This window comes from Microbacterium sp. TS-1 (assembly GCF_000509385.1).
GTDB lineage: Bacteria > Actinomycetota > Actinomycetes > Actinomycetales > Microbacteriaceae > Microbacterium > Microbacterium arborescens.
Map to the genome: position 1 here is coordinate 794,423 of NZ_BASQ01000001.1, position 57,671 is coordinate 852,093.

Here is a 57,671-nt window from a genome sequence, read left to right on the forward strand (position 1 = left end):
TAGGCGTCTTCGTTGCCGGCGGCGTAGGCGTTCCAGGCGTCGGCATCCCAGATCTCGGCGTGCGCGCCGACACCGGTCATCACCAGTTCGCGCCCCAGCCCGGCGTAGGTGCGCAGGTGCGGTGGGACGGTGATGCGGTTCTGGCTGTCGGGCTTCTCCGCGCTCGCGCCGGACAGGAACATGCGCTGGAAGTCACGGGCCTGCTTGTTCGTCAGGGGCGCTTCGCGGATGCGCTCGTACACGCGCTCGAACTCCACGGTGCTGAACACGTAGAGGCACCGCTCCTGGCCGCGCGTCACGACGACACCGGGGCCGAGGTCGTCGCGGAATTTGGCGGGGAGGATGACGCGGCCCTTCTCGTCGAGCTTGGGGGTGTGCGTGCCGAGAAGCATGGTGCTCCACCACCCCCTCCCGGCCCGTCGGTGCGCACCACTTTACTCCACTTTCCTCCACTTCACTATGGCAATGACGTCTGTTCCTCCCCCCGGAGCACAAAAAAGAGCACCGACCCGAAGGTCGGTGCTCTAAAGGTGAAGCGGGATACGTCAGCGTTCGCCGTTGCGACGATCCCATCGGTCGTTCATGCGATCCATGAAACTCGACGACCGGGCAGCAGGCTTTCGCGTGCCGGTCGTGGCAGTGGGACGGCTTGCGGTCCCGTTGCGAGAGGGCGTCAGCGCCAGGACGACGCCGCCGACCATCACGAGGAAGGCGACGACGCCGATTGCGATGATGCTGCTCGAGACACCGGCGATCAGCCCGCCGAGGCCGAGGAGGACGAGGACCGCTCCGTAGACGATGTTGCGGTAGCTGAGGGACTGACCTTCGCGCGGAGCACTGACGACGTCTGCTTCATTGCGCATGAGATGGCGTTCCATCTCGTCGAGCAGCCGCTGCTCCTGTTCTGACAGTGGCATGCATCCCCCTCTGTTCGGGTACCGGTGCGCCCGATTCTACGCGCGCTGATGAGAACTAGGCTAGGCCTGTGACGAGCTCCACCGACCCGATCTCGACCGTTTCCCAGCGACTGGAAAGCTTCGCATCGGATCGGCGGGCCGAGGTCGCCGATCTCGGGGCCGAAGCGGCCGATTTCGTCGACCGCGCCCTTGCCACCGTCGCCGGCGGCAAGCGATTGCGCGCCCGGTTCCTGACGGCGGGTCACGCGGCAGCCGGCGCCTCCGCCGTACGCACCGACATCGCGGGTGTCGCCGCTTCGCTCGAGATCTTCCACGCGGCAGCCCTGGTGCACGACGATCTCGTCGACAACTCCGACACGCGGCGCGGCCGCCCCGCCGCTCACCGGGCTCTCGAGGAGGGACACCGAGGTTCCGAATGGCAGGGCGACGCCGACGCCTTCGGGCGCGCCGCGGCGATCCTGCTCGGCGATCTGCTGATCGCCTGGAGCGATGACCTCCTCGAAGACGCCATCGACGGGCATCCCTACGCCTCGGACGTGCGCCGCCAATACGCGACGATGCGCCGTGACGTCACCGTCGGACAGTACCTGGACGTCGCCGAAGAGGCGGCCTGGGCCACGGCGCCCGACGCCGAGCACGCCGCGCGCGCTCTGCGCGTCGCCTCGTACAAGTCGGCCCGGTACAGCGTGCAGCAGCCGCTTCTGATCGGCGCGGCGCTCGGCGGCGCCACCCCGCCGCAACGCGAGGCCCTCGCCGATTTCGGTCATGCCGTCGGGCTCGCCTTCCAACTGCGCGACGACGTCCTCGGAGTCTTCGGCGACGCGGCGGTGACGGGAAAGCCTTCCGGCGATGATCTCCGCGAGGGCAAGCGGACCGTTCTCATCGCGTACGCCCGCGAAGCGATGGATGACGCCGGTCGGGCGGAACTCGACGAGGCACTCGGCGACCGGACGCTCGATGAGGCGACGATCGCGCGACTGCAGAAGGTCATCGAGGACAGCGGCGCGGTCCGGCGCCTCGAGAGCGAGATCGATCGCCTTTCCACCGCAGCCGATGCCGCGCTCGAGAACGCACCCATCGGGGAGCCGGAGATCGCCGCGCTCCGCGAGATCGCCGACGCGGCGATCCGGCGGTCTGCCTGACCCGCGCCTGAGCGGCGAACGCCGCGACGGCCTCAGGCGAGGGTCTGAGCGACCCTGCGCACCTCGCTCTTGCGTCCGGCGCGCAGCGCGGCGATGGGCGCTGCGCCGATCGAGTCCTCCGTGGCGAAGAGCCAGTCGATCGCCTCGTCGTCCGAGAACCCGGCGTCGTGAAGCACGGTGATGGTGCCGCGAAGCGACGAGAGCGGCGCGCCGTCGAGGAAGAACGCCTCCGGAATGCGGAGCGTGCCGTCGCGACGCGACCCGATGAGGTGATTCTCATCCAGGAGACGACGGACGCGGCTGAGCGTCTCGCCCGTCAGGTCGACCACCTCGGGCATCGTCAGCCAGGACAGGGGAACGACGGGGTATTCGGGAGTGCTCACCCCTTCACTATCTCACCTCCCACCGGAGCCGCGGGGCGTCTGTTCAGGCACTTTCACACCAGTCACAGTCGTCACTTCGGTTGACACCTCTCACAGCGACATGTCAGCGTTTCGGAGACCTCCGAGAAGGGACCCTCCGTGCGCCGCGACTCGATCTCTCCCCCGCACCGTCCGCGCCCCCGCCTGCGCGGCGCCGTCGCGCCCGCCGTCGTCGGGTCCATCGCCCTGAGCCTGACGGCGCAGCCTGCCGCCGCGGCGCCGATGGCCGAAACCGCGCATCGGGATGCTGCGCCCGGCGCCTCGTTCCGGGCCGTGCCCGCGACCGCCGGCGCGCCGCGTCCGCTTTCCGCTCGGCCGGCCGAGCACACGGTGGCCCTCGGCGACACCATCAGCCGGATCGCGTCCGCCTACGGGCTCCGCACGGTCGATCTCCTCGCGTGGAACGGCCTCGACTGGTCGTCCGTCATCCGCCCCGGTGACCGCATTCGACTCAGTGCGGACTCCCCCGGCTCCGCGGCACCCGCGGTGACGCCCGGCACGCAGAACGCATCCGAGGGAAGCACCCACACCGTCTCCGCCGGCGACACCCCGTGGTCGATCGCTCGGACGCACGGCATCGGCGTCGGTGCGCTGCTCGCCGCGAACGGGCTCGACGACGGCGCCGTGATCTTCCCCGGGCAGACGCTCGCGATCCCCTCGTCGGCCGGCGCGGCCCCGGCTGCCACCCCCGCAGCGGCGACTCCCGCGACCACGATCGCGGCCGCGGCCGCGGCCGCGGCCCACACCGTCGCCGCCGGCGACACCCTCTCGGCGATCGCGAGCGCTCACGGCCTGGGCCTCGATGCGCTGCTCGCCGCGAACGGGCTCGACCGCTCGTCGATCATCTACCCGGGACAGCAACTCGTGATCCCCGGGGCCGTGGCCACGCCGGCCGTCGCGACCGTCGCGCTCCCGGACCTCGGTCTCGACGCAGAGCAGATCGCGAATGCACGGCTCATCATCCAGGTCGGCCGAGAACGCGGCGTGCCCGATCGCGGGATCGCGATCGCCCTCGCGACGGCGATGGTCGAGTCGTGGATCCGCAACCTCGACTGGGGCGACCGGGATTCTCTCGGCCTCTTCCAGCAGCGTCCGAGCACCGGCTGGGGAACCCCCGATCAGGTCCGCGACCCGGCGCGATCGATCGCGGCCTTCTACGGCGGTGCCGCCGACCCCAACGGCACCGCGACCCGGGGGCTGCTTGATGTTCCGGGCTGGGAGGGCCTCTCCTTCACCGACGCCGCACAGGCGGTGCAGATCTCCGCGTACCCCGACCGCTACGGCGAATGGGAACAGCAGGCATACCGCTGGCTCGACGCGCTCGGCTGACTCCGAAGCATCGGGAAGCATGTCGCAGACGTCCGGGGGTGAGCCGTTGCCCGGGCTCGCAGCATCCGCTCCGTAGAATCGCTCCGTGAGCATGAGCCAGCAGACCGACCCGCTGATCGGCCGACTGGTCGACCAGCGGTACCGCGTCCGTGCTCGCATCGCCCGAGGGGGGATGGCGACGGTGTACGTCGCGACCGACCTCAGACTCGAGCGCCGCGTGGCCCTGAAGGTCATGCACGGGCATCTGTCGGACGACTCGGTCTTCCAGAGCCGGTTCATCCAGGAGGCGCGCTCCGCCGCCCGGCTCGCCGACCCGCATGTCGTGAACGTCTTCGACCAGGGTCAGGACGGCGAGATGGCCTACCTGGTCATGGAGTACCTGCCGGGCATCACCCTGCGCGAGCTGCTGCGCGAGCAGAGGCGGCTGACCATTCCCCAGACGATCACGATCATGGACGCGATCCTCTCGGGTCTCGCCGCCGCGCACCGCGCCGGGATCGTGCACCGCGACGTCAAGCCCGAGAACGTGCTGCTTGCCGAGGACGGGCGCATCAAGATCGGCGACTTCGGACTCGCGAGAGCGACGACGGCGAACACGGCGACCGGGCAGATGCTCCTGGGCACGATCGCCTACCTCGCGCCGGAGCTCGTGACACGGGGCACCGCCGATGCCCGCAGCGACATCTACGCCCTCGGCATCATGCTCTACGAGATGCTCGCCGGCGAGCAGCCCTACAAGGGCGAGCAGCCGATGCAGATCGCCTACCAGCACGCGACCGACTCGGTGCCCCGCCCGAGCGCGAAGAACCCCGGCGTCCCGGAACAGCTCGACGAGCTGGTGCTGTGGGCGACCGAGCGCGAACCCGACGAGCGTCCGCTCGACGCGAAGGTCATGCTCGAGCGTCTGCGCGAGATCGAGCGCGAGCTCGGCGTGTTCCCTCAGGTGGTGCGCACCGCCCCCTCCGGCGCGCCGGCGGTCGTCATCGACGACGACGGCGAAGGATCGGGCGAGCTCACGAAGGTCATGCCCGGCACCTTCACGGCACCTCCGGTGACCACCGACGTCGACAACGCGACGCGACTGCGCCGCCTCACCCGCCGAAACCGGGCGAAGGGCGCCTGGCTCGTCACCATCGTCCTGCTGCTCGCGGCTCTCGCCGGCGGCACCGGATGGTGGTTCGGCTCCGGGCCGGGATCGCTCGTCGCCGTACCCGACGTACGCGGCACGACCTTCGCCGAAGCGCAGAGCGCCATCGCGGCACAGGGCCTGCAGGCCCAGGAGGCCGGCGAGAACAGCCTCGACGTCGCAGAGGGTCTTGCGATCCGCACCGACCCCGACCCCGGCGCACGGCTCGACCGCGACGCGATCGTGACCGTGGTCATCTCGCGCGGACCGGCGGAGGTGTCGATCCCGGCCCTCGCCGGCCAGACCGAGCAGGCGGCTCGAGAGATCTTGCGGCAGAACATCGTCGCCGTGTCGAACGATGCCGATGCGGAATTCGATCCGGATGTCGCCGACGGCACCGTCATCCGCGTCTCGGCGACCCCGGCCGGAGGCGGCGATCCCGTGGACTGCTCAGACGGCTGCACGCTCCGCCAGGGAGACTCGGCCAGCCTGCTCGTGTCGCGCGGGGCCGTGCCGGACGTCTCGGGCCAGAGCGTCGACCGGGCGACCGCCACCCTCACCGACGTCGGCCTCGAGGTGTCGGGCGACACCCGCGCGCAGTCGAGCGATCGCATCGCCAAGGGCGATGTCATCGGCATCGACGACCGCGGCGAAGAAGGCAATTGGCGGCCGGGTGACACCGTGACCCTCATCGTCTCGAGCGGGCCCCCGCTTTTCGACGTGCCGAGCGTCGTCGGCCAGACGCGCGATGCAGCCGCCAAGACGCTGCGCGACGCGGGTTTCGAGGTCAGCTTCTCGGCCCTGTGGAACATCTGGCCTGACGGGCTGACCAAAGTCACCGCCCAGGACCCCGCCGGCGGTAGCAAGCACGTGCGCGGCACGACCATCACCCTGCAGATCACCGCGACCGGCTGAGCCTGTCGTCCTTTCCCGGGACCGCGACCGCGAGGACGCGCATCCGCACGGTGTCGACGGCTCCGAACCGTGCAGTTGCGCATCTTCGCCGTCGACGCCCCCTCAGGCGAGAGCTCTGCGGATGCGGGCGGCCAGCGCGCCGGCGCCGTCGTCGAGATCGGCGGACCCGACGAGGATGACGCGGTAGCCGGCATCCTCGAGAAGCTGCACGCGCGTGAGGTCCTCGAGCCAGCGTCGCCGCGACGAGCGATGCTCGTCCCCCTGGTACTCGAGCAGCACACGCTGCTCGGGCCAGCCGAGGTCGGCATGCCGCACGCCCGCAGCTGTGCGAACGGCGACCTGCACCTGCGGTTCGGGAATCCCCGCGTCGACCAGCGCGACACGCAGGAGCGTTTCCTGGGGCGAGTCCACCGGCGAGCGGGCGCGGTCGAGCGCCGATCGCAGCGACCGGGCTCCGCGCGCGCTTCCTCGGGCGACGACGGCCGCCTCCAGTTCGGCGCGCGTCGTGAGAGGACGCGTGCGACCTCGCTCGCCCCGCCGACCGCTGAGGAGGAAGTCGGCCGTCGCGACGAGCCATCGCCCGGCCAGGGGCTGCCGACCGGCCGCGACCCGGCACCACGTCTCGGTCGGCGACAGGACGGGCACGCCGTCGACGTCTCGGCGTTCGAGGATGAGTCCCGTTCGAGATCCGATCACGCCGGGTCGCCGCATCGCTGCTCCCCCGCCCGCCGAGATCACCTCGAGCATCGGCGGCGTCGAGGCCCGGGGCAACGGCATCCCCCACAAAGCCGCGGCCGTGCGCCCGGAGAACAGCTGCTCCGGACCGAGCGCGGGGAGGAGCAGGCGGCAGCGCCCGACCGTGTCGTCATCGTCCCCGGCATCGAGCGCCGCGTAGATCCCGTGATGCGGATGCCGCAGGTCGGCCGCCCGTAACCTGCCGCGGCTCACGCCGAACGCCCGCGCCTCGTTCGTGGCGAACGCTTGTCCGGCGATGTCTTGTGGCAGCGAAGCTCGACGGTTCACCCGCCCACGATCCCCCGTCGATCCCGCTGATCCCGCGCTCTCCACAGCCCGAAACGGCGAGAGCGCACATCCGCACGGTGGGGAGGTCCCCCAACCGTGCAGATGTGCGCTCTCGCGGGCTCCGGTGAGCCGGAGCTCAGCGCTTCTCGAGCTCCTCGGCGACCAGGAAGGCCAGTTCGAGGCTCTGCATGTGGTTCAAGCGCGGGTCGCACAGGCTCTCGTAGCGCGTGGCGAGCGTCGCCTCGTCGATCATCTCCGAGCCGCCGAGGCACTCGGTGACGTCGTCACCCGTGAGCTCGACGTGGATGCCGCCGGGGAACGTCCCCACGGCGCGGTGCGCCTCGAAGAAGCCGCGGACCTCGTCGACGACGTCGTCGAAGCGACGCGTCTTGTAGCCGGTGGGCGTCGTGATGCCGTTGCCGTGCATCGGGTCGGTGACCCACAGCGGCGTCGCGCCCGAGTCCTTCACGGCCTCGAGCAGCGGCGGCAGGGCGTCGCGGATCTTGCCGGCGCCCATGCGCGTGATGAAGGTCAGACGCCCCGGCTCGCGCTCGGGATCGAGCTTGTCGATCAGCGCGAGCGCGGTATCGGTCGACGTCGTGGGGCCGAGCTTCACGCCGATCGGGTTGCGGATCTTCGAGAAGTAGTCGACGTGGGCACCGTCGAGCTCGCGGGTACGCTCACCGATCCAGAGGAAGTGCGACGACGTGTTGTACGGCGTGTTCGTCCGCGAGTCGATGCGCGTCATCGGACGTTCGTAGTCCATCAGCAGGCCTTCGTGACCCGTGTAGAACTCCACGCCGCGCAGCTCGTCGAAGTTGGCCCCGGCCGCCTCCATGAACTTGATGGCGCGGTCGATCTCACCCGCGAGGCCCTCGTAGCGGGCGTTCGCCGGGTTGGATGCGAAGCCCTTGTTCCACGAGTGCACCTCGCGGAGGTCGGCGAACCCGCCCTGCGTGAACGCCCGGATGAGATTCAGCGTCGATGCAGCCGTATGGTAGCCCTTGAGCAGGCGAGCGGGGTCGGGCTGGCGCGAGGCGGCGGTGAAGTCGTAGCCGTTGACGATGTCGCCGCGGTAAGCGGGCAGCGTGACGTCGCCGCGCGTCTCGGTGTCGCTCGAGCGGGGCTTGGCGAACTGACCGGCCATACGGCCCATCTTCACGACGGGCATCGAGGCGCCATAGGTCAGCACGACCGCCATCTGCAGCACCGTCTTGATGCGGTTGCGAATCTTCTCCGCGGTCGCGCCGGCAAAGGTCTCGGCGCAGTCACCGCCCTGGAGGAGGAAGGCTTCCCCGGATGCCGCGCGCGCGAGGCGCTCGCGGAGGATGTCCACCTCACCGGCGAAGACGAGGGGCGGGAGCGTCGCGATCTCGGCCGACACCGCAGCCACGGCGTCGGGGTCGTTCCACGCCGGCTGCTGCTTGATGGGAAGATCGCGCCACGTGTCGAGTGAATCCAGCGTAGGCACGCGCCAAGTCTAGTGCTCGGCCGCGACCTCCCCGGCCGTATGACGCTCAGGCCTGCTGCTGCGCCGCGCGTTCCTTGACCGACGACGCGTAGACGTCCTCGTACTGCTGCTCACCCAGGCGCTGCAACGCCACCATGATCTCGTCCGTCACCGAGCGCAGCACGTAGCGGTCGCCTTCCATCCCCTGGAAGCGCGAGAAGTCGAGCGGTTCGCCGATGACCATTCCCACTCGTCCGACACGCGGGATGCTGCGTCCGATCGGCATGACCGCATCGGTGTCGACCATCACGACGGGGATGACGGGGACGCGGGCCTCGAGCGCCATACGCGCCAGGCCGGTGCGCCCGCGGTAGAGCTTGCCGTCCGGGCTCCGTGTGCCCTCCGGGTAGATCCCGAGCAGATCACCGCGGCCGAGCACCTGGAGTCCGGTGTTGAGCGAGGCCTCGGATGCCTTACCTCCCGTGCGGTCGATGGCGATCTGACCGGTCGCCTTCATGAACATCCGGGTGGCCCAGCCCTTGAGGCCCGTGCCGGTGAAGTAGTCGCTCTTTGCGAGGAACGACATCGGCCGGTCGATCATGAGCGGCAGGAAGATCGAGTCGCTGACCGACAGGTGGTTGCTGGCGAAGATCGCGGCACCGGATGCCGGGACGTTGCGGCGCCCCACGATCCACGGCCGGAAGATCGCCTTGACGACGGGTCCGATGAAGATGTACTTCATCAGCCAGTAGAACACCGGTCACCGCCCCCCGGCCAGGTCGGCCACGCCGATCAGACCCGCGTCGTTGCCGAGGGTGGCGATGGCGAAGTCGGCCGGAGCCGCGTTCTCACCGCCGGGAAGGGCTCCCCGGTAGGCGGTCCGGACCGGCGCCAGGAGCGTTTCGCCCAGCTGCGCGACACCCCCGCCGATGACGAAGATCTCGGGATCGAGCGTCGCCTGGAATCCACCCGCCGTCTCGCCGAGCGCCGTCGCGACCCGGTGGAGGGCCGCGAGCGCGCCGGGATCGTCGGCGAGGATCAGGCGGGAGATCGCGTCGCCCGGAATCGAGCCGTGCTCGTCTCGCACCTGCGCGAGACCGGCCCCGAGCTCGGGGTCGTCGGCGATCGCGATCGCCTCGCGCTGCAGTGCTCTTCCCGAGGCGTACTGCTCGAGGCATCCCTGCAGGCCGCAGCCGCACAGCCGGCCGCCGCGCTCGAATCGCACGTGACCCAGCTCTCCCGCCGCGCCGCGCCCGCCGATGAGGAGCTGCCCGTCGATGATGACCGCTCCCCCGACACCCGTGCCGAGCGTGAGCATGACCATGTTCGAGCTGCCGCGGCCGGCGCCGAAACGGTACTCGGCCCAGCCGGCTGCGTTCGCGTCGTTCTCGAGCACGACGGCGACACCGACGCGCGCCTCGAGCTCGGCACGCAACGGGTGCTCCACCCAGTCGATGTTGGGTGCGTGACGCATGATCGAACGCGTGCGATCGAGGAAGCCGGCCGCGGCGACCCCTACTGCGGTCACCTCGTGGGACGCGCGGAAATGCCGCACCATGTCGGCGACGGCGTCCGCCAGCGCGTCGGTGTCGGCGGGCGTGTCGACGCGGATGCGGTCGACGATCGTCCCGTCGGCGGAGACGACACCTCCGGCGATCTTGGTTCCGCCGATGTCGATGCCGATGTTGAGCACGCGTGGTCCTTTCCGTCGGCCGTCCGCCGGCGACCCGGAAAGTCTAATGGGGCGCCGCCTCGCCGCGCGGGCTCGGCGACCGGGTGGCAGATAGAGTGTGTTTACCCTGCCAGACGCTTCCGGTACCGAAGGAGTTGCCGCCCATGAGCGCCGTCCAGTTCGAAGTCCCCGCCGTCGTTCCAGCCGATCCTGACGCGAACATCACCGATCTCCTCGTCGACCGGGTCGCCGCCACCCCGTCGCGAGCCCTCTTCGCCGTGCCGCACGACGGCGCCTGGCGAGACATCTCCGCGGCCGAGTTCCAACGCGAGGTGATCGCGCTCGCGAAGGGGCTCGTCGCGGCGGGCGTCGAACCCGGCGACAAGGTCGCGTTCGTGGCGCGCACCACGTACGACTGGACGCTCGTCGACTTCGCGATCTTCTTCGCCGGCGCCGTGATGGTCCCCGTCTACGAGACGAGCTCGGCGTCGCAGATCGCCTGGATCCTCAGCGATTCGGGTGCGACCTTCGCGATCGCGGAGTCCGCCGACCACGCCGCACGCATCGACGAGATCCGTGCGACGGTCCCCCTCGTCCGCGAGGTGTGGGTCATGGCCTCGGGAGACCTCGACCGGCTGCGCTCGGGCGGTGCAGACGTGCCCGACGAGGAGATCGAGCGACGACGCAACCTCGCCGTGGGCTCGGACATCGCGACGCTCATCTACACCTCGGGATCGACCGGACGACCCAAGGGCTGCGTCCTGACGCACAGCAACTTCGTCGAGCTGGCCCGCAACTCCGGCGAAGCGCTCAAAGAGGTCGTCAACCACCCCGGTGGAGCATCGACGCTGCTGTTCATCACGACCGCCCACGTCTTCGCGCGCTTCATCTCGATCCTCAACGTGCACGCCGGGGTCAAGACCGGGCATCAGCCCGACACCAAGCAGCTGCTGCCCGCTCTCGGAACGTTCCAGCCGACCTTCCTGCTCGCCGTGCCCCGCGTGTTCGAGAAGGTCTACAACTCCGCCGAGCAGAAGGCCGAGGCCGGGGGCAAGGGCAAGATCTTCCGTGCCGCGGCACAGGTCGCGATCGACCACTCGCGCCTGCAGCAGGAGGGGAAGAGCATTCCGCTCCTGACCAAGCTGAAGTTCCGCCTCTTCGACAAGCTCGTCTACGGCAAACTCCGCGCCGCCATGGGCGGTCGCGTCACCTACGCCGTCTCGGGATCCGCTCCCCTGGGTCCGCGCCTCGGCCACTTCTTCCACAGCCTCGGGGTCACGATCCTCGAAGGGTACGGCCTCACCGAGACGACGGCTCCGGCTACGGTCAACCTCGCGACGAAGTCCAAGATCGGCACCGTCGGGCCGGTCCTGCCCGGTGTCGGCGTCCGCCTTGGCGAGGACGGCGAGGTCGAGGTGCGCGGCATCAACGTCTTCGCCGAGTACTGGCGCAACCCTGAGGCCACCGAGGCCGCGTTCAACGACGGCTGGTTCAAGACGGGCGACATCGGATCGTTCGACGATGACGGCTTCCTCACGATCACCGGCCGCAAGAAGGAGATCATCGTCACCGCCGGCGGCAAGAACGTCGCACCGGCCGTGCTCGAAGACCCCATCCGCGCCAACCCGATCGTCGGACAGGTGGTCGTCGTGGGCGATCAGAAGCCCTTCATCTCCGCGCTCGTCACGCTCGACCCGGAGATGCTGCCGACCTGGCTGACGAACAACGGCCTCTCGGGCGACATGTCGCTCGCCGACGCGGCGAAGAACAGCCAGGTCCGCGCGGAGGTCCAGCGCGCGATCGACGAGGCCAACCGCAACGTCTCTCGTGCCGAGTCGATCCGCAAGTTCACGATCCTCGACACCGAATGGACCGAGGCGAGCGGTCACCTGACGCCGAAGATGAGCATCAAGCGCAATGTCATCCTCACCGACTTCTCGGGTGAGATCTCGGCCATCTACGACGAGCCGGTCAAGACGAGCAACGTGCCGCTCGGATGACCGGATGACGCGGAAGCGGGGCCCGGCTGGTGGATCACCGGCCGGGCCCCGCTTCCGCGTGAGGGGTCAGAACCAGGACGACTCGCGTACCTCGCGCATCGCGATCCGCCGTTCGGCGGGCGAGAGCCGGTCGAGGTACAGGATGCCGTCGAGGTGGTCGCACTCGTGCTGCAGCGCCTGAGCCATGAGCCCTTCGCCCTCGAGGACGATCTCGTCGCCGTCGAGATCGATGCCCACGGCGCGCGCGTACGGGTGCCGGAGGGTGTCATGCCAGAGGTTGGGCACGGACAGGCAGCCCTCGCCGATGAGCGACGGCTCGCCGGAGACCTCGACCAGTCGCGGGTTGAGGATGTAGCCGATGACGCCGTCGACGTTGTAGCTGAACGCGCGCAGCCCGACCCCGATCTGCGGCGCCGCCACGCCGGCTCGGCCGGGCAGCTCCACCGTGTCGAGGAGATCCTGCACGAGCGAGCGCACACCGTCGTCGATCGCCTGGATGGGCGCCGCCGCCGACTTCAGGACGGGGTCGCCGAAGAACCGGATCGCGCGAACCGCCATGTCAGGCCGCCGCCCCGAGACGCAGCCCCTCGACCACGCTGGCGGCGAGCTTGCGCGCCGCCTCACGCGTCGCCGGGTCGAGGTCCCGGAACGACACCGCGCTTCCCGCTGCGAGGTGCGGGTCGTACGGCACGCGCAGCACCGAGCGGACGCGCGTGGCGAAGTGGGTCTCCAGCTCCTCCGCGCGGACCATCGGCGTGCCCGGACGCGACGTGTTGAGCACGACCACCGCGTTCTTCACTGCGTCGGCGAAACCGTTGGACTCGAGCCAGGTCAGTGTCTCGGAGGCCAGCCGCGCCTCGTCGACCGAGAGACCGGCGACGACGACGATCTGGTCGGAGAGCCCGAGCGTCGCCCCCATCACCGAGTGCACGATCCCCGTGCCCGTGTCGGTGAGCACGATCGAGTAGTAGTGCGCGGCGATCGCGGCGATTTCCTCGTAGTCGTGGTCGCTGAAGGCCTCCGAGATGTGCGGGTCGGCGTCGGACGCCAGAACGTCGAGCCGCGTCTCGTCGCGGGCCACGATGGCGGAGAGATCGTTGAAGCCGACGACCTCGCCACGCGCGCGCGCCAGATCGCGCACCGTCTTGCCGCTCGTACGGCCGATACGGTCGGCGAGCGTGCCGCGGTCGGGATTCGCGTCGATCGCGATCACGCGGTCGTCACGGGCATCGGCGAGCGCCATCCCGAGCAGGGTGGTCACGGTCGTCTTGCCGACGCCGCCCTTGCGCGAGAGAACCGGGACGAACTTGGCCCCGCCGGTGAGCGGCGCGGTGATCCGACGATCGAGCTCCTTGCGCGAGCGTGCCCGCTTGCCGTCGCCGAGGTTGATGCGATGACCCGAGACGCTGTACACGAGGCGCTGCCAGCGGCCTTCCGGCTCGGCCCGCACGATCTGCGCCGGGTCGAGCAGACGCTCGGCCGTCAGCAGGTCTGCCGATTCGCGCCCGGGCTCGAGATCGCCGAGGCGCCGCGACTGCAGGACCGGCTCGGTCGGACGCGCGACCTGCACCCGCTCGGCGGCATGACGAACCTGCTCGGCGACCTGGTGGGCCTGCCGGCGGGTGGTCGGCACGGTGCCGGTGATCGGCGTGGTCGTCGGCACGACCGTCGCGACGACGACACCGGTGTCGCGCGCTTCCGCGGCCCCGGACGTCGCGGTGTCGGCACCCCGGGCGTGATCGCTGTCGTCACCGGCCGTGACGTCCTCTGCGGCAGCATCCGTCACACCCTCGGACGTGGCCGGAGCGTCGGCGGTCGTCGTGTCGGCCTCCGCTGGGAAGTCGATCTCGGGGTCGTCTTCATCGTCGATCACGGCGGTGACCACCTCATCGACAGGCTCCTCGGCATCGTCGTCGCCGGACACGTCGCGGTCGTCGTCCTCATCAGCGAGCTCGGATGCCTCGGTGGAAGCAACCTCGTCCGCGCCGTCGCCCTCGAACTCTTCGTCTTCGGTGCCGGCATGGTCGCCCGGCTCTGCCCGGAGCGCGGGAGCTTCCTCGTTCTCCGGGTTCGCCTCACCGCCTGCATCCGCCTCGTCGTCGGCGGCGGCCGTCGCGGCATCCCTCGACTCGTCGTCGTCCGAATCGACCGGCGCGATGCCGAGGGGGATGTCGCCGGTCGTCAGCTGCTCGTCGCCGACCTCGCCGTCGATGACGTCGTCGTCATCGAGGTCGTCTTCCGCGACGGGGAGCGCGACGTCGACCTGTGCGGTGCCGCCGATGATCCCGATGGCCGTCGTATGGATACTCTCGCTGTCGGCGAGGACCGCGGGATCGGTCTCGTCGGGCTGGTTCTCGTTGCGCTCAGGCATGTTGTGCTGCGTCCACTCCAAGGTCTCGAGCTCGCGCCCGACCCCTTAGGCTACCCGCCGGGCCGGACGACGACCAAAAGGTCGCCCGCCTCGACCACCGCCGTCGGCCCGACGACGAGCCGCTCGACCACGCCCGCGACCGGCGCCGTGATCGCCGCCTCCATCTTCATCGCTTCGATCGACGCGACGGGAGCTCCCGCCCCGACGGCATCGCCGACGGCGACCTTGAGCGTCACGACGCCCGAGAACGGGGCGGCGACCTGACCGGGGACCGAAGTGTCGGCCTTCTCGGCCTGACGAGCCTCGACGCTGATGCTGCGGTCGCGCACGAACACCGGCCGCAGCTGACCGTTGAGCGTGGCCATGACCGTGCGCATGCCTTTCTCGTCGGCCTCACCGATGGCCTCGAGTCCGACGTACAGCTGCACACCCTTCTCGATCTCGACGACGTGCTCGGCGCCGGGGACCAGCCCATACAGGTAGTCCGCCGTGTCGAGCACACTCAGGTCGCCGTAGGTGTCGCGCACCCGGTCGAACTCCTGTGTCGGCGCAGGGAAGAGCAACGAGTTCAGCGTGCGTCGCCGTGTCGCGGAATCGGCGTCGAGAGCCGCTTCCTGCGCCGCCGAGAGATCTGCAGCCGCGGGACGCACGGTGCGCCCTGCGAGGACCTTCGACCGGAACGGTTCGGGCCATCCTCCCGGCAGGTCGCCGAGTTCGCCTGCCATGAAGCCGACGACGGACTCCGGGATGTCGTATGCGCCCGGGTCGGCGGCGAAGGCGGCTGGATCGGCTTTCACCGCCGCCAGATGCAGCGCGAGGTCGCCCACGACCTTCGACGACGGGGTGACCTTGGGAACCCGGCCGAGGATCTCGTTCGCCGCGGCGTACATGTCCTCGATGAGTTCGAAATCGTCGGCGAGCCCCAGCGCGATGGCCTGCTGCCGCAGGTTCGAGAGCTGTCCGCCCGGGATCTCATGGCGGTAGACGCGTCCGGTGGGGCCGGGCAGACCCGACTCGAACGGACGGTACATGTGACGCACCGCCTCCCAGTAGGGCTCGAGGTCCGACACGGCGCCGAGATCGAGACCGGTGTCGCGCTCGGTGTGCGCGAGTGCTGCCACGAGCGCGGACAGCGAGGGCTGACTGGTCGTGCCCGCCATCGGCGCGGACGCCGCATCGACGGCATCCGCACCCGCGGCGCTCGCGGCCAGGAGCGTCGCGAGCTGTCCGCCCGCGGTGTCGTGCGTGTGCACGTGCACGGGCAGATCGAACCGTTCGCGCAGCGCCGCGACCAGGCGCGACGCCGCAGCCGGCCGCAGCAAGCCGGCCATGTCCTTGATGGCGAGCACGTGCGCGCCCGCATCGACGATCTCCTCGGCGAGACGGAGGTAGTAGTCGAGGGTGTAGAGGTCTTCGGCCGGGTCGAGCAGATCCCCCGTGTAGCAGAGCGCGACCTCGGCGATCGTCGTCCCGGTCTCGAGGACGGCGTCGATCGCCGGCCGCATCTGCGCGACGTCGTTGAGGGCGTCGAAGATCCGGAAGATGTCGACGCCGGCATCCGCCGCCTCCCGCACGAAGGCCTGCGTCACCGCCGTCGGGTACGGGGTGTAGCCGACGGTGTTGCGACCGCGCAGCAGCATCTGGAGAGCGACGTTGGGCAGGGCCTCTCGCAGCTTGTCGAGTCGTTCCCACGGGTCCTCGCCGAGGAAGCGCAGAGCCACGTCGTAGGTCGCCCCGCCCCACGCCTCCACGGACAGCAGCTGCGGGGTGAGCCGCGCGACGGCGGGAGCGACCGCGACGAGATCCTTCGTCCGGACGCGTGTGGCGAGAAGCGACTGGTGCGCGTCGCGGAAGGTCGTCTCGGTCACGGCGAGCGAGGTCTGCCCGCGCAGGGTCTGCGCGAACCCCGCGGGGCCGAGTTCGCGCAGGCGTTGGCGCGAGCCCGCGGGCGGCGGTGTAGCGAGGTCGAGCCGGGGCAGCTTGGTCCGCGGGTCGACGCTCGTCGGAGCAGAGCCGTGCGGGCGGTTGACGGTCGTGTCGGCGAGCCACCCGAGGATCTTCGATCCGCGGTCCTTCGACATCCGGCCCTCGAGCAGCTCGGGTCGCTCGTCGATGAAGGAGGTGCTGAGGTCGCCTCGCGCGAACGACGGGTCGTCGAGCACCTGCTGCAGGAACGGGATGTTGGTGGAGACGCCTCGGATGCGGAACTCCGCGAGGGCACGGCGCGAGCGCACGACCGCGGCACCGAAGTCGCGCCCCCGGCACGTGAGCTTGGCGAGCATCGAGTCGAAGTGCGGGCTCACCTGGGAGCCGGCGGCGGTCGTGCCGCCGTCGAGACGGATGCCGGCTCCGCCCGGCGACCGGTAGGTGGTGATCTTCCCCGTGTCGGGGCGGAACCCCTGAGCCGGATCCTCGGTCGTGATGCGGCACTGCAGGGCCGCGCCGCGCAGCTGGATGCGGTCTTGCGTGAGGCCGAGCTGCGCGAGGGTCTCCCCCGCCGCGATCCGCATCTGGGACTGGACCAGGTCGACGTCGGTGACCTCCTCGGTCACCGTGTGCTCGACCTGGATGCGCGGGTTCATCTCGATGAACACGATCTCGCCCGCCCGGGGCCCGTCCGTCTCGAGCAGGAACTCGACGGTGCCGGCGTTCACGTAGCCGATGGAGGTCGCGAAGGCGATCGCGTGCCGGTGCAGGTCTGCCCGCGTCTCGTCGTCGAGGTTGGGGGCCGGCGCGATCTCGATGACCTTCTGATGGCGTCGCTGCACCGAGCAGTCGCGTTCGAACAGGTGCACCGTCTCACCCGTGGCGTCGGCGAGCACCTGGACCTCGACGTGGCGCGGACGGCGGACGGCCTGTTCCAGGAAGACACGCGCGTCGCCGAACGCGCTGCCGGCCTCGCGCATCGCCTCCGACAGTGCCGGTGCGAGCTCGCCGGGTGCGCCGACGCGTCGCATCCCGCGTCCGCCGCCGCCGGCGACCGCCTTGACGAAGACCGGGAAGCCGATGTCCTCCGCCTGGGCGACGAGAGCGTCGATGTCGTCGGAGGCCTCGGTCGATCGCAGCACCGGCACTCCGGCGGCGACAGCATGGCTCTTGGCCGTGACCTTGTTGCCGGCCATCTCGAGCACGCGCGCCGACGGACCGATGAAGGCGATGCCCGCGTCGGCGGCGCGAGCGGCGAGCTCGGGGTTCTCGGACAGGAAGCCGTATCCCGGGTAGATCGCGTCCGCTCCGCTCTCGCGCGCGACGCGGATGATCTCGTCGACGTCGAGATAGGCCCGGACGGGGTGCCCTTTCACCCCGATCTCGTAGGCCTCGTCGGCCTTCAGACGGTGGAGCGAGTAGCGGTCCTCGTGCGGATAGACGGCCACGGTGCGCGCCCCCAGCTCGAAGGCGGCGCGGAAGGCGCGGATGGCGATCTCACCGCGATTCGCGACAAGGATCTTGCGGAACATGCTCACCTCGCTGGAATGAGTCGCACGGCGACGGCGCCGCGCGGGGGCTCGAATACCCTCACAGCCTAGGGGACGGTAACGTAGAGCCTCGTGCACGTACTTTCCGTCAGCTCGCTCAAGGGCGGGGTCGGCAAGACCACGGTCACCTTGGGGCTCGCATCCGCCGCGTTCGCCCGCGGTGTCCGGACGTTGGTCGTCGATCTCGATCCGCAGTCCGACGTGTCGACGGGGATGGACATCCAGGTCGCCGGCCGTCTCAACGTCGCCGACGTCCTCGCCAATCCCAAGGAGAAGGTGGTCCGTCAGGCCATCACCTCGAGCGGGTGGGCGAAGGTGCATCCCGGCACCATCGATGTCCTGATCGGCAGCCCGTCCGCCATCAACTTCGACGGTCCGCACCCGAGCGTGCGCGACGTCTGGAAGCTGGAAGAGGCCTTGGCGACCATCGAGGCCGACTACGACCTCGTCCTCATCGACTGCGCCCCCTCGCTCAACGCGCTCACCCGCACGGCGTGGGCGGCCAGCGATCGCGTCATCGTCGTGACCGAGCCCGGCCTGTTCTCCGTGGCTGCCGCCGACCGCGCGCTGCGCGCCATCGAAGAGATCCGCCGAGGACTCTCCCCCCGCCTGCAGCCCCTCGGCATCGTGGTCAATCGGGTGCGCCCGCAGTCGATCGAGCATCAGTTCCGCATCAAGGAACTGCGCGACATGTTCGGTCCCCTGGTGCTCTCGCCCCAGCTTCCCGAGCGCACGTCGCTGCAGCAGGCGCAGGGCGCCGCGAAGCCGCTGCACATCTGGCCCGGAGACTCCGCGCAGGAGCTCGCCTCCGACTTCGACGCGCTGCTGGACCGCGTGCTGCGCACCGGCCGGATCCCGGTCGCGGGCGAGGCCCCCACGGCCGCGCCGAGCTGACCGGCCGTCACCACACGAACGAAACCCCGGCCGCACCGCAGGTGCGCCGGGGTTCTGTGTATCTCGGGGACGGCTCAGGCGCTGCGTGCCGAGCGTCGCGCAGCGAGCTCGTCGACGGGGTCCGGCGCCTGGGGGTCGAACTCGACGAGTGTGGACTCGACCTCACGGAGGACCTTTCCGACCGCGATGCCGAACACCCCCTGACCGCGGCTGACGAGGTCGATGACCTCGTCGTTCGACGTGCAGAGGTAGACCGACGCGCCGTCGCTCATCAGCGTCGTCCCCGCGAGGTCGCGGATGCCCGCGGCGCGGAGCTGGTCGACCGCCACACGGATCTGCTGCAACGAGATGCCCGTGTCGAGCAGACGCTTGACGAGCTTCAGCACGAGGATGTCGCGGAAGCCGTAGAGACGCTGCGAACCCGAGCCGCTGGCGCCGCGGACGGTGGGGACGACCAGTTCGGTACGAGCCCAGTAGTCGAGCTGACGGTACGTGATGCCGGCGGCGCGAGCGGCCTGCGCTCCGCGATACCCGGCCTCGTCGTCCATCTCGGGGAGACCGTCGGTGAAGAGGAGGTCGGTCGTGAACCGCATCTCGCCGAGCGAATCATGCGCGGTCATCTGGTCCTCCTGCCGGACGGTCGGGTTTCTTCCACGCTAGATGAGGGATGCCGCCGCGGCAACGACATCCGCTCCGAGCCCGCGGCGTGTCGCGCGTGGCTCACCGGACCAGTCGGTCGATGGCCGTCTGGACGAACGCCGAACGGACGTCGTCGAGCCGACGTACCAGCTCGGGCGCGAGCTCATGGGCACGTCCGCGAGACGACGAATCGGTGCGGCGCAGCAGCGGCGCGAGCGCGGTCTCGACCAGCGCGACGTCGCGTTCAGCCGCCTGCCGCACGGTGCGGAGGTGGCGCGGGCCGATGCCGTGGCGATCGAGCGCGACGAGCGTGCGCAGCAGGACGAGCGCTCGCTCGTCGTACGTGTCGGCGGCCGGCAGCAGACCCGCTGACACCGCGTCGCCGAGCAGCGCTGCCGTGGCCTCGGCCTGATCGATCAGCTCGTCGCGTCGATAGCGCCGATGCTGGACGATCGACGCCGGCAGCGCGGGCGGGAGCCCCTCGGCCCCCGGCGTGTCGAGGTACTCGCGGATACGCGCCAGCGGCATGTAGTGATCGCGTTGCAGCGTCAGCGCGGTACGCAGCCGCTCGACGTCCGCCGGTGAGAACTTCCGGTACCCCGAGCCGGTGCGCGTGGGGGTGACGATCCCCTGGTCTTCGAGATACCGCAGCTTGCTCGAGCTCAGCGCCGGAAACTCCGGACTGAGCCGCGCAAGGACCTGGCCGATGCTCAGGTGACCCGCTGCCGTGGACCGACCGCGGGCTGCGGGGGCCGCACTCACGCGCCGGTCGCCGGAGCGCGGTCGAGCGGTGAGACGAAGAAGTTCAGGCGGAACTTGCCGACGCGCAGCTCGGCTCCATCGGAGAGCACGGCGCGGTCGACGCGCTCACCGTTGACGTAGGTGCCGTTGAGCGAGCGCTGGTCGACGATCTCGAAAGCCGACCCCGTACGGGTGATCTCCGCGTGCCGCCGCGAGACGGTGACGTCGTCGAAGAAGATGTCGGCCTCGGGGTGGCGGCCGACGGTCGTCACGTCGGTGTCCAGCAGATACCGTGCCCCCGCGGTGGGGCCGGAACGAACCAGAAGCAGGGCCGCCCGCTCGGGCAGCGCCTGGATGGCGTCACGCTCCACAGCGGTGAGGTCAGCCCCGAACGGCACGAACGACAGATCCAGGTCGTGCCCGAACGTCTGCGTCGTGTCCGAGGAACCGCTGTGCGGCGCGCGGTCGGGTCCGCGTCGGATGTCGTCGACGTCTCGATCCTTTTCGTCCACAGTGTCCTCCTCTTCCGGGCCAGCCTAACGGATCGACGACGAGTCGCGAACGCGAATACCCGGGCCTCTCACCACCTTCATATGGCCGACGATTAGGCTCGGGGCGATGTCTGCACGCACTCCTTCTCTTCGTATGCGCCTGCTCGTGGGCTTCGGCATCGTGCTCGGCCTCGCCGCGGCCTCCCCCGCGTCGCCCGCCCTCGCGCACGACGAGCTGCTGGCCTCCGATCCGGCCGCCGATTCGGCCGTGGCCGAGCTGCCCGACGAGGTGACGCTCACCTTCAGCGGCGTGCTCATCGACGAGGAGGGGGTCAACGCGATCTCGGTGACCGACGCGGCGGGAACGGAACTCGCCGAGGGGACGCCCGCGCTCGACGGTACGACGGCCACCCAGGCCATCGACGGAGACAGCCAGGGCCCGATCACCGTGCGCTGGCGGGTGGTCTCGAGCGACGGCCACCCGGTCTCGGGCGAGTTCTCGTTCACGGCGGGCGACCCGGCGGCCGCGCCGACGGCACCCGCCGGTGGAACCACCGAGACGGCACCGGCCGAGGGCCTGCCCGCGGTGTTCTGGATCGTCGTCGCGGTCGTCGTGGTCGCCGGTGTGATCGCCCTCGTCATCGCCCTCGTCGCGGCGTCTCGGCGGCGCACCGAGGACTAGGCTGGGAGCATGCCTCACTACAACGTCGTCATCCTCGGCGCGGGCCCCGGCGGGTATGTCGCAGCTGTCCGCGCTGCGCAGCTCGGACAGTCCGTCGCGATCATCGAAGAGAAGTACTGGGGAGGCGTCTGCCTCAACGTCGGCTGCATCCCCTCCAAGGCTCTGCTGAAGAACGCCGACCTCGCCCACACCTTCAAGCACAAGGCCGATCTCTTCGGGATCAGCGGGGATGTGAACTTCGACTTCGGCACCGCGTTCGACCGCAGCCGCAAGGTGGCCGAGACGCACGTCAAGGGCATCCACTTCCTGATGAAGAAGAACAAGGTCACCGAGTACGAGGGACGCGGGTCGTTCCTCGACGCGAAGTCGATCCAGGTGACCAAGGCCGACGGCTCGCAAGAGACCGTCACGTTCGACAACGTCATCATCGCCACCGGCTCGACCGTGCGACTCCTTCCCGGTGTGCAGCTCAGCGACAACGTCGTGACCTACGAGGAGCAGATCCTCACCCGTGACCTGCCGAACTCGATCGTCATCGTCGGCGCCGGCGCGATCGGCATGGAGTTCGCCTTCGTCATGTCGAACTACGGCGTGAAGGTCACGATCATCGAGTTCCTCGACCGCGCCCTCCCCAACGAGGACGTCGAGGTCTCGAAGGAGATCCAGAAGCAGTACAAGAAGTACGGCATCGACATCCTCACCTCGACCAAGGTCGAGCAGATCGTCGACTCGGGCGATAAGGTCACCGTCTCGTACTCGGCCAACGCCGACGGCGCGAAGGGGCAGATCGAGGCCGACAAGGTCCTCATGTCGATCGGCTTCGCTCCCCGGGTCGAGGGCTTCGGTCTCGAGAACACCGGCGTGAAGCTCACCGAGCGCGGCGCGATCGACATCGACGACCACATGCGGACGAACGTCGAGGGCATCTACGCGATCGGCGACGTCACCGCCAAGCTGCAGCTCGCGCACGTCGCCGAGGCGCAGGGTGTCGTCGCGGCGGAGACCATCGGCGGCGCCGAGACGCAGACGCTCGGCGACTACCGCAACATGCCGCGTGCGACGTTCTGCTCGCCGCAGGTGGCATCGTTCGGCCTGACCGAGCAGCAGGCGCGCGACGCGGGCTACGACGTCAAGGTCGCGAAGTTCCCGTTCTCGGCGAACGGCAAGGCCAACGGCCTGGGCGAGCCCGTCGGTTTCGTCAAGCTCATCGCCGACGCCGAGCACCTGGAGCTCCTCGGTGGGCACCTCATCGGCCCCGACGTCTCGGAGCTGCTGCCGGAGCTGACCCTGGCTCAGAAGTGGGACCTCACTGCGCTCGAGGCCGCGCGCAACGTCCACACGCACCCGACCCTGTCGGAAGGTCTTCAGGAGGCGTTCCACGGTCTCGCGGGTCACATGATCAACCTCTGACGCTCGCGTCGCCAGAAGACGAACGCACCGCTCGGCCTCGGCCGGCGGTGCGTTCGTCTTTGCGGCTGATCGAACCCGGGATGCTCAGCGTCCGAGGGCGCGTCCGAGCTTGGATTCGGATGCCGCGGGCGCTCCCCCGGCGGATGCGACCAGCTCGTCGGCAGCTGCGAAGAGCTCGGCGACACCGGCCGCGCTGGCGGGCGCCGCGGGGCCCAGCTCGAGCTCCCACTCCCGCCATGAGCTCGTTCGTCCCGACCGTTCGTCCGTGGCCGTCACCCGATCGTCGACGAACTCCGCGACCAGATCGCCCGCGGCGTCGAGCAGGGCGAAGGCGGTGCGCGAGTTCCGGATGCGGGCGATGACCTCGAAGGGCGGCTGCGCCACCTCGGCGAGCTCGGCGACGATGGCGTCCGGCACGTCGGGCGGGGCCGCCTCATCGGCGTCGTCGAGGGGCCAATGAGTCTCGAGCTTGCCCTCGGGCGTGGACCGCTTCACGTGCCACCCCTCGTCGGGGCCGCCCGTGCGTCGCCGCAGCGCGGTCAGCGCGGCGGCGAGTCGTCCGTCGGCAGTGTCGAGGTAGCGCGCGTCGAGTTCACGGGGCTCGGCTGCGCCGACGGTCGCGACGCCGGGGAGGAGCGACCAGTCGGGAACGCTCGCCTCGTCGCCGACGTCGTACTTCCGCTCGACCTCGAGCGAGCTGCGCGGCTCAGTCGTCACTGGTGACGCGGTCGTCGCGCTCGTCGGTCGAGGGGTCGATGTCGCCCTCGGCTTCGACGAAGTGGAACTCCGACGACGTCGGTCCGTCGCCCTCGCCGGTGTTCTCCGGCTCGCCGGAGCGTTCGTAGACCACCTGGGTCTCGCTGTAGGGAAGGATGAGCCGGTCTGACGCGTCGTCGTCCAGCGGAAGGGTCTGCCCGTCGAGGGGACCACCGTGCAGTCGTGCAATAGCCATGTTCTGACCTCCTGTCTCCCGACGATACCCGCGCCGTCCGGACCGGCCGATACGCTTGCGCCATGCGTGCTCGGCGACTACGAAAGCTCCCCTCGGCGTGAAGCCGTTCGTGCTGCTCGCCACCCGGGCCGAAGACGTGCCCGCCGACGAAGAGTACGAGCTCTTCCTACGCCACACCGGGCTCGAACCTGCCTCGCTCCGGCGCGTGCGACTCGAGTCGGAACCGATGCCCGAGATAGACCTCGACGACATCTCGGGCATCTTCGTCGGCGGTGGCCCGTTCAACGCGTCTGATCCGTATGAGCAGAAATCCGCCGTTCAGCGCCGGGTCGAGGCCGAGTTCGCCGACCTTCTGGCACGGGTCGTCGCACAGGACGCCGCGTTCCTCGGTGCGTGCTACGGAATCGGCACGGTGGGTGCGTTTCTCGGGGCGACGATCGACCGACGGTTCGGCGAGCCCATCAGCGTCGTCGACGTCGAGCTGACGGATGCCGGGCGGCGCGATCCGCTCCTGGCGGGGATGCCGCCGACGTTCGCCGGCTTCGTCGGACACAAGGAAGCGATCTCGGCCCTTCCTCCCCGTGCCGTCCTGCTTGCTTCCTCCGAGGCATGCCCCGTGCAGATGTTCCGGGTCGGCGAGAACGTCTACGCGACCCAGTTCCATCCAGAACTCGACCTCGCCGGCATCACGAATCGCATCCACGCCTACGCCGACTACGGCTACTTCGCGCCTGACGAGCTCGACCTCACCCTGAGCGCCGTGAGCCGCAGCCCGGTCACCCACACGGGGTCGATCCTCCGCGCGTTCGTCGAGCGCTACGCGCGCTAGGTCGCTAGTCTCATGCCGTGATCCATTTGGTGGCTCGGCGTCTTCGCCCCGATCATCGCGAGCGCGTCATCGAGTGGTTGCGCGAGATCGACGGCCCTCGGCGCGCGGAGGCGCTGGAGTCGCTCGCGGCTGAGGGGGTCGAGCACGAGACCGCGATGATCATCGATACGACGGATGGTCCGGTCATCGTCTACGCCATGCAGACCGACGACCTCGCGCGCTCGCATGCGGTCGCAGATGCGTCGCCTCGTGCGATCGACGCGGAGCACCGTGCGGTGATGCGCGCGGCATCGGGCGGGCGGGTTGAGAGCGAGGTCGTCCTGGACCTGCGCGCCGGACTGCGCCCTCCTCGGACGAGCTCCGTCGGCGACTGAGGCCGGCGAGTCAGCCGCCCGCTTTCGCGCGTTCCTCGGCCTCGAGCTCGCGCGCCTTCTCGAGCTCCCGGGCGGCGGCGGAGACGGCGTCCTCCGCGCGCTGCACGCGACGCTGCAGGAAGGTGGTGGCGCCGAAGCGCGCCCGAACGCGGTCTTCCTCTTCGCGCACGCCCGTGACGATATAGGCGGTCGCGATGAGGATGACCTGCGATGACAGGTTGAGCCACAGCAGCAGCGCGATCAGTGAGGCGAACGACGCCAGCAGCGGGTTCGAGGTGGCACCACCGACGAACAGGCCCGACAGTTGCTGCAGCACCGTCAGCCCGGCGGCGCCGAGCAGCGCGCCGCTCCACAGCGCACGCTTTCGCACCTTCACCCCGGACAGGACCCGGAAGAGCACGGCGACAGCGACCGCGTCGAGGGCGAACACCACCACCAGCGACACGGCCCAGCCGCCGAATTGCACGAGCGGGTTCTCGTCGGAGAAACCGAGGAGGTCGGCGAGAAGTCCGACCCCGGCCGTCCCGAGGAACGTCACCCCGGCAGCGGCGACGAGCGCCCCGCCGATACCGATCGCGAGTGCGAGGTTGCGCAGCAGCACCCAGACGAAAAGCACGTCATCGGTCAGTTGATCCGCGATCGCGCGCATGGCGGTACGGAGCGAACCGATCGCACCGATCGCCGCACCGACCAGACCGACGGTGGCGATGACACCCGCGATGGTCAGCCCGGCCGGGGCCTGGATGTCGTCGAGCTTGATCAGGCCGTTCTTTCCGACGAGTCCCGGGATGACACGGTTCACGGCGTCGAGGAGCGCCTGCCACGCGACGGGGTCACCGGCAAGCCAGAGCGCCGCGACGGAGAACCCCAACAGCACGCCGGCGAACACGCTGAACAGGGTGCGATAGGTGACGCTGTCGGCGAGCACCGGTCCACGGTGCTCGCTGTACAGCAGGAACGCGCGCACCGGTTTGCGCTGCAGCGCCCACGCGATCGAGCGGGAGATGAACGTGGACTCGGCCATGCCGCCACGATAGCGCGGCGCTCACCCTCGCCCCCGTGCACTTGACACGCCTCAGATCCCGGCCCAGACGCCCCCGACGACCGCCCATGCGCCGAGCAGCATGAAGGGGCCGAACGGTATCCGGGTATGCCGGTCGCCGCGGCGGGCGGCGATGATGACGACGGCGACAAGACCGCCGCAGAAGAACGCGAGCGCGGTCGCGACGAGCGGCGCCACCCAGTCGTGCGTGCCCGTGAGCAGCCCGATCGCCGCCGCGAGCTTGACGTCTCCCCCGCCCAGCGCCCGACCGCGCCGGTGCAGGAGGTAGTAGACGACGAACAGCACGACTCCGGCGCCCGCCGCCCCGACGATCGGCCGCATCGAAGCCTGTTCGATGGCGGAGAGCACCGCGAGGCTCGCGGCCGCGGCCGTCAATCCGAGGACGAGGCGGTTCGGAAGCCGGTGCGTCGCGATGTCGACCGCCGCCAGCGCGACACTCAGCGCGGCACAGGCAGCCACGACCACGATCGTCGCGATCGCCAGCGGCGTCACGCGTCGAGGACCTCGAGCATCACCCGGACGACGCCGTCGGGTCCGATCGATTCGGCGCGGCGGATCGCTTGCTTCAACGGGAGGACGTAACCGCCGCGTCCGGCATCCGGAAAGATCGAGGTCTCCCACGTGGAATCGCCGATCGTCGCCCGCACCCGAACGGACCCGAACCCGCGCGGCATCCGCGGGATCTCTCGGATGTCAGCGCTGGGCTCTTCCGGCACCGCCGCGAAGTACCAATCCTGGGTGCGGGCCTCCCAGCGGAACACCTCCGCGTCGAATTCCATCTTCACGCGATCAGCGTAGGCCGCCCCCGAAGCGAGCGTCGTGGGTGTCCACAGGAGACACCCCGCCACGCCGCTCGCACGGTCACCAGTGCGGGTGGATGTCTGCTCGGAGGAGCTCGTCGTAGACCTCCGCGACCGCGTCGGAGAAGCCGGTCAGATCGGTGCCGTCATCGAGCAGCGCCGCCGCGGCTGCGTTCGCGCGGGCCTGCTCGGTCGTCCGGGCTCCCGGGATGACGCTCGTGACGCCCGGACGCCTGGCGATCCACGCGAGCGTCGCCGCGGGCAGGGTGATGCCTTCGGGAAGGGCAGCCGCGAGCCGCCGGGCCGCCTTGACGCCGGTCTCGAAGTCCACCCCCGAGAAGGTCTCGCCGCGGTCGAAAGCCTCGCCGTTGCGGTTATACGACCGGTGGTCGTTCGCCGCGAACTCGGTGTGCTCGGTGTAACGGCCGCTCAGCAGCCCCGACGCGAGCGGGACGCGCGCGAAGATCGCGACGCCGGCGGCTCGGGCTGCCGGGAGCACCTCGTCGAGGGGCTTCAACCGGAACGGGTTGAGGATGATCTGGATGTTCGTGACGTTCGGCCGCGCGATCGCCGCGAGCGCCTGTGCCGCGGTCTCGACCGAGACCCCGTAAGCGGCGATCGCTCCGTCTTGAACCAACTCGTCGAGCGCGTCGTAGGTGTCGTCCGACTCGATGACGGCCGACGGCGGGCAGTGCAGCTGCACGAGGTCGAGCGTGTCGACGCCGAGGTTGCGGCGCGACCGCTCCGTCCAGGCACGGAAGTTCTCGCGGTTGTAGTTCTCGGGCACCTGCGCCTCGCGGCGCCCCATCTTGGTTGCGACGGTGATGCCGTGGCCGGGTCGGCCGGCGAGGAATCGGCCGATGGTCGTCTCGCTGCGGCCATCGCCGTAGACGTCGGCGGTGTCGAAGAGGGTCACGCCGGCATCGGCGGACGCTTCCAAGACGGCCAGAGCCTGGCCGTCGTCGACCTCGCCCCAGTCGGCACCGAGCTGCCAGGTGCCGAGGCCGATGGCCGAGACGGAACGGGAGGTCGAAGCGAGGCTGCGCTGCTGCATGGCTACAGCGTAGGTGCAGGGCCGGACACCTCGGTCCGGCCCTGCGCTCCGCGGATCGCCGTCAGGCGCCGTGCGCCGCCTTCGCCTTCCCGCTGCCCTTCTTCGCGGGTGCGTCGGGGGTCTGCGCATCGACGGGAGTCGCCGGGAGGGCGGCGTCCGCGGCGACGACGGCCGCGGCACGGGTGGCGCGCACATCGGCGAACGAGGTGCCGTAGTACGCGGCTTCCATGAGCGTCTTCATGTCGTCGATCATCGGCATCCGCGGGTTCGCGGGGGCGCACTGATCCTCGTAAGCGGCCATCGCGAGGCTGTGCAGGTTGTCGAGGAAGCGGGCCTCGTCGACGCCCTGCGCCTGGAACGAGCGCTCGATGCCGACGCGGTCACGCAGATCCTCCACCGCGCGGGCGTAGCTCTCGACACCTTCTTCCGGCGTCGCGGCGGGAAGCCCGAGGTGCTGCGCGATCTGCTGGAAGCGCTCAGGAGCGATGTACCGCTCGTACTTGGGCCAGCTCGTGAGCTTGGTCGGGACGGTGCCGTTGTACCGGATCACGTGCGGCAGGTAGACCGCGTTGGTCCGTCCGTGCACGAGCTTGTACGTGGCGCCGGTGACGTGCGCCATCGCGTGCACGATCCCGAGGAACGCGTTGCCGAAGGCCATACCGGCTATCGATGCAGCGTTGTGCATCTTCTCGCGAGCCTTCCGATCCGCGCTGTCGGTCGATCCCGGTTGCGCCTTCGTGCTGCGCTCGATGTTCTCGAAGATGAGCTTGATCGCGTGCAGGCAGAGCCCGTCGGTGTAGTCGTTGGCGTACACCGACACGTAGGCCTCGGTCGCGTGCGTCAGAGCGTCGAAGCCGGCGTCGGCCACGAGGAAACCCGGAAGCACGCGCGTCAGCTCAGGATCGATGATGGCGACGGACGGTGTCAGCGCGTAGTCGGCCAGCGGATACTTCATCCCGGTGGCGTCGTCGGTGATGACGGCGAATGGAGTCATCTCCGAGCCCGTTCCCGACGTGGTGGGGACGCAGACCAGCTTGGCCTTCTTGCCCATCTCGGGGAAGGTGAACGCGCGCTTGCGCACGTCGAAGAACTTCTCCCGCATGTCGGAGAATTCGATCTCGGGGTTCTCGTACAGCAGCCACATCACCTTCGCGGCATCCATCGGTGACCCGCCACCGAGCGCGATGATCGTGTCGGGCTGGAACTGGCGCAGCTGCTCCGCGCCAGCCACGACCTCCGAGACCTTCGGCTCGGGCCGGACCTGGTTCAGCAACTGCACCTGGACACGGTTCTCACGCCGGTTCAGGACATCGGTGATGCGGTCGACGTAGCCGAGCGAGGTCATGGTCTCATCGGTGATGATGCTGACCCGCTCGACTCCCCTCATATCGGCCAGGTACCGGATCGCGTGCGGCTCGAAGTAGGTCTTCGCCGGGATCTTGAACCACTGCAGGTTGTTGTTGCGCCGTCCGACGCGCTTGACGTTCACCAGGTTCACCGCCGAGACGTTGTTGGAGACGGAGTTGTGACCGTACGAGCCGCAGCCGAGGGTCAGCGAGGGCAGGAAGGCGTTGTAGATGTCGCCGATGCCGCCGAGAGCCGACGGCGAGTTCTCGATGATGCGGACCGCCTTGACGACCTCCGCGAAGCGGGCGATCACCTCCGCGTCGTTCGAGTGGATCGCGCCGGAGTGACCGAGCCCGTCGAACGCCACCATCTGCCGCGAGAGCTCGATTCCCTCATCCGGAGTCTCGGCACGGAGCACGGCGAGGACGGGGGCGAGCTTTTCGCGCGTGAGCGGCTCGTGCGGGCCGACGCCTGCAACGTCGGCCAGGAGGATGGACGTGTCCGCAGGGACCGTGAAGCCCGCCTGCTCGGCGATCCAGACCGGCGATTGACCGACGACCCGCGCATTGAGCTTCGCGTCGGCGCAGTTGGCGCTGTCGGCGGTGACACCGAAGATGAACTCCTCGAGCATCGCCTTCTCCTCGCGGCTCACCCGGTAGGCGTGCAGGCGGGCGAACTCCTCGAGCGCCTCTTCCGCGATGGGCCCATCCAGGACGACCGCCTGCTCGCTCGCGCACACCATGCCCATGTCGAACGACTTCGAGAGCACGATGTCGTTGACGGCGCGGCCGACGTCGGCGGTGCGTTCGATGAAGGCGGGAACGTTGCCCGCGCCGACACCGAGGGCGGGCTTGCCGCACGAGTACGCGGCTCGGACCATCGCGTTGCCGCCGGTGGCGAGGATGAGAGCGACGCCCGGGTGGTTCATCAGCTCGCCGGACGCCTCCATCGACGGCTCTTCGATCCACTGGATGCAGTCGGCGGGGGCACCGGCCGCGACCGCGGCGTCGCGGACGATGCGGGCGGCCTCCGACGAGCAGCGCTGCGCCGACGGGTGGAAGCCGAAGACGATCGGGTTGCGCGTCTTGAGTGCGATGAGCGACTTGAAGATCGCGGTCGAGGTCGGGTTCGTCACCGGAGTCAGCGCGCAGACCACTCCGACCGGATCGGCGATCTCGGTGATCCCCGTGAGCTCGTCGTGCGCGATGACGCCGACGGTCTTCTGATCGATGATCGAGTGGGTGACGTGTTCGCAGGCGAACATGTTCTTCACGGCCTTGTCCTCGAAGAGGCCGCGCCCGGTCTCCTCGACCGCCATGACAGCGAGCTCGCCGTGGTGGTGCAACGCCGCCACCGACGCCTTGCGGACGATGTGGTCGACCTGTTCCTGGGTGAAGTGCGCGTACTCGTCGAGGGCACGCTGTGCCCGGGTGACGAGGGCGTCGACGGTGATGGACATCGTGAGCCTTCCCGGCGCGGACGGTCTCCGCGTCTGTGTCCGAATCCGGGATGGAGGGACCTCGACCCCGTGTCCCCAGTGTGGCTCATGTGGTCTGACCACAAGAGTCCCCGGGCCGGAACAAATCGAGTACGGGTTTTCCCGCTGCCCCGCACTGCCTCGGGCGCTCTACCGGCGCAGACTGGGCCCCGTGGCGCAACTCCCGGTCTACTTCTTCTCCTCGACCTCGAACCTCATCCGCCGCTTCGCGCGTAACCTGCACGACTCGGACGGACGGCCGGTGCGGGACCTGTCCGAGCGGACGGTGCGTGCGAGCGAGGCACCGGGACCCTGGGTCCTGCTGACACCGTCGTACAAGGCGGGCAATGATGCTCACGCGACTCTGCCGGCAGCAGTCCGCGCCTTCCTCCGCTCCCCCGCCAACCGCCGGCGCCTCGTCGGGATCATCGGCTCCGGCAACCGCAACTTCGGAGACCACTACCAGGCGGCGGCCCGCGAGCTCGCCCGGGCGTCGGGACGTCCGGTCGTGTTCGAGTTCGAGCTCGCCGGCACCCCGGAGGACGTGCTGGAGTGCGCTCGTGTCCTCGCCGCTCTCGATGCGCGCTTCGGGAGCGACCCCACCGCGCAGCATCCATGAGTCGTATCGCGTCTTTCGACGACATTGCACGAAGCATCGCCCCACGGGCGTCCGAAATCGCGTAGCATTCGAGAGTCGGTGCGTCACGGCGCGCCTCTCCGTCGGTTCGCTCCGACGTGCACTTCGTTTCATTCCGCCGTCGATCTCACGCACCCGGGCCGTGCTCTCGGCCCCGCGACCGCACCTATCTGGACCGGTCGCCCACACCGGCGAGTATCTGCTCGCCCCCACACACTCCGCAGCGGCCAGGCCGCAGCGGTATCCGGATCATCACAGCGGTGGTCCCAGAACACAGAAGGAAAATGACGACATGGCCACTGGCACCGTCAAATGGTTCAACTCGGAGAAGGGGTTCGGCTTCATCGCTCCGGACGACGGCACCGCGGACGTGTTCGCGCACTTCAGCGCCATCGCCGGCACTGGACACCGCAACCTGTTCGAGAACCAGAAGGTCGAGTTCGACGTGGAGCAGGGCCAGAAGGGCCTGCAGGCGACGAACATCCGCGCTCTCTGAGCGTTCGACGCAGTGAAGGGGTCGGTCCGATCGGACCGGCCCCTTCCGCGTTTCTAGCGGGCTCCGCTGTCCGCGGGTCGATCGACTCGATGCGCGGCGCCGGCCACGAGTGACTCGAGGGGCCCGCGGCCGCGGCTGAGAGCCCAGGTCGTACACGCGGCGAGAAGGGCCGCGACGCATCCGATCCAGAACCAGCCGCTGGCGGCGGGGTCGCCGTCCCACGACGCGAGACCCGGCGCGAGCGCGAGCGGCGAGATCAGGACGGCGAAAGAGACGACGTGCGCCGTGTACGCCGTGAGGGGCATCGATCCGACGGCGGCCAGCGGCACGAGCAGCGCCCGGAACGGACGCGCGGCGAGCAGGCAGGCGCCGACGACGGCGAAGGCGAATCCGCCCGACCCGATGATCTCCCATGTCCCTCCCGAGTGCGGCGTCACACCCCACGCCTGAGACAGCGCGGCTCCCAGATCGACCTCGCTCAGCTGTTCGAGATAGCTGCGCGCGTCGGGACGCATCGACGAGGATGATCCCGGCAACAGCGACGACACTCCCGAAGACGACAGCGCGGATGACGACGAGACGCTCCCCGATCCCGTGAGCCACCCGCGGACAGTTCCGTTGAACGCGTCGCCCAGGCCGTAGCCGAAGGCGGCGAGCCCGACTCCGGACCCGAGCAGCACCGCCGCGGTCCGCGGCCGGTCGAGTCGCAGCCGCCCGAGCGCCATCCCAGCGAGGACCAGGGGCAGCCACACGGTCAGCGGATACGAGCCGCTGAGGAGGAAGTCGACCGCGGTGCCGCCGATTCCCTGCGGGATGCCGGCGCCCGAGAGCGTCACCGCACGCAGGAGCGCGACGACGGTCGGCCCCGCCACGGCGATCGCGGCCGCGGTGAGCGCGAGGGTTCGGCGACGCAGGCCCAGGAACGGGATGAGGATCAGGAAGAGGATGCCGTAGATGGGCAGGATGACGGCGATCCCGCTGCCGAGCATTTCCAGCGCCAGCCCGAGGGCGAGAACGACGAGGGCGCGGCCGGCCATGCGCAGACGCGCGGACCGCAGTGCCTCTCCCCGGGGACGCTGTCCGCGTCCGGTCGCGAGAGCGACGGAGATGCCGGCGACCACGGCGAAGAGGATGGAAGATCGTCCCTGGACGATCGCCGCGAGGTCGGGGCCGTCGGGACCGGCGACCATCCACACGATCCCGGTATGCGCGCCGATCATGCCGAAGATCGCGAGGCCGCGCGCCACATCGACGCCCATGAGACGGGGCGGGCGGCCGAAGTCGTGCCAACGGTCGCGGAAGGAACGGCGGGTCGACTCGAGGGCTCGAGCGATCGGGGTGGTCGGCAGGGACACGGCAGGCTCTCCTCGGCGACGGGCCGGATGATGACACGGGCGCGTGCGGCAGATACCGCGCGGCCGGTCGACGGTAGATCGTGGCCCTGTGCGCGAATTAAGCGCGCTGGTCGCGTGCGGCGATCAGGCGGTGCTCGTCGGAATCCGAATCCCGAATCGCGTGCCCGCGCTCGAGCTGGTGACCGAGACCTCGTAGCCCGAGGCTGTCGCGAGCGCCTGCACGATTGCGAGACCGAGCCCGACCGTGGTCCCGCGTGTCTGCGACCGACTCCCCGCCTGGGTGAAGCGATCGAAGATGGTGGGCAGCGCCTCGGGGTCGATTCCCGGTCCGTCGTCCTCGACGACCACTTCGACGGAGGTCGACGTCGTCTCGATGGACACGGTCACACTGGTTCCGTCCGGAGTGTGGTGCCCCGCGTTGGCGACGAGATTCAACAGCATCTGCCGGATCGCGCCCTCATCCCCGACCACCGTGACGTCCTCGTCGGGCAGAGCGATGCGCCAGACGTGCCCGGGATAGGCGAACCTCGCGTCGGAAGCGGTCTCCGCCACGATCATCGACAGTTCGACGTCGTCGCGCGCGACCACCGGGTCGGCGTCGAGACGCGCGAGCAAGAGCAGGTCGTCGATGAGCGCGCTCATCCGCGACGCCTCCGACCCGATGCGCTGGAGGACGCCCTGCGTCTCGAGGGGGTCGGCGCCGGCATCGGGTTGCGCGTAGAAGTCGGCGTAGCCGCGGATGGAGGCGAGGGGGTTGCGCAGCTCGTGGCTCGCCTCGGCGATGAAGCGACGCATCGACTCCTCGGCGCGGTGACGTGCGTTGAGCGAGAGCTCGACGTGGTCGAGGAGGCGATTGAGCGCGTCGGCGACGCGGTCGGTTTCGGACCCCAGATGCCGCACGTCACGGGGAACCCGGCGTTGCGGGGCGATCTCGCCGGATGAGAGCGGTGTGGCCGCCACCTCATCGGCGATCTCGGCGACCCGCTCGAGCGGGTCGAGCTGCTGCCGGGTCCACCGCCAGCCGAACACGGCGGCGAACGCCGCGATCGCGATCCCGACGACCGCGAGCCAGAGGGCGTAGGTGCGGACGACCGTCTCGGTGTCGGTGAGGCCCACACCGCTGACGATGGTGAGCTCCTGCCCGTCCGCCGCCTCGACATCGGAGGCCGTCACGAGGTACCCGCCGTCGTCGGCGACGTCCATCATCGTGGTGTAGCCGCTCTCCGCCATCCCGTCACGAACGTGGGTGAGTTCGCGCTCTGTCATCGGACGGTAGGTGTAGTCACGGGTGAAGAACGCCGACACCGCGACCTCCCCGTCCTGGATGACGAAGAAGAACCCGTCGGAGGGAACTGCGAGTGACACGTCGTCGAACGTCGGAACGCTTCCGCTCGCGTCCACGGCCGTGAGAGTCTGCCCGATGGCTGTGTCGTTCGCGAGGTACAGCGTCGACTCGGCCTGGGTGACGAGACTCTGCCGCAGGATGGCTACGGAGACGACGCCGAAGACGGTGACGGACGCCAGAAGGAGCCCGGAGATCATCGCGACCGAGCGCCCACGCAGGGTGCGCAGGCCTCCCAGCCGCGCAGGCGTCACGATGAAGCCGGAGCGGTCGGAGCTGCACGCAGGATGTAGCCGACGCGACGCAGCGTGTGGATCATGGGCTCACGCCCGTGATCGATCTTCTTGCGCAGATAAGAGATGTAGATCTCCACGATGTTCGACTCCCGTCCGAAGTCATACTCCCAGACGCGATCGAGGATCTGCTCCTTGCTGAGGACCCGGTCGGCGTTGAGCATCAGGAAGCGCAGCAGCGAGAACTCCGTCGCCGTCAGCCGGATCTGCTCCCCTGCCCGCGTGACCTCGTGGTTGTCCTCGTTCAGCCTCAAATCGCCGACCTCGAGCATCGGCGTCGGAGCGCCCTGCATGAGCATGGGGCTGCGCCGCAGCAGTCCGCGAAGGCGCACGACGACCTCTTCGACGCTGAAGGGCTTGGCCACGTAGTCGTCGCCACCGGCAGCGATGCCGGTGATGCGATTGGCGACGGTTCCGTTGGCCGTCAGGAAGAGGACCATGGTCTCGCTCAGCTCGCTCCGGAGCGTACGCAGCACCTCGACGCCGTCGATGTCGGGCAGCACGACATCGAGGACCATCAGATGCGGCCTCATGCGACGCGCGGTCTCGATGGCGCTCGCCCCCGTCGCGGCGACCTCCACCTGCCAGCCCTGCCGAGACAGCACCGCTCCGAGCAGATGGCGGAGGTTCGGCTCATCATCGACGACGAGCACGCGGATCGCGGGATCGGACAGCGGGGACGACGAGAGCGACATGTCTTCATGCTCCCGTGCGACGATATGCGCCCGTTAAGAGAACCCGCGACAAATCTCAGGCGAGCACGAGGTCGAGCTCGGGGTGGCCGGCGAACACGTCCAGCACCAGGTCGAAGTAGGTCTTCCCGGCGCCCCGATCGAGATCGTCCAGCGCGGCGCGTGCCGGCGCCGCCGCGTACACGTCTGGGCGCTCGAGCTTCGCGGCCAGGTAGGCCCGGGTGAGCGGGACGCCCAGTGCCTGCCGCGAGGCGGTCGCATCAGCCCACACGACGCGGGCGGACGACGCGCGGGCGAGGACGCCGAACCCGCCGTAGAGCAGGTCGTCGAGGGCGTCCAGGCTCTCCCCGAGATTCCAGTCCTCGTCGGGCATGAAGACGCGGTTGGGCTCCGCGTAGAGCGAGGGGATGTCGCGGACGCGCGCCCCTTCGATGCGCAGGTCGACGGCAGCGGACGGCGGACGATTCACACGCCGAGGCTAGCCGCCCATGACGATGACGCGCCCGCGAGGCGAGGCCGAAACAGGCGGGCCACGGCCAGGACCGTTCTGCTAGCGTGCGTGAGAGCGCTCCCTGGGAGCGCTCTCAGACGAGCGAAGGAGCTTGAATGGAAGCAATGAGACAGCGTCACAGGAGACGCGTGACGTCCGTGATCACGACGGGTTTGCTCGTGGGGGCAGCGATGACCACGGCCCCGCTGGCCGCTGCGGCGGCGCCGGCCGAGCTACTCCGGAACGGGGACTTCTCGACGGGTCATGAGCCCTGGTGGTCGGCCGGCGTCGATGGCTTCGACACCGCGACCGGCGCCTTCTGCGCCGGGGTGCCCGACACCGAGAACCCCTGGGATGTGCTGATCGGTCAGAGCGACCTCGCTCTGGTCGACGGGGCCGCCTACACGCTGACGGCGCGAGTCCGCGCTGATGCGACCGCCACGGTCGTCGCTCAGGTCGCCCCCACCGTCCCCGACGCCGCTTACACGACGTACCTCGCGCAGAGCACCCAGCTGACCGACGACTGGCAGCTGATCCGCGCGGAGTTCACAGCACGCGACCTGGGACAGGGCACCGTGTCGGAGCTGCAGTTCCGCCTCGGCGCGAACGGCGCCACGCGATTCTGCGTCGATGACGTGAGTCTCGTCGCCCACGACGCCTCGACTCCCCCGGTCACCCCGATCGGCGACGACGAGCTGCTCCCGAATCCTACGCTGGACGACAGCACGAACCCGTGGTGGACGAGCGGCCCCGTGTCGCTGTCGAACCCCGGCCAGCGGATGTGTGCGACGGTGACCGAGCAGACGCCGAATCTGTGGGACGTTCTCCTCGGCCACAACGACATCTTCCTGCCCGGTGAGACGGACTTTCGCCTGAGCTTCACCGCATCCGCTTCGTCCATCGCGACCGCCTCGGCGAAGGTCGGGACCTACACAGGCGCATCGCCGACCGACTGGCTCGAGCAGTCCTTCACACTGGACACCCAGCCGCAGTCGTTCGACATCGCGTTCACGACGACGCCCGCCGCCGACTACCACCTCGGCCAGGTGCAGTTCCGACTCGGCGCGGTGCCCGCCGGCACCGAGATCTGCTTCGACGAGATATCACTCCGGGGCACCGTCTACTCGTACACTGCCGATCCGGGCCCCGCCGTCAAGGTCAATCAGGTCGGGTATCTACCCCAGGGCCCCAAGCGCGCGACCGTCGTGTCCGACGCCGCCGCGCCGCTGCCGTGGACCCTCGAAGCGCCGGACGGATCCGTTCTCGCCATGGGCGAGACCGAGCCGGCCGGCTTCGACGCGAGCGCCGGGGCGTCCGTCCACCGGATCGACTTCAGCGACGTCACCGAGGAAGCGGTCGATGTGCGGCTCCGGGTCGGCACGGACATCAGCCATCCCTTCGCGATCTCCGCCGACCTCTTCCAGTCGTTGCGCGCCGACTCGATGCGCTTCTTTTACACGAACCGCTCCGGCATCGACATCGACGGCGACATCGCGGACGCGGAGTACGCTCGCCCCGCCGGTCATATCGGCGCCTCGCCCAATCAGGGTGACGACAATGTCGGGTGCCTCGAGCCGCAGCCGTGGTCGGACGGCTGGACCTGCAGCGATCGTCATGACGTCCGCGGCGGCTGGTACGACGCGGGCGACCACGGCAAGTACGTCGTCAACGGCGGCATCGCGGTAGCCCAGGTCCTCTCGACCTACGAGCGGGCCGTCGCCGCCGGCACGGCGGACGCGCTGGGCGATTCGACCCTCGCGGTTCCCGAGCGGGGCAACGGCGTCCCGGACATCCTCGACGAGGCGCGGTGGCAGATGGAGTTCCTGCTGCGGATGCAGGTGCCCTCCGGCGACCCGCTCGCCGGAATGGCCTGGCACAAGGTGCACGACCGAGCGTGGACGGGACTGCCGCTCATGCCGCACGACGACCCGCAGGAACGACTGCTGCACCGGCCGTCGACGGCGGCGACGCTGAACTTGGCAGCGACCGCAGCGCAGGCATCCCGCCTGTATGAGCCGTTCGACGCCTCGTTCGCGCAGCGGCTGCTCGAAGCGGCCGAGCGTGCGTACGACGCCGCCCTCGCACACCCCGACCTGCTCGCGCCGGAAGAGGACGGCACGGGCGGCGGCACCTACGCCGATGACGAGGTGACCGACGAGTTCTACTGGGCGGCGGCGGAGCTCTACATCACGACCGGCAGCGACCGCTACCGCGCAGAGGTGGAGGGCAACCCGCTGCATCAGGCCGACGTGTTCGAGCCCGGCGGCTTCTACTGGGGCGAAGTCGCGGCCCTCGGACGAATGCAGCTCGCTCGATTCGCAACGGACCTGCCCGACATCGACCGCATCCGCGCGTCGGTGATCGATGCGGCCGAGCGTCTGATCGCCGATCAGCGGGCACAGCCGTTCGGCCAGCCGTACGCGCCGGATGAGGGACTGTACGACTGGGGCTCGAACTCATCGGTGCTGAACAATCAGGTCGTCCTGGGGACGGCGTTCGATCTGACCCAGCGCCCGCGGTACGCCGATGCGGTCGTCGAGGGCTTCGACTACCTGCTCGGGCGCAACGTGCTCGGTCAGTCGTACATCACCGGGTACGGGACGAACGACGCACGCAACCAGCACAGCCGCTGGTACGCCAATGCCCTCGACCCGGCGCTCCCGAATCCTCCGGTGGGCACGGTCGCCGGCGGACCGAACTCGTCGATCCAGGACCCGGTGGCAGGAGCCTGGCTGAAGGGCTGCGCGCCGCAGGCGTGCTACGTCGACAACATCGGGGCCTGGTCGGTCAACGAGATCACCGTCAACTGGAACTCGGCCCTTGCCTGGGTCTCGTCCTTCGTCGCCGACCTCGGAGACGGCTTGGTCGCCGTCTCGCCGCGCGCCGTCGACGACGTCGCCTCGGGGCCCGCCGGTGGCAGGATCGCCGTGCATCCGCTCGCCAACGACGTCGCCGGCGATGCCGACATTCCGCTCGTGGCGGCGTCGCTCGCGCTCATCGATGCCGATGGCGCGCCGACGACGACCGTCGTCGTCGAAGGCCAGGGGCGATACGAGCTGAACGGGGACGTCGTGTCGTTCATCGCGGATGTCGCGTTCGAGCGAACGGCCGACCCGGTGAGCTACCGCGTCGCAGATGCCCGCGGCACCGAGGTGACCGCGACCATCACGGCGACCGTCACCGCGAGTCCGGCATCCGAAGAGCCCAGCGGCTCCGGTGCTGCGGGCTCCGCGGCACCGAGCGCGACCGGCGGCGTCCTTGCACGGTCGGGTATGGACCCGCTTCCGCTGTGGGTGCTGACCGGCGTCGCCGCGGCTCTCACGGCGGCGGGAGTCTGCTTGCTGCGGCGGCGGCTCGACTGACACCGCACGGGGCGCTCGGAGCCAGGTCGCGAGCGCCCCGTCGCGTCCGTGTTAGCTTTCGAGCAGCGCGACCATCATCCGGAACGAGGACATGACCGACACTCCCCCCGCCCGCCGGGCAGCCCGGGTGACGCTGCGGGAGGTCGCGGAGCGCGCCGGCGTCTCACGTTCCGCCGTCTCGTTCGTGATGAACGGTCGCACCGACCAGCGCCTCTCCGACGACGTCTTCGATCGGGTTCGACGCGCCGCAGACGAGCTCGGCTACCGCCCGAACATCACCGCGCAGACGCTGCGCACCGGGCGCTCAGGCACGGTCGCGCTGGTCTCCGATTTCGTCAGCAGCACCTCGTTCGCGAACTCGATGGTGCGCGGCGCGATGCAGGAGCTCCGGGAGCACGACACCCTGTTGTTCACCGTCGACACCCAGGGCGACGCCGACCTGGAGGACCAGCTGCTCCACAGTCTCCTCGGCCGCAACATCGACGGGGTCATCTACGCCTCGATGTTCACGCGGACCGTCACCTTGCCGCGAGTGCTGGAGGGCGTGCCGACGGTCCTGCTGAACTGCGTGACGGTGGACGGGTCGATCGACGCCGTCGTGCCCGACGAGATCGCCGCGGGCCGCGATGCCGCGCGGATGCTGCTGGATCACGGCCACCGCGAGGGGATCTGGTTCGTCGGAGACCTGCCGGCGGGCTCGCGAGGCGGAGCCGCCTGGCCCGAGTGGGACCCGATCGCGCTGACCGAGCGGCTGGCGGGGATCGACCAGGCGCTGACCGCGGCCGGAACGACCCTCGCCGGTGTCACCGCGATCGACGACGACTGGGATGTCGCGAACGGTCGACGAGCGGTGTCGCGGATGCTCGCGGAGGCCCGGGGCGCGCCGACCGCGCTCGTGTGCGCGAACGACGCGCTCGCCGTCGGTGCCTATCAGGCGCTGCATCACGCCGGGCTCAGCGTCCCCGCCGACGTGTCGGTGATCGGGTTCGACGGCAGCCCCTACGCCCGCGCCGTCGAGCCCGAGCTCACGTCGATCGCGCTCCCCCACATCGAGCTGGGGCGGCAGTCGGCGGCGATGCTCGCGGCCCCCGGCGATTCGCCGCGGATCGAACGCGTGCCGATGCCGATCCGGGTCGGCGGGTCGGTCGGGGTCGCACCCTCCCGGTAGCGGCTCAGCGCCGTCGCGTCAGCGGAACCCGCCCGGTCCGAACAGGTCGGGACGCTCGGCCTTCAGATGTGCCAGGAGCTGTCCGTAGCCCGTCATGGCCGAGGTCGCCGTGAAGGCCGTCCGCCGGCCGCACTTCGCGAGAACCCCGCTGTACCGATGAGCCACGTGCGGGCGCAGCCGGGTGATGTCCGCCAGCTCGACCCGGATCGGCGGCAGGAAACCCCGCGAGACGAAGACCACCTGGGGGGCGACCTCGAGCCGCATCCGGCTCATCCCGTGCGCCAGCCACACGAGCGCCGCGCCGATGAGCAGAGCGCCCAGCCCGACGATCCGCCTCGCGGGCGAGTCCTCCGGACGGGTGAGCGGACCGACGAGATTGATGACGCCGATGATCGCCATCATGCAACCCCCGACGCGCACCATGACCCGCCGCCAGCGCTCCGTCGATACGACGAAGAGCACCGTGGCGCGTTCTTGACGCCACGCCGCAGCGACGTCGGACGATCGCGCCAGTACGGCGCTCGCGCCCGCGATCGCCAGCATGACGACAGCGACGGCGAAGCCGATCACGGAGAACAGAGCATCCATGGGCGACGGGCCTCTCGTCAGGATCGGGCGACGCTCGACGGTATCGCATCAGCCGATCCGCTCGACGCGGACGTCGTCGATATTGAGCCAGGTACCGCCCGCAGCCTCGGAGTAGAACCCGAACTCGAGAGTTCCGTTGGTGACCGGCACCTCGAGCGACACCCGCGTCCAGTCGTTCGGGCTCACCGGCAGCGCTGCCTGGCGCTCGGGCACGGCGGAGTTCTTCGCGTACAAATAGGCGGAGGTCTGGCCGCCGCTGCTGAGCGTCCAGGCGGAGACGCGATAGAGCCCCGACGGGAGCCCGCCGAGCGTCTGATAGATCGACGCGGTATAGGCGGTCGACTTCCAGAACGTGAGCTTGAGCGCACCGACGACCGCCGGGTCCTGAGTGAAGACCGCGTTGGCGTGCGCGCCTCCTGGCGACCACACACCCCAGCCGGTCGGCTCGTTCGTGTAACCGTCCTGCTCGAAGCCGCCGTTGACGGCGAGGTTCGTCGGAGGCGTCTCGCCGAACACGTCGAGGGTCGGCAGAGCCGCGCCGCTCCAGTCGAACAGCGTCTGGTTGTCCCACGGGTTGGAGAGGACACCCGGGTCGTCGTTGTCAATCTTTCCGGCCTCGGTCCCCCAGTTGGCGCCCGGGACGGGAAGCCAGCCGGGCTCCCACCAGATGAGTCCGCGCCCCCGCCCGTCGGGCACCGCGCGCACGATATCGCGGAGGTCACGGAGGAAGGCGGTCTGACCGACGACGCTCGCGGGGTAGCCGCCGGTCGCCGCCTCTGCCGTGTAGAACGAGTTCCCGAGGCCGTCGCCGTCGCCGAGCGTCCAGCCGTACGCGGTCTCGACGATGAGGACGTCTTTGCCGTACCGCGCGCTGATGTCGTTGAGATTGACGGCGAGCTGCCCCATGGTGCCGTGCCAGAACGGGTAGTACGACAGCCCGATGATGTCGAACGGAACACCCTGCGCCGTGATCGCATCGAACCACCAGCGATACAGCGCGTTGTCGCCGCCGTGATCCAGGTGCAGGACGATCTCGATGTCCTCCCCCGTCCGGAGCGACGCATCGACGCCCGCGATCCCCGCTTTCAGCAGGCCCGCGAGCTGGGTGAAGTCCGAGACGCCATTGCCGACCCGCCCGTGATCCCAGAGGATGCCGCCGGGGATCTCGTTGCCCATCTGGACCATGTCGGGCAGCACCCCGGCCGCTCGCATCGCGTCGATGACGTCTTCGGTGTATGCGCGAACGGTCGACACCAGTTGCGAGTAGGTCAGACCGCGCCATGCCTTCGGTACGGTCTGCGTGCCGGGGTCGGCCCACCAGTCACTGAGGTGGAAGTCGAGCAGGATGTCCATCCCCGCGGCCTTCGCTCGCTGCGCCGTCGAGATCGTCGTGGCCAGGTCGTTCGTGCCGCCACCGTACGGTTCGCCCGTGACGGTGTACGGATCGACCCAGAGGCGCAGCCGAGCGAGATTCATGCCGGCATCGCCCATGATGTCGATCGGGTCGCCCACGACTCCGCCGCGGGAGAACGTTCCGCCGAGCGACTCGACCTCGTGGATCATCCCGAGATCTCCGCCCATCACGAAGCCGTCGGGTTCGACGGCCGCGGCCCTCGTCGCGGGCAACGCCGCCGCGACGAGGACGAGCGCCGCCGCCGTGATGAGCGCCGATGCTCGCCGCCGTGCTCTGTGCGTCATGTGTCTTCCTCTCTCATCGGTCGGAGCGGATCCGCAGTCGCCCCCAGTGCGCTCAACGAGGCGAGAGCGCATCCGCCCTCGTCGAACAGCGTCTGATTGGCCCACCCGTTGCCGGGCTCGGCCACGTCGTCGCCGTAAGCCATGCCCGCCGTCGACGCCCAGGATGTTCCCGGAACGGGCAGCCAGGCGGGCTCCCAGTACACGACTCCCCGGCCACGGCCACCGGGCACGTCGCGGACGACCCGGGCCAGGTCGTGGAGGTACCGCGACTGGCCCTCGACCGACGCCGGGTAGACCGCCGCCGGTGAGCTCGCATCGAACATCGACGTCCCCGCCGGGTTGTCAGGTCGGTACGCGTAGGCGGTCTCGACGACGATGACGTCCTTCTCGTAGCGTTGGACGAGCTGGTGCAGGTTACCGCTCAGGTCGGCGAGCGATCCGTGCCACAACGGGTAGTAGGACAGCCCGATCGCGTCGAAGTCGACGGCTCGCGCCGTGATCTCGTCGAACCATCGACGGTAGAGGTCGGCGGCGCCTCCCGCATCGAGGTGGAGCACGATGCGCGAACGGTCGTCGGCGGCACGAACGGCGCTCGAGCCCGCGTGCAGCAAGCAGGCGAGACGGTCGTACTGCTCTCGCGCCTCGTCGGTGGGCACCGCCTCGAAGGCTCGGTTCACGAGGTCGTACCGCGGTGTCCGGCCGAGCGGCCACAGCATCCCGTTCGTCGTCTCGTTGCCGACCTGGACCCACTCCGGGCTGCCGGCATTCGCGCTCACGGCCGAGATGACCTCGGTGGTGTGGGCAGCCACGGCCTCGCACAGGCCGTCGAAGTCGAGTCCCTGCCACGAGCGGGGAAGCGACTGCTTCTTCGGATCGGCCCAGAAGTCGCTGTAGTGGAGATCGATCATGAGGCCGAGGCCGGCGTCGCGCGCACGCTCGGCCAGGCGCACGGTCGTGGCGAGATCGTTCGTGCCGCCCTGATACGGGCGTCCCTCCGCGTCGGTCGGATCCACCCACACGCGAAGCCGCGCGAGATTGACCCCGTGGTCGGCGAGGATCCGGAAGAGGTCCCTCGCGCCCGCGGCATCCGAGAACCACCCCCCGAGCGCCTCGACCTCTGCGGTCATCGATACGTCGGCACCCCGGATCTGCGGTGGTGTCGTCATCATTCCTTCTCTCCTCCCTGAGCGAGCCCCGCGACCAGGTAGCGCTGGAGCACCATGTAAAGCACCGTGATCGGCACCGCGACGAGGATGGCCCCTGCCGCGAACGTCGTGAAGTCGTTCCGGGTCTGATCCGAGATCAGTTGGAACAGTCCTATCGCGACGGTGTAGTTCTGCGGGCTGCTTATCAACAGGCGCGGCAGGATGAAGTCCATCCAGGGGACCGCGAACTGGGTGACCGCGACGAACGTCAGCATCGGGGTCATCAGCGGCAGCAGGATGCGCGTGAAGATCTGCAGATGCGACGCGCCGTCGAGCACCGCCGCCTCGTCGAGGCTGGTCGAGATCCCGTCGAGATAACCCTTGAGAAGCCAGATGTTGTAGGGCACCGCGGCGGCGACGCTCGCGATGACCAGACCCGCGAGGCTGTCGAGCAGTCCGAAATTCAGGTACAGAATGTAGATCGCGATGGCGGTCATGAACGTCGGGAAGATCTGGATGACGAGCATGACCAGCAGGCCGGTGCGCCGGCCCGAGAATCGGAGTCGCGCGAAGACGTAGGCGGCGATCGCCGACAGCAGCACGCTGAGCACCATGTTCGATACCGCGACGATGAGGGAGTTGCCGTACCAGGTCGCGAACGGCGTCTCGGCGAACAACCGGATGTAGTTGGCGAACGTCGGATCGGCGGGGATCGCCGACGCCTGGGCGAGCGAGCGTCCCGAGCCGAGCGATGATCCGACGATCCACGCCAGCGGGTACAGCACGATGACCGCGACGACGACGAGCTCGACGTGGATGAGGACGGTGATGAGACGGCTTCGGGTTCTATGCATCGGTGAAGGCCTTCGAGCGACGCAGGCTCCAGACGGAGAAGCTCCCGACGATGACGAAGATCAGGATCGACATCACCGAAGCGATGTCGTACAGACCGTTGTCGAGGGTGAGTTTGTAGAGCCAGGTGATGAGGATGTCGGTGCTGCCGGCGTACCGGTAGTCGGGGTTGGCCGGACCACCCTGCGTGAGGAAGTAGATGACCCCGAAGTTGTTGAAGTTGGCGACGAATGACAGCACGATGAGCGGCGCCGTTGCCCGCAGGACGATCGGCAGGGTGATGTAGCGCACCTGCTGCGCGGCGGAGGCGCCGTCGATGCGGGCGGCTTCGTAGTAGCTCGGCGAGATGTTCGTCAGTGCACCGCTGACGAGTGCCATGAAGTACGGAAAGCCGAGCCAGAGGTTGACCAGCAGCGCGATGATCCGGGCGAGCCACGGATTGGCCGGGTCGGTCAGCCACATGACCCGCTCGGACGTCATGCCCCAGTCGACCAGGGCCTGACTGATCGGGCCGAACTGGCCGTTGAACATCGAGCGGAAGACGAGTGCCGAGATCATCGCCGGCACGGCCCACGGCAGGAAGAAGATGCTTCGCCACACGCGGGGGAAGCGGACGCGCCGACTCGAGACGAGGACCGCCTGCAAGAACCCGAACACGTAGGTCGTCGCCGTCGCCAGCGCCGCCCATGCGATCGTCCAGCCGAGCACGCCGAAGAACGTCGCTCCCCAGGCGCCGGCGCCGAGCAGCTGCCGGAAGTTCGCCAGCCCGACCCACTCCACGAGCTGCATCGGCGGCAGATTGTCTTTGCTGTAGTCCGTGAAGGCGATGAGGATGCCGAAGGCGACCGGGAGCGCGGTGACGAACAGCAGCAGCACGACGGTCGGCGCGAGCACGAGATACGGGAATGAGCGCTGCCGCGCGTCGCGGACCCAGGCCCGGACAGCCACGCGTTCGCCGGTCTCAAGGAAACGGCGTCGCGTCTTCGCGGCATCGCGCACCGCCCACACCGCGAGGGCGAGGAGCAGCGAGAGGACGAGCACCGCGATGATCCCGTTGATCATCAGGATGATCGAGTGGTCACCCGCGGACAGCCCGGCCACGGTCATGGCCCGCGGCTGCGTGCCCAGCGTCACAAGGCCCCAGAGACCGCGGACGAAGAATCCGCCGTGCGTCCGAGGCGTGTACTCACCGATATCCGCGTAATGCCCCGTCGTGAGCTCGACAGCGACGGCGAGCGCAGCCACGACGGCGAGCGCGATCCCTTTCACCCACTCGCGGTTGAGCACCTGCCCGAGACCGGGCACGAGGGCGGAGGCGAGTCCGATCGACCAGGGCGCCGTCGGGCTCGCTCCGCGATGATGCGGGGTCACTCCCCCAGCCCGGTCAGATCGGCGTACCCCGAGACGGCCTGCCGCTGGGCGGCGGGGGCGTCGAGCACGCCGTCCCACACGCTGGAGACGAGGGTGTTCCCGACGGTCCAGAGCTTGTCGCCGACATCGGAGACGAGGTCCGATCGCTCGGCCTGCGCGAGGATGCCACCGGCGTGCTCGTCGTCGGCGAGGCCGGGAATGGCCTCGGTGTTCTCGCTCGTCAGCGCGGGGATGCCACCCGTCGTCTCATAGAGGGCGGCGGCGGCCTCGTCCGAGGCGAGGAACGCGGCGAAGACCCGCGCGGCACCGGGGTGGGCTGAATAGCCCGACACGACACCCACGCCGAGCCCAGCGAGCGTCGCGGGCTCCTCGCCTCCCTCGACGGCGGGCAATGTTGTCACGCCGAACTCGAACCCCTCGGACTCTCCTGCCGCGGTGAAATCGCCGATCGACCAGGGTCCCGTGATCACGTACGGGGTCTCCCCCTTGGCGAACTCCATCTCGATCGAGTCCCAGGTCGCGTCGGCGGCGTTCACCTGCCAGAGGTCGCGAAGACCGCCGTAGTAGGCCAGCGCGGTGGTCAGTGCGGGGTCGTCGAGGCCGGGAGCCGCGGGGTCGCCCGTGAGATGCCACCCCAGCGAGGTCAGCACCGGATAGGCGTAGTAGAGCTCGCCGCTGAGCCAGCGCACGGTCCAGCGATTCGTCCGGGGGTCGTTGTAGCTCGCCGCGAGTTCGCGGATCTGCTCCCAGCTCTGCGCCGGTTCGCTCGAACCCGTGAGCTGTTCCAGGAGGGTCTTGTTGTAGAACAGCGCGATCGACTCGGTCGACACCGGCACGCCGTACAGGTCGCCGTCGCGGCTGACGACGCCGGCGAAGGTCTCGCCGACGCGCTGCGTGATCTCGCTGTCGTACTCACCCAGCGGCGCGGCGACACCCGAGTCGATCGCCCCCGGGAGATCGGTGAAGTTCGTGAAGTACACATCCGCGCCGGTGCCGGCCTCGCCGTCGAGTTCCATCTTGGCGACGGCATCGACCTTCGACACCGTCGTGAGCTCGATGCGAATGTCGGGATGTACCGCGGTGAAGGCCTCCACCAGCGCTTCGCCGTACTCGGGGTACTCCACCCAGACCTTCAGCGGCGCCTCTCCGCTGGCGACGTCGGGCTCGATCTCGTATGCCCGCGCCTCGGCATCCCAGGTCAGGGTCGCTTCCTCGTCGGGCGGCGCGCTGGAGCACCCGGCGGTGGCCGCGAGCGAAAGGACGATGGCCGCTCCCACCGTGGTACGGGCAGTGGCTGCTGTGCTTCGGATGGTCATGCAAACTCCCTCGTTGCCGTGACTGTGACCGGTCCCAGTCAACTGTCGCCGTCCATCTGAGTCCATGACAGTAGTGGCCGGATCGCCCCCGCGTGCGGTCTCTCCCTGGGGAGGAGTCGGTGTCCGACGGAGCTCGCGATCATCCGCCGCCATGTACGTGCTCGCCTGCGAACGCGACCCCTTCTCGGGTACTCCGCGACATGCTCCTGACCGAACCGGAGACGTTCACGGCGTTGAGCTACGCCGCGCTGAGCCACCGGTTCGGAGTGGAGCCGTGACGACTGCCCGACCCGACGCCGCTTGTGCCGGTCGCATCGACCGCAGTGCGGCTGGCACAGTGGGGGGATGAGCACGTTGGAAAGCGACATCATCGACGAGCGGGCGCTGAGGTCCGCGATCGCAGGTGCGCCGTTCTCCGGGGTCATCAGCGTCGACTCGGGCGATGCTCCGGTATGGCGGAGCGCGCACGGACTGGCTGACCGCGCGAACGGGACGCCGGCGAGCGAGGCCACACGATTTGCGATCGCATCCGGAAGCAAGGCGTTCACCGCGCTTGCGATCATGCGGCTCGTGGAAGAGGGCACCCTCGCGCTCGACACAGCGGTCCGAGACCTGCTCGGTGACGACCTTCCGCTCATCGACCACGCCGTCACCGTCGAGCATCTCCTCGGCCACACGTCGGGGATCGGCGACTACATCGATGAGGACGACGATCTCGATGTGTCGGAGTTCTTCCTCGGAGTGCCCGTGCACACGCTGACGACGGCGGAAGCGTTCCTTCCCCTGCTCGACGGCATCCCGCCCCGGGCCGCTCCCGGCGAGACCTTCTCGTACTGCAACAGCGGGTACGTCCTGCTGGCGATCATCATCGAGCGGGTGACGAGGCGCGGGTTCCACGAGGTCGTGCATGACCTCGTCATCGCCCCGGCCGGCCTCACCGACACCGATTTCCCCCGTACCGACGAGCTCGGCGCGGATCATGCCCGCGGCTACGTCTTCGACGAGGGACTGCGGGTCAACACGCTGCACCTGCCCGTCCGCGCCGGCGGCGACGGCGGCGCTTCGACCACGACCGCCGACGTGCACCGGTTCTGGCGAGCGTTCTTCGACGGACGCATCGTCTCCCCCGCGTCCGTGGCTCTCATGACGGCGCCACGTTCCCGGGTCGAAGACGAGGAGATGAGATACGGCCTGGGTTTCTGGCTGACCGAGACGGGGGCCGGCGTCGTGCTGGAGGGCTGCGACGTGGGAGCGTCGTTCCGTTCCGTGCATCACCCGCCGACCTCGACGACGGCGACCGTGATGAGCAACACGGCCGACGGCGCGTGGCCCGTCGCGCGCGTGCTGGCCGATGCGATGGCCGCGCTCGACGATCGGTAGGCCGCTCAGCCTGCCGGGACGGCTTCGTTCTCGTCGTCTTCGATGACCGGCGGTGCTGCCGCGATGTGCGTGATGGGACGCCACACCAACAAGAGGGTGAGCGCAGCACCCACGAACGCGAACCACCAAGGACCCGTCGGCCCCCAGACCTGCGCGATCACCCCGCCGAGCGCCTGACCGATGACGAGGCCGCCGAAGACACCGACCATGTTCACCGAGGCGATGCGTCCCTGCAGCTCGTGTGGAACCAGGCGCTGGCGGACCGTGGTCGAGATGGTCGCCCAGACGAACGCGTAGGCGCCGAACGCGATCATGATGACGAACGCCACGACGCCGGACGTCGTCAGGGCGAACGCGAGGTGCATGAGGACCTCCGCACTAAGGCACACCCTCATCAGCGCGGCGAACGAGAAGCGTCGTTCCAGCCTTCCGAACAGCAGCGTCGCCGCCAGTCCCCCGATGGCCGAGGCCGTGGTCAGCGCGCCGTACCCGACGGGACCCATTTGCAGGTAGTCGGTGGCGTACAGCACGAGCACACCCCAGGGCGCGGCCCACGTCACGTTGAAAGTGAGGATGATGATCACGAGCGTCCGCACAGGTGGGTTGCACCACAACCAGCGGATGCCGCTCAGGATGTCGGCGTGCACCGCGGTCCGCTCACGCGCTGCATCCACTGGTTCGACTCTCTTCGTCGCCGTGATTCGCGAGATGAGGACGATCGCGAGCGCGACGCACAGCCCCTGGACGGCGAACGGCCAGAACGACCCGATGGCGAACAGGAAGGCACCGAGGGGCGGGCCGCCGAGCTGGTTCGCCACGAGGAACCCGGCCTGCAGCCGCGCGTTGCCGATCCCGAGGTCGCTCTTGCGCACCATCATCGGCAGCAGGGTGCTGCTGGTCGTGTCGACGAACACCTCGGCGGTGCCGTAGAGGAAGGCCACGATCAGCACCATCCAGATGCTGGCGAGTCCGGTGATGAGGAAGACGCACAGACCGATCAGCACGAGAGCCCGGATGCCGTTGGCCACCATGATCAGGATGCGCCGGTCGACCCGGTCGGCGATCGCGCCGGCGTGGAGTCCGAACAGCAGCCACGGCAGGAACTGCATGACGGCACCGGAGGCCACCAGGATGGGCGAATCGGTCATCGACGCGATCAGGAGCGGCGCGGCTGCGAGGGCGATGCCGTCGCCGATGTTGCTCGTCAGCGACGAAGCGAACAGCCACCGGAAGTCACGGCCGAGGCGCCGCGGCGCGACCCACTCTGCGATACCCACCGCACGAGCCTAGAGCGCACCTCGGACACGTAGGCTTGCCCGATGTCCGGAGACCGCCGCACGACCCCCGATGCCTTCGTCCGTGTGCGCGGAGCGAACGAGAACAACCTCCGGAACGTCGACGTCGACGTTCCGCGCGACGCGATCGTCGCGTTCACCGGGGTGTCGGGCTCAGGCAAGTCGTCGCTCGCGTTCGGGACGATCTTCACTGAGGCGCAACGCAGGTATCTCGAGTCCGTGGCCCCTTACGCCCGGCGCTTGATCCAGCAGGGCCACAATCCGCACGTCGAGTCGATCACGGGGCTTCCGCCGGCCGTCGCCCTGCAGCAGCGTCGCGGTGCGCCCAGCTCGCGCTCGAGCGTCGGCACCGTGACGACGCTGTCGAACTCGCTGCGGATGCTGTTCTCGCGCGCCGGCACGTTCCCCGACGGGTTCACCGACCGGCTCGACTCCGACGCCTTCTCCCCCAACACCGCCGCCGGTGCGTGCCCGGAGTGCCACGGCATCGGCGTCGCGCACACGGTCACCGAGGAGACCCTCGTGCCCGATCCCTCCCTCAGCATCCGCGACGGCGCGATCGCCGCGTGGCCGGGCGCGTGGCAGGCGAAGAACCTCCGCGACATCACCATCGCCCTCGGCTACGACGTCGACCGCCCGTGGCGCGACCTCGACCCCGCCGACCGCGAGTGGATCCTGTTCACCGACGAGCAGCCCATCGTCGAGATCGCGCCGCAGCGCGACCGCGTGGCCAAGCCCTACAAGGGCATGTTCTGGAGCGCGAAGAAGTACGTCTTCCACACCCTCGCCGATTCGAACAGCGCGAAGATGCGTGAGCGGGTGCTGCGGTTCGTCCGCACGGGCATCTGCCCGCTGTGCGGCGGGTCGGGTCTGCGGCGCGAGGCGCTCGCCGTCACCTTCGCCGGCCGCACCATCGCCGAGCTGAACGCCCTGCCGATGAGCGAGCTCGCCGACATCCTGCGTCCCACCACGGAGCTGACGGATGCCGCGCCCGCGCTCACGACGTCATCGTCGGGCGAGCGCACGGATGTCGCCGTCGCGATCACCACCGACCTCGTCGCCCGCATCGAGGTGCTCATCGACCTGGGGCTCGGCTACCTCGGGCTCGGTCGCGTGACCACCACCCTCTCCCCCGGCGAGATGCAGCGCCTGCGCCTGGCGACGCAGCTGCGCTCGGGCCTGTTCGGGGTGGTCTACGTGCTCGACGAGCCATCGGCCGGGCTGCATCCCGCCGACGCCGAGCCGCTGCTCGATGTGCTGGAGCAGCTGGCGGCATCGGGGAACTCGGTGTTCGTCGTCGAGCACAACATGGACGTCGTCCGAGGTGCGGACTGGATCGTCGATGTCGGCCCCGGAGCGGGCGAGGGCGGCGGCGAGGTGCTCTATAGCGGAGCCGTCGATGGGCTCGCCGAGGTCACCGCATCAGTGACGCGGCCCTTCTTGTTCCCGGGCACCGAGGGTGGCGCCGTGGAGTCGCGCTTCTTGCGCTCCCCCACCGACTGGCTGACGCTCGAGGGCGCGTCGCTGCACAACCTCGCGAACGTCGACGCGGCGTTCCCGCTCGGGACGTTCGTCGCGGTCACAGGGGTGTCGGGGTCGGGCAAGTCGTCGCTCGTCGGCGGAGTGCTCCACGACGTGGTGCGGCGTCATCTGCGCGGGGATGAGACGGCGGACCAGTCGCACGACGAGACGACGGATGCCACAGAGCCGGGCGAGGCGGGCCCGGTCGAGGCGCTGCCGGACGGGCAGGCCGAGGTCCCCGCGGTGCGAGCGGTCACCGGCCTCGATCACATCGACCGTCTGGTGCGCGTCGATCAGAAGCCGATCGGACGTACGCCGCGCTCGAACCTGGCGACGTACACGGGCCTGTTCGATGCGGTGCGCGCGGTCTTCGCCGGCACCGACCTCGCACACGAGCGCGGGTACACCGCCGGCCGCTTCTCGTTCAACGTCGCGGGAGGCCGCTGCGAGACCTGCCTCGGCGAGGGTTACGTCTCGGTCGAGCTGCTGTTCCTGCCCGGCAGCTACGGAAAGTGCCCGACGTGCGACGGCGCTCGGTACAACGCCGAGACGCTCGAGGTCACCTACCGCGGCAAGAACATCGCCGACGTGCTCGCCCTCACCGTCGATGACGCTGCCGGCTTCCTCGAGCCGGTGCCCGCGGCATCCCGGAGCCTGCGCACTCTGCGCGATGTCGGCCTCGGCTACCTGCGACTCGGTCAGCCGGCCACCGAGCTGTCGGGCGGCGAGGCCCAGCGCATCAAGCTCGCAACCGAGCTGCAGCGCGCCCGTCGCGGTCACACCCTCTACCTGCTCGACGAGCCCACCACCGGACTGCATCCCGCCGATGTGCGCCTGCTGCTCGCGCAGCTGCACACACTCGTGGACGCCGGCAACACGGTGGTCGCGGTCGAACACGACATGGATGTCGTCGCCTCAGCCGACTGGGTCATCGACCTCGGCCCGTCCGGCGGCGACGCCGGCGGGCGCATCATGGCTGCGGCCGCGCCCGCCGAGCTCGTCCGGCATCCCTCCAGCCGGACGGCGCCGTATCTCGCTCGGGTCCTCTCGAACGTCATTTCCGCACCAGCCGAATAGCACGCGGAAGCCGAAAAACGGAAACCGCTTGTAATTAAGGCGAACGCCCGTGTTACTATCGCCACGTATGTAGCCAGATGTGGCAATAGGCCGCACGTGGGGGGTCATCGGTTTCACCAAGCGTGGCAGTTTCGTCGAGTTCTGATGGCTCTTCGTAACCCGCTCGCACGCGTCTGATCGCCTGCATTGCCGCCGGGATCCCGGCCACGGAAAGGGGGTGGAATCGATGACTTTGGAACAGCTCGAAGCGCTTGACGCGAGTTCGGAGGCGGCGGAAATGGCCGCCAGCCTCGGCAGCCAGTCCTGCTGACAGATAAGCGGGCGGACGCGACCGCGTCCGCCCGCTCCGCTTCCCCTCGACGAGGAGGTCTTCGTGAACGCATTGACCCGCGTGCTCCATGCCCCGAACACCGCGGCATCGATCGGCGTCCCGGCATGGTTCGACGACGTGGCCGTCGATAACTTCCTGGACAGTGGGTTGGTGGCCGTCACGGACGACGACGCGTGCCACGTCGGCTTCTCGCTCGCGCCCGAGCACCCGACCGCCACATGCTTCGTCGCGATCCCCGACGGACATGACGCGCCCGGCTGGGTGGCATCCGCCTTGACGGAAGCCGCGGCCGGGGCCCGGATGCGCGGGGCCGACCGGTTCGAAGCCTGGGTTCCGGCGTGGAACGCGGCAATCGTGCACGCAGCCGCACAGTCGATGACCCGGGAGGGCGTCCTGGAGAAGGCCGTCTTCGCTTACGGCGAGCGCTGGGATCTGATCCTCTACTCCGTCCCCGGCGGTGGACGATGACGCTCGACGCGCTCGACGTTCCCGGCGATCTCGATGTCTCGGTGGAGCGCAGCTTCGAGCAGTCGCTGATCCGCAATGCGCCGCGACTGCTTCACCGGCTGACCGAGCAATGCACACTCCACAGCGCCGAGATCGAGTTGGCGCAGTCTCTCCGGCTCGCACGGAATCTCGAACGGCTCGCGAGCGTTCCGGCTCGGCGCCAGAGCCACCCCGCAACGGTGTACACCTTTCTGCCGCGCAACAATCTTCTGTATTCGATCGCCCTGCACTGCCTGATCCCTCTCTCCCTCGGGCTCCCGGTGCAGGCGCGACCGCCCGCGGCGCTCTCGGGTCTGGTCACCGAGCTCTGGCAGCTGACCGGGCTCGACCGCTTCGGAAGCGCCCACCTTCGCGACGAATCGCAGCGGGATTTCACCTCGCGTTCCTCAGCCGAGGACGTGCTGATCTTCACGGGACGGAGCGAGAACGGCCGCCGTGTCGAGGCGCAGACGTCGCATCGGGCCTTCATCGGATTCGGGTCCTCGCTGAATCCGGCCATCGTGATGCCCGGGGCGGATCTTTCGAAAGCCAGCGACGACCTCGTCTTCGCGCGCCTGTACAACTCCGGCGCCGACTGCCTGGCTCCGGACTCGGTCTTCGTACACGAGTCGGTGTACGCGGAGTTCCACGAGCGGCTGACCGCCCGGTTGACGCTGCTCGAGATAACCGATCGCAGATCCGCCGGCACGATCGCGCATGCTCCGAGCCCAGACGAACGAACCGCGACGCAGGGGCGACAGTTCCTCGCCGAGATGGCGGATCGGACGACATGGTCGGGTCCTGACTGCGACTCGCCCGATTTCGTTCCGACAACCGTGACGACGAGCGACCTCGCCGAGGCCTCGCATACCGAGCTCTTCTCCCCCGTCTTCAACGTCGTGACGTTCTCATCGTGGGAGCGTCTCCTCGAGACCTTCGCCGCTGCACCCTATGCGGGCAGTGAGATGTACCTCAGCCTCTACGGCGGCGCCGGGGGGCCGGTGCCGGACGCCTACCGGCTGTGCCCGTCGTCTACGCCGTTTCACCACGAGGCGGCATTGCGGCCCTTCGGCGGCTACGGTGCGGACGCGACCTGGCTCACGGTCGACGGGATGACGACAGGCAGACCCGTCAGTGTGTTCCACACGCTGAGGAGGGAACTGTGCGCGTGACCATGGTCGCCACGGGGGCTGTCTCCGCCGCGCACTTGCCGATGTACCTCTCCTGGCTACGTCGCCGGGAGGCGCACGGTCTCGAACGCATCGTGATGACCCGCTCCGCCTCGCAGTTCGTGAGTCCCCTGTCGCTGCGCAGCATCGCCCGGGTTCCGGTGATACAGGACGACTGGGAGTCGTTCTCGACCGCCGACCTGCACCATGTCGAACTGGGCGAGTCGAGCGATGTGATCCTCGTCTACCCGGCGACCGTGAACTATCTGATGCGCGTCAGCCTGCTCGCCTTCGACACCCCGTCGGTGGCCGCTATCGCGACGGGCGAATGCACGACGGTTCTCTGCCCGTCGCTACCACCGCGGATCGTCGCGCATCCGTTGTACACGGCAGCGCGGCAGCGCATCGAGTCCGTGCCTCGGTATCGGATGGTCGAGCCGGTCGTCGGGGAGAGCCTCGCGAGCGCGGCGCCCGGATCCGTGCCGCCGCCGCTGTGGGAGTTGTGGCCCGAACTGGAAGGGATGGTGACTCAGCCATGACATACCTCGACGACCTCGCAGACCCCGTGATGACCGCTCCCATCACTCTCTGGCGCCCCGAGGGGCAGGACTTCCCGATCGACCCGCGGTTCTTCGGCCCTCTGGGACAGCGATCGCCGGATCCGACGTCGGATTGGGGCATCTGGCGTGTCATACGCGGGCGCCGCCCGCTGCCCGCCCAGGGCTTCAAGATCCATCTCGCCCCGTGCTTCGACGAGTTCGACGAGGTCCTCGCCATCGCCGAGCGGGTCGCGCAGGAGTTCGAGCTCACACTGAAGCACGTCGCGCGACGCGAGTTCCTGTGGGCGCTGTACTCCAAGAACGCCCCACGGGCGAATGCCGGTAAGGCGATCGTGCTCTACCCGCGACCCGAGGACCTGGCCAGATGCCTCGTGTCGCTCCGGAGGGCGCTCGGTCCGCGTTCCGGGCCTCCTGTCGCCGGCGACCACTCCCTCAGCGACACGATCATCCACTGCAGATTCGGCGCGTTCGAGTTCTCGGATGCGACGGAGTTCAACGAATGGGGACAGGCGCTGATCGAGGGGCCCGACGGGACGCTGCGGCCTGATGCCCGCGCTGTGGTGCCGGTAGCGGCCGATAAGGACCAGCTGTTCGAGCTGACCGGTCTCCGCTTCGACGCTGAGCCTCATGCCCTCCCGGACAGGTATCGCGTGCGCGCTGCCGTCGCGGTGCACGCGGGCGGCGGGACCTACCTCGCCGACGACCTCGCAACGGGTGACAGGGTGGTCATCAAACGCGGCATCCGTTTCATCGGCCTCGACGGCCATGGCACCGACGCGGCGCAGCGGATCCGCGACGAGGCGGCGACTCTTCGGTCGATGGCCGACAGCCCCGAGCTGGATGGTCGCGTCCCGCGGCTCGTCGACACCTTCGAGATCGGCACGAGCAGTTTCCTGGTCGAGACCAGGGTCGACGGAGTCACGCTTTTCGAATGGGTGGCCTCGAACAGCCCGGTGTACGCGGGCATCGACCGGGGTACCGACGAGTACCAGGGTCTTGCCGCGACGTATTCCCTGCGCGTAGCGACGATCGGCGATCGATTGCGCGAACTCGTCGTCGATCTGTCGCGAGCAGGCATCACGCACAACGACCTCCAGCCCGCGAACGTGCTCGTCACGGATGCGGGAGTCGCTCTCGTCGACTTCGAAGCGGCGAGCCCCGGGGGGCCGTCGGGTGTCCGCGGAGTGCCGTGGGTGTACGGAACCCGGCGCGAATACTCGACCGGGAGCGATGTCGACGCAGTCGACCGGCTCATGGCCTATGCCTACTGGCCCCCGGTGGTCTCGGCGCACCTCGACCCCGACTGGAGATCGAGGTTCACGGCAGGCGTGCAACGTTACTTCTCCGGCCATGCGCCGACATCGCACGCGACCACCGGCGGTCACGCCGGGTCTCCGGCCACGCCGCCCGCGGCTGCGGACATCTATCGGGCTTACGCGAGAGCATGCTGCCATTACCTGGATACCGGAGTCGGTCTGCCGCATCCGCTGCGCTCGCCGCGAGGAAATCTCGACAACCGCCCCGTCGCAAGCCTCGGATCGGGCCTCCTCAGCCTGCTCTTCCTCCCCCGCGACGACGACGAGGTGCGCTCGGCGCAAGAACGGCTGATCGACGTCCTCGCAGGGGGCCCGTCTCGGCCGTTGCGTGTCTCCGACCTCGGACTCATCGGCGGAGTCGGCCTGCTCCCGGCAGCTCTCCGACGCCACGGCGAGAGAGACACCGCAGCGCAGTGGTCGGAGGCCTACCTGGACCGCCTCGAGGCCACTGAGGTGGATGCGCTCAGCTCGCGGTTGGACACGGGACTGTCGGGCATCCTGACCGCTATTCTCCTCGGCACCGAGGGGCGACCGTCGGGTCGTGCCGCGGCCGTCGCGGACCGCGTCGGGAAGGAGCTCGAGACCCGAGCCCGACATCTGCTGCGCAACGACCTCGGGCGGTCGCCCGACGCCGAGCAGCGTGGCTTGATGGGCGGTGGCCCGGGGATCGCCCTCGCGCTTTCCCTGTGGGCCCGGTCGCACGGGGGCGATGCCGGTCTCTCGTACGACCTCATCGACAGCGAGCGGCGCCGATATCAGGTCGTCAATCGTGCGCTCTACTTCGTGGACGGAGACAAGAAGTTCCGTCCGTACCTCGACCGGGGCAACGCCGGGCTGCTCGTCGCCGCGTCCGCGGTCCTCCCGGCGAACGAACTGGCGAATCCGCGTTGGCAGCGGATCGCCGCCGGGCTCAAGACAGCCCTGGGCGTCGCGCCGGGCCTCATGACCGGAGCCGCCGGGCTGCTGTTCGCCGCGAGCGTCGTCAACGCGCGTCTCGGACACCTTCCGGGCCGGATCGACTCGGCCGGGCTGTTCGCCGACCTCCGATCGATGCTCGTGCAGACGCCCCATGGTCCGTTGACACCGGGGGGCCTCGGCCGCCGGGTTGCCCTCGACGGGGCGACGGGAGCGGGCG

General features: G+C 69.3%; 51 protein-coding genes (2 of these 51 running past the window's edge). 20 read left to right on the forward strand and 31 right to left on the reverse strand.

The genetic code is table 11. From position 1 onward, the window contains the following. Both mraZ and MTS1_RS03760 read right to left on the reverse strand, forming a co-directional pair. Positions 1-392, reverse strand: the 5' portion of a protein-coding gene (mraZ, locus tag MTS1_RS03755) for a division/cell wall cluster transcriptional repressor MraZ (RefSeq protein ID WP_023951570.1). The gene continues 40 nt to the left of window position 1, outside the view; the window shows 392 of its 432 coding nt (coding positions 1-392); it begins with the start codon at positions 390-392; the stop codon falls past the left edge of the window. A 153-nt stretch (positions 393-545) separates the two neighbouring features. Beyond that, entirely contained in the window at positions 546-917 is a 372-nt protein-coding gene (locus MTS1_RS03760) for a DUF3040 domain-containing protein (protein ID WP_023951571.1), read from the reverse strand. 68 nt (positions 918-985) lie between these two features. Between MTS1_RS03760 and MTS1_RS03765 the strand changes: the two genes are divergently transcribed. Next, positions 986-2,059, forward strand: a complete 1,074-nt coding sequence (locus tag MTS1_RS03765; RefSeq protein ID WP_023951572.1) for a polyprenyl synthetase family protein — start codon at positions 986-988, stop codon at positions 2,057-2,059. A gap of 32 nt (positions 2,060-2,091) precedes the next feature. Here the strand turns inward: MTS1_RS03765 and MTS1_RS03770 are convergent, their stop codons facing one another. After that, on the reverse strand, positions 2,092-2,397 hold the full coding sequence (locus tag MTS1_RS03770) for an Rv2175c family DNA-binding protein (RefSeq protein ID WP_052007748.1): 306 nt from the start codon (positions 2,395-2,397) through the stop codon (positions 2,092-2,094). Positions 2,398-2,580: 183 nt separating this feature from the next. Between MTS1_RS03770 and MTS1_RS03775 the strand changes: the two genes are divergently transcribed. Beyond that, complete coding sequence (locus MTS1_RS03775; protein ID WP_023951574.1) at positions 2,581-3,810, forward strand: LysM peptidoglycan-binding domain-containing protein; 1,230 nt, start codon at positions 2,581-2,583, stop codon at positions 3,808-3,810. An 85-nt stretch (positions 3,811-3,895) separates the two neighbouring features. Next, positions 3,896-5,851 (forward strand): Stk1 family PASTA domain-containing Ser/Thr kinase, encoded by a 1,956-nt coding sequence (gene pknB / locus MTS1_RS03780; RefSeq protein WP_023951575.1) that lies wholly within the window; start codon positions 3,896-3,898, stop codon positions 5,849-5,851. A gap of 102 nt (positions 5,852-5,953) precedes the next feature. Here the strand turns inward: pknB and MTS1_RS03785 are convergent, their stop codons facing one another. The 4 genes from MTS1_RS03785 to MTS1_RS03800 all read right to left on the reverse strand — a co-directional run bounded on the left by MTS1_RS03785 (position 5,954) and on the right by MTS1_RS03800 (position 10,017). Further along, entirely contained in the window at positions 5,954-6,874 is a 921-nt protein-coding gene (locus tag MTS1_RS03785; RefSeq protein WP_023951576.1) for a hypothetical protein, read from the reverse strand. A 136-nt stretch (positions 6,875-7,010) separates the two neighbouring features. Continuing rightward, on the reverse strand, positions 7,011-8,345 hold the full coding sequence (locus tag MTS1_RS03790) for a class II 3-deoxy-7-phosphoheptulonate synthase (protein ID WP_023951577.1): 1,335 nt from the start codon (positions 8,343-8,345) through the stop codon (positions 7,011-7,013). Between the two features lie 46 nt (positions 8,346-8,391). Beyond that, on the reverse strand, positions 8,392-9,081 hold the full coding sequence (locus MTS1_RS03795; protein ID WP_023951578.1) for a 1-acyl-sn-glycerol-3-phosphate acyltransferase: 690 nt from the start codon (positions 9,079-9,081) through the stop codon (positions 8,392-8,394). 3 nt (positions 9,082-9,084) lie between these two features. Next, a complete protein-coding gene (locus tag MTS1_RS03800) occupies positions 9,085-10,017 on the reverse strand; it encodes an ROK family protein (RefSeq protein ID WP_023951580.1) in 933 nt (310 codons plus the stop codon). Positions 10,018-10,160: 143 nt separating this feature from the next. Between MTS1_RS03800 and MTS1_RS03805 the strand changes: the two genes are divergently transcribed. Next, positions 10,161-11,996 (forward strand): long-chain fatty acid--CoA ligase, encoded by a 1,836-nt coding sequence (locus MTS1_RS03805; RefSeq protein WP_023951582.1) that lies wholly within the window; start codon positions 10,161-10,163, stop codon positions 11,994-11,996. A gap of 66 nt (positions 11,997-12,062) precedes the next feature. Here the strand turns inward: MTS1_RS03805 and def are convergent, their stop codons facing one another. From def to MTS1_RS03820, 3 genes are read right to left on the reverse strand one after another with little or no spacing between them, the layout of a single operon-like run. Continuing rightward, complete coding sequence (gene def, locus MTS1_RS03810; RefSeq protein WP_023951584.1) at positions 12,063-12,554, reverse strand: peptide deformylase; 492 nt, start codon at positions 12,552-12,554, stop codon at positions 12,063-12,065. Between the two features lies 1 nt (position 12,555). Beyond that, positions 12,556-14,367, reverse strand: coding sequence for a MinD/ParA family protein (locus MTS1_RS03815; protein ID WP_036304968.1), 1,812 nt, complete (start codon positions 14,365-14,367; stop codon positions 12,556-12,558). A gap of 50 nt (positions 14,368-14,417) precedes the next feature. Further along, positions 14,418-17,825 carry a pyruvate carboxylase gene (locus MTS1_RS03820; RefSeq protein ID WP_023951588.1) on the reverse strand — a complete coding sequence of 1,136 codons (3,408 nt, stop codon included), beginning with the start codon at positions 17,823-17,825 and terminating at the stop codon, positions 14,418-14,420. A gap of 90 nt (positions 17,826-17,915) precedes the next feature. Here MTS1_RS03820 and MTS1_RS03825 point away from each other — a divergent pair, with 90 nt between their 5' ends. Further along, a complete protein-coding gene (locus MTS1_RS03825; protein WP_023951590.1) occupies positions 17,916-18,737 on the forward strand; it encodes a ParA family protein in 822 nt (273 codons plus the stop codon). Positions 18,738-18,811: 74 nt separating this feature from the next. Here MTS1_RS03825 and MTS1_RS03830 read toward each other — a convergent pair whose 3' ends face one another. The 3 genes from MTS1_RS03830 to MTS1_RS03840 form a co-directional block, all read right to left on the reverse strand. Next, positions 18,812-19,357, reverse strand: a complete 546-nt coding sequence (locus tag MTS1_RS03830; protein ID WP_023951592.1) for a MerR family transcriptional regulator — start codon at positions 19,355-19,357, stop codon at positions 18,812-18,814. Positions 19,358-19,457: 100 nt separating this feature from the next. Next, entirely contained in the window at positions 19,458-20,138 is a 681-nt protein-coding gene (locus tag MTS1_RS03835; protein ID WP_023951594.1) for a MerR family transcriptional regulator, read from the reverse strand. Beyond that, a complete protein-coding gene (locus tag MTS1_RS03840) occupies positions 20,135-20,629 on the reverse strand; it encodes an FHA domain-containing protein (protein WP_023951596.1) in 495 nt (164 codons plus the stop codon). Before MTS1_RS03840 ends, MTS1_RS03835 begins: the two co-directional genes overlap by 4 nt. A gap of 106 nt (positions 20,630-20,735) precedes the next feature. On the opposite strand from MTS1_RS03840, the gene MTS1_RS03845 reads away from it, so the two are divergent. Together MTS1_RS03845 and lpdA are read left to right on the forward strand one after the other, a co-directional pair. Next, the gene (locus tag MTS1_RS03845) at positions 20,736-21,290 is read left to right on the forward strand and encodes a copper resistance CopC family protein (RefSeq protein WP_036304614.1); all 555 of its coding nucleotides are present in this window, start codon (positions 20,736-20,738) and stop codon (positions 21,288-21,290) included. A gap of 9 nt (positions 21,291-21,299) precedes the next feature. Further along, a complete protein-coding gene (gene lpdA, locus MTS1_RS03850; RefSeq protein WP_023951600.1) occupies positions 21,300-22,700 on the forward strand; it encodes a dihydrolipoyl dehydrogenase in 1,401 nt (466 codons plus the stop codon). Positions 22,701-22,784: 84 nt separating this feature from the next. Here the strand turns inward: lpdA and MTS1_RS03855 are convergent, their stop codons facing one another. Next, positions 22,785-23,417 (reverse strand): CYTH domain-containing protein, encoded by a 633-nt coding sequence (locus tag MTS1_RS03855; protein ID WP_023951602.1) that lies wholly within the window; start codon positions 23,415-23,417, stop codon positions 22,785-22,787. After that, positions 23,407-23,652: a hypothetical protein gene (locus MTS1_RS03860; protein ID WP_023951604.1), complete on the reverse strand. Its 246-nt coding sequence runs from the start codon at positions 23,650-23,652 to the stop codon at positions 23,407-23,409. The genes MTS1_RS03855 and MTS1_RS03860 overlap by 11 nt, the downstream gene beginning before the upstream one ends. A gap of 97 nt (positions 23,653-23,749) precedes the next feature. Here MTS1_RS03860 and MTS1_RS03865 point away from each other — a divergent pair, with 97 nt between their 5' ends. Together MTS1_RS03865 and MTS1_RS03870 are read left to right on the forward strand one after the other, a co-directional pair. Continuing rightward, positions 23,750-24,481 (forward strand): glutamine amidotransferase, encoded by a 732-nt coding sequence (locus tag MTS1_RS03865; protein WP_023951606.1) that lies wholly within the window; start codon positions 23,750-23,752, stop codon positions 24,479-24,481. A gap of 17 nt (positions 24,482-24,498) precedes the next feature. After that, the gene (locus tag MTS1_RS03870; RefSeq protein WP_023951608.1) at positions 24,499-24,855 is read left to right on the forward strand and encodes a DUF6176 family protein; all 357 of its coding nucleotides are present in this window, start codon (positions 24,499-24,501) and stop codon (positions 24,853-24,855) included. 10 nt (positions 24,856-24,865) lie between these two features. Here MTS1_RS03870 and MTS1_RS03875 read toward each other — a convergent pair whose 3' ends face one another. From MTS1_RS03875 to adhE, 5 genes are all read right to left on the reverse strand, one after another. Beyond that, complete coding sequence (locus MTS1_RS03875; protein ID WP_023951610.1) at positions 24,866-25,879, reverse strand: YihY/virulence factor BrkB family protein; 1,014 nt, start codon at positions 25,877-25,879, stop codon at positions 24,866-24,868. A gap of 51 nt (positions 25,880-25,930) precedes the next feature. Beyond that, entirely contained in the window at positions 25,931-26,410 is a 480-nt protein-coding gene (locus MTS1_RS03880) for an A24 family peptidase (protein WP_023951612.1), read from the reverse strand. Further along, complete coding sequence (locus tag MTS1_RS03885) at positions 26,407-26,697, reverse strand: DUF1905 domain-containing protein (protein WP_081731817.1); 291 nt, start codon at positions 26,695-26,697, stop codon at positions 26,407-26,409. The genes MTS1_RS03880 and MTS1_RS03885 overlap by 4 nt, the downstream gene beginning before the upstream one ends. Before the next feature lie 82 nt (positions 26,698-26,779). Next, positions 26,780-27,772: an aldo/keto reductase gene (locus tag MTS1_RS03890; RefSeq protein ID WP_023951616.1), complete on the reverse strand. Its 993-nt coding sequence runs from the start codon at positions 27,770-27,772 to the stop codon at positions 26,780-26,782. 61 nt (positions 27,773-27,833) lie between these two features. Next, positions 27,834-30,578 (reverse strand): bifunctional acetaldehyde-CoA/alcohol dehydrogenase, encoded by a 2,745-nt coding sequence (adhE, locus tag MTS1_RS03895; protein WP_023951618.1) that lies wholly within the window; start codon positions 30,576-30,578, stop codon positions 27,834-27,836. Positions 30,579-30,768: 190 nt separating this feature from the next. Between adhE and nrdI the strand changes: the two genes are divergently transcribed. Together nrdI and MTS1_RS03905 are read left to right on the forward strand one after the other, a co-directional pair. Beyond that, complete coding sequence (gene nrdI / locus MTS1_RS03900; RefSeq protein WP_023951620.1) at positions 30,769-31,215, forward strand: class Ib ribonucleoside-diphosphate reductase assembly flavoprotein NrdI; 447 nt, start codon at positions 30,769-30,771, stop codon at positions 31,213-31,215. 310 nt (positions 31,216-31,525) lie between these two features. Next, positions 31,526-31,729 (forward strand): cold-shock protein, encoded by a 204-nt coding sequence (locus MTS1_RS03905; protein WP_023951622.1) that lies wholly within the window; start codon positions 31,526-31,528, stop codon positions 31,727-31,729. A gap of 53 nt (positions 31,730-31,782) precedes the next feature. On the opposite strand, the gene MTS1_RS03910 is transcribed toward MTS1_RS03905, so the two are convergent. From MTS1_RS03910 to MTS1_RS03925, 4 genes are all read right to left on the reverse strand, one after another. Beyond that, positions 31,783-33,084: a heparan-alpha-glucosaminide N-acetyltransferase domain-containing protein gene (locus MTS1_RS03910; protein WP_023951624.1), complete on the reverse strand. Its 1,302-nt coding sequence runs from the start codon at positions 33,082-33,084 to the stop codon at positions 31,783-31,785. Positions 33,085-33,207: 123 nt separating this feature from the next. Next, the gene (locus tag MTS1_RS03915; protein ID WP_023951626.1) at positions 33,208-34,680 is read right to left on the reverse strand and encodes a HAMP domain-containing sensor histidine kinase; all 1,473 of its coding nucleotides are present in this window, start codon (positions 34,678-34,680) and stop codon (positions 33,208-33,210) included. Then, positions 34,677-35,414 carry a response regulator transcription factor gene (locus MTS1_RS03920; protein WP_023951628.1) on the reverse strand — a complete coding sequence of 246 codons (738 nt, stop codon included), beginning with the start codon at positions 35,412-35,414 and terminating at the stop codon, positions 34,677-34,679. The genes MTS1_RS03915 and MTS1_RS03920 overlap by 4 nt, the downstream gene beginning before the upstream one ends. A 55-nt stretch (positions 35,415-35,469) precedes the next feature. Then, entirely contained in the window at positions 35,470-35,880 is a 411-nt protein-coding gene (locus MTS1_RS03925; protein WP_023951630.1) for an acyl-CoA dehydrogenase, read from the reverse strand. Between the two features lie 170 nt (positions 35,881-36,050). On the opposite strand from MTS1_RS03925, the gene MTS1_RS03930 reads away from it, so the two are divergent. Further along, positions 36,051-39,263: a glycoside hydrolase family 9 protein gene (locus MTS1_RS03930; protein ID WP_158497455.1), complete on the forward strand. Its 3,213-nt coding sequence runs from the start codon at positions 36,051-36,053 to the stop codon at positions 39,261-39,263. Positions 39,264-39,354: 91 nt separating this feature from the next. Beyond that, entirely contained in the window at positions 39,355-40,431 is a 1,077-nt protein-coding gene (locus tag MTS1_RS03935) for a LacI family DNA-binding transcriptional regulator (RefSeq protein ID WP_023951634.1), read from the forward strand. 18 nt (positions 40,432-40,449) lie between these two features. Here the strand turns inward: MTS1_RS03935 and MTS1_RS03940 are convergent, their stop codons facing one another. Genes MTS1_RS03940 through MTS1_RS03965 form a run of 6 tightly spaced genes read right to left on the reverse strand, consistent with a single transcriptional unit; the run spans position 40,450 to position 47,401 of the window. After that, a complete protein-coding gene (locus MTS1_RS03940; protein WP_023951636.1) occupies positions 40,450-41,019 on the reverse strand; it encodes a hypothetical protein in 570 nt (189 codons plus the stop codon). A gap of 48 nt (positions 41,020-41,067) precedes the next feature. After that, on the reverse strand, positions 41,068-42,717 hold the full coding sequence (locus MTS1_RS03945; protein ID WP_023951637.1) for a glycosyl hydrolase 53 family protein: 1,650 nt from the start codon (positions 42,715-42,717) through the stop codon (positions 41,068-41,070). After that, positions 42,714-43,886, reverse strand: coding sequence for a glycosyl hydrolase 53 family protein (locus tag MTS1_RS03950; RefSeq protein WP_233494892.1), 1,173 nt, complete (start codon positions 43,884-43,886; stop codon positions 42,714-42,716). The genes MTS1_RS03945 and MTS1_RS03950 overlap by 4 nt, the downstream gene beginning before the upstream one ends. Continuing rightward, a complete protein-coding gene (locus MTS1_RS03955) occupies positions 43,883-44,716 on the reverse strand; it encodes a sugar ABC transporter permease (protein WP_036304616.1) in 834 nt (277 codons plus the stop codon). The genes MTS1_RS03950 and MTS1_RS03955 overlap by 4 nt, the downstream gene beginning before the upstream one ends. Continuing rightward, positions 44,709-46,085: a carbohydrate ABC transporter permease gene (locus tag MTS1_RS03960; RefSeq protein ID WP_023951641.1), complete on the reverse strand. Its 1,377-nt coding sequence runs from the start codon at positions 46,083-46,085 to the stop codon at positions 44,709-44,711. Before MTS1_RS03960 ends, MTS1_RS03955 begins: the two co-directional genes overlap by 8 nt. Beyond that, complete coding sequence (locus MTS1_RS03965; RefSeq protein ID WP_023951643.1) at positions 46,082-47,401, reverse strand: extracellular solute-binding protein; 1,320 nt, start codon at positions 47,399-47,401, stop codon at positions 46,082-46,084. The genes MTS1_RS03960 and MTS1_RS03965 overlap by 4 nt, the downstream gene beginning before the upstream one ends. Before the next feature lie 345 nt (positions 47,402-47,746). Between MTS1_RS03965 and MTS1_RS03970 the strand changes: the two genes are divergently transcribed. Then, positions 47,747-48,781 (forward strand): serine hydrolase, encoded by a 1,035-nt coding sequence (locus MTS1_RS03970; protein ID WP_081731730.1) that lies wholly within the window; start codon positions 47,747-47,749, stop codon positions 48,779-48,781. A gap of 5 nt (positions 48,782-48,786) precedes the next feature. Here MTS1_RS03970 and MTS1_RS03975 read toward each other — a convergent pair whose 3' ends face one another. Continuing rightward, positions 48,787-50,058 (reverse strand): MFS transporter, encoded by a 1,272-nt coding sequence (locus MTS1_RS03975; protein ID WP_036304618.1) that lies wholly within the window; start codon positions 50,056-50,058, stop codon positions 48,787-48,789. Positions 50,059-50,100: 42 nt separating this feature from the next. Here MTS1_RS03975 and MTS1_RS03980 point away from each other — a divergent pair, with 42 nt between their 5' ends. From MTS1_RS03980 to MTS1_RS04000, 6 genes are all read left to right on the forward strand, one after another. After that, positions 50,101-52,674, forward strand: coding sequence for an excinuclease ABC subunit UvrA (locus MTS1_RS03980; protein WP_023951647.1), 2,574 nt, complete (start codon positions 50,101-50,103; stop codon positions 52,672-52,674). A gap of 226 nt (positions 52,675-52,900) precedes the next feature. Next, positions 52,901-52,984: a microvionin family RiPP gene (locus MTS1_RS16900; RefSeq protein ID WP_368730587.1), complete on the forward strand. Its 84-nt coding sequence runs from the start codon at positions 52,901-52,903 to the stop codon at positions 52,982-52,984. Between the two features lie 63 nt (positions 52,985-53,047). Next, on the forward strand, positions 53,048-53,473 hold the full coding sequence (locus MTS1_RS03985) for a hypothetical protein (RefSeq protein ID WP_023951649.1): 426 nt from the start codon (positions 53,048-53,050) through the stop codon (positions 53,471-53,473). Beyond that, positions 53,470-54,663 (forward strand): aldehyde dehydrogenase family protein, encoded by a 1,194-nt coding sequence (locus MTS1_RS03990; protein WP_023951651.1) that lies wholly within the window; start codon positions 53,470-53,472, stop codon positions 54,661-54,663. The genes MTS1_RS03985 and MTS1_RS03990 overlap by 4 nt, the downstream gene beginning before the upstream one ends. Further along, entirely contained in the window at positions 54,654-55,199 is a 546-nt protein-coding gene (locus tag MTS1_RS03995; RefSeq protein WP_023951653.1) for a flavoprotein, read from the forward strand. Before MTS1_RS03990 ends, MTS1_RS03995 begins: the two co-directional genes overlap by 10 nt. Further along, positions 55,196-57,671: the 5' portion of a phosphotransferase gene (locus tag MTS1_RS04000; RefSeq protein ID WP_023951655.1), read on the forward strand. It continues 110 nt past the right edge of the window; only the first 2,476 of its 2,586 coding nucleotides appear in the window; its start codon is at positions 55,196-55,198; its stop codon lies off the right edge, out of view. Before MTS1_RS03995 ends, MTS1_RS04000 begins: the two co-directional genes overlap by 4 nt.

Bases quoted from the DNA above. Each gene is read 5' to 3' on its own strand.
- MTS1_RS03760 (WP_023951571.1), bottom strand. From the start codon at position 917: ATGCCACTGTCAGAACAGGAGCAGCGGCTGCTCGACGAGATGGAACGC.
- MTS1_RS03770 (WP_052007748.1), bottom strand. From the start codon at position 2,397: ATGCCCGAGGTGGTCGACCTGACGGGCGAGACGCTCAGCCGCGTCCGT.
- MTS1_RS03805 (WP_023951582.1), top strand. From the start codon at position 10,161: ATGAGCGCCGTCCAGTTCGAAGTCCCCGCCGTCGTTCCAGCCGATCCT.
- def (WP_023951584.1), bottom strand. From the start codon at position 12,554: ATGGCGGTTCGCGCGATCCGGTTCTTCGGCGACCCCGTCCTGAAGTCG.
- MTS1_RS03815 (WP_036304968.1), bottom strand. From the start codon at position 14,367: ATGCCTGAGCGCAACGAGAACCAGCCCGACGAGACCGATCCCGCGGTC.
- MTS1_RS03820 (WP_023951588.1), bottom strand. From the start codon at position 17,825: ATGTTCCGCAAGATCCTTGTCGCGAATCGCGGTGAGATCGCCATCCGC.
- MTS1_RS03830 (WP_023951592.1), bottom strand. From the start codon at position 19,357: ATGACCGCGCATGATTCGCTCGGCGAGATGCGGTTCACGACCGACCTC.
- MTS1_RS03845 (WP_036304614.1), top strand. From the start codon at position 20,736: ATGTCTGCACGCACTCCTTCTCTTCGTATGCGCCTGCTCGTGGGCTTC.
- lpdA (WP_023951600.1), top strand. From the start codon at position 21,300: ATGCCTCACTACAACGTCGTCATCCTCGGCGCGGGCCCCGGCGGGTAT.
- MTS1_RS03860 (WP_023951604.1), bottom strand. From the start codon at position 23,652: ATGGCTATTGCACGACTGCACGGTGGTCCCCTCGACGGGCAGACCCTT.
- MTS1_RS03875 (WP_023951610.1), bottom strand. From the start codon at position 25,879: ATGGCCGAGTCCACGTTCATCTCCCGCTCGATCGCGTGGGCGCTGCAG.
- MTS1_RS03885 (WP_081731817.1), bottom strand. From the start codon at position 26,697: ATGGAATTCGACGCGGAGGTGTTCCGCTGGGAGGCCCGCACCCAGGAT.
- MTS1_RS03890 (WP_023951616.1), bottom strand. From the start codon at position 27,772: ATGCAGCAGCGCAGCCTCGCTTCGACCTCCCGTTCCGTCTCGGCCATC.
- adhE (WP_023951618.1), bottom strand. From the start codon at position 30,578: ATGTCCATCACCGTCGACGCCCTCGTCACCCGGGCACAGCGTGCCCTC.
- MTS1_RS03905 (WP_023951622.1), top strand. From the start codon at position 31,526: ATGGCCACTGGCACCGTCAAATGGTTCAACTCGGAGAAGGGGTTCGGC.
- MTS1_RS03920 (WP_023951628.1), bottom strand. From the start codon at position 35,414: ATGTCGCTCTCGTCGTCCCCGCTGTCCGATCCCGCGATCCGCGTGCTC.
- MTS1_RS03935 (WP_023951634.1), top strand. From the start codon at position 39,355: ATGACCGACACTCCCCCCGCCCGCCGGGCAGCCCGGGTGACGCTGCGG.
- MTS1_RS03940 (WP_023951636.1), bottom strand. From the start codon at position 41,019: ATGGATGCTCTGTTCTCCGTGATCGGCTTCGCCGTCGCTGTCGTCATG.
- MTS1_RS03945 (WP_023951637.1), bottom strand. From the start codon at position 42,717: ATGACGCACAGAGCACGGCGGCGAGCATCGGCGCTCATCACGGCGGCG.
- MTS1_RS03950 (WP_233494892.1), bottom strand. From the start codon at position 43,886: ATGATGACGACACCACCGCAGATCCGGGGTGCCGACGTATCGATGACC.
- MTS1_RS03955 (WP_036304616.1), bottom strand. From the start codon at position 44,716: ATGCATAGAACCCGAAGCCGTCTCATCACCGTCCTCATCCACGTCGAG.
- MTS1_RS03965 (WP_023951643.1), bottom strand. From the start codon at position 47,401: ATGACCATCCGAAGCACAGCAGCCACTGCCCGTACCACGGTGGGAGCG.
- MTS1_RS03970 (WP_081731730.1), top strand. From the start codon at position 47,747: ATGAGCACGTTGGAAAGCGACATCATCGACGAGCGGGCGCTGAGGTCC.
- MTS1_RS03980 (WP_023951647.1), top strand. From the start codon at position 50,101: ATGTCCGGAGACCGCCGCACGACCCCCGATGCCTTCGTCCGTGTGCGC.
- MTS1_RS16900 (WP_368730587.1), top strand. From the start codon at position 52,901: ATGACTTTGGAACAGCTCGAAGCGCTTGACGCGAGTTCGGAGGCGGCG.
- MTS1_RS03990 (WP_023951651.1), top strand. From the start codon at position 53,470: ATGACGCTCGACGCGCTCGACGTTCCCGGCGATCTCGATGTCTCGGTG.